Genomic DNA, 57671 nt, shown 5'->3' on the forward strand with positions numbered 1-57671 from the left:
TCCCGCACACGGGATCTCTCACCTTATGCAATACGTGGCCCTCGTCCGGGGATAATGTCTGCTCAGAAGCAGTCTGGTTGTTGTGTTGCACTGCATTGTCATTTTTCACAGTAACTCTCCTTATGCATACCGAAGCATCTTCTGTCTTCAGGGTATGTCATGGATGCGATTACCACGAATATCGCCGGCACAGGAGTGCCTGCTACCGGCGTCCCGTTATCAGCCGTTCCGCTGACTATTCGATTCGCTGGAAGACTTTTTTACTTCCATCCGGTGAGAATGCGATAACATCGTAAGCCTCTTTTCGGGCTCCCATCTCCATTCCAGGACTTCCTGCTGGCATACCGGGGGTGGCGAGACCGTATATACCTGAACCAGACTGCATTGCCTTATGTATCGTTGTCGCAGGCACATGGCCTTCAATGATCAAATTACCGGCAACCGCGGAATGACAACTTCGCAGTCCTGCAGGAATAGCATGCTTTTCTTTCAGGGCTGACAGCGCCTGATCATTCATGACGTGAGTTCGTACTTCAAACCCGTCTTTTTCCATCGCCTTGCCCCACAGGGAACAACAGCCACAGTTTTCAGATTTGTACATATCAATCACTTTTTCACTCGCCATCGCGGGCAGTGAAAGGCCGAGAGCCAGCGCCATCAGAACCACTTTTTTCATACTCACCTCTGTATATTATCGATTTAAACCCTGACGTCAGGGTGAATCAGTAAAGAAGGACACCCACAGGGGGTGCCCTTTCAGGTTCAGGACACGCTTTTTTTATGTCTGCGCAGCCAGATTAATTTGTAGGCGGCAGGAATAATGAACAGGGACAGCAGCGGAGCCGTGATCATCCCACCAATCATGGGTGCCGCGATACGGCTCATGACTTCTGAACCTGCACCGGTTCCCCAGAGTATTGGCAGCAGACCCGCAATGATCACCGCCACGGTCATGGCTTTCGGCCGGACACGCAGTACGGCACCATGATAGAGGGCTTCATCAAGGCCTTCCGGTGTGAACGTCTCTTTACGGGACAATTCCGGGTGCGCTTCAATGGCATGACGCAGATACATCAGCATGACCACGCCAAACTCTGCTGCCACCCCGGCCAGAGCGATAAACCCCGTTCCGGTTGCGACAGACATATGGAAGCCCTGCCAGTACAGGAACCATATCCCGCCAACCAGGGCGAACGGCAGGCTCATCAGGATCAGCAGGGCTTCATCAACCCGGCGGAATGCCAGATACAACAGGATGAAGATGATCATCACCGTCATCGGCACCATCAGCTTCAGTTTCTTGTTGGCATGCTCAAGCAGTTCAAACTGTCCGGAGAATGACACGCTGGTACCCGGTCTCAGTTTCACTTTCTGACTGATCGCCGTTTTAATGTCATTAACCACCGACACCATATCCCTGCCGCGCGCGTCAATGTAAATCCAGCTGGCTGGACGGGCATTTTCCGTTTTCAGCATAGTCGGCCCGGAAACGACCTTAATATCCGCAACATCGCCCAGCGTGATCTGCTGCTTCATCGGGGTCAGGATCGGCATCTGTTTCAGGGCCTGCGGGCTGTTCCGGTAATCCTGCGGATAGCGGATATTAATCGGGTACCGGGCCACGCCTTCAACCGTTTCCCCTACCGTCGCGCCGCCGATGGCTGATGAGATGAACAGCTGCACATCGCCCACCGTCATTCCGTAGCGGGAGGCTTTTTCCCGGTTGATATCCACATCAATGTAGCGCCCGCCTTCCAGTCGCTCTGCGAGAGCAGACACTACGCCGGGTACGGTTTTGGCGACCGCTTCGATACTCTGCGCCGTTGCATCGATATCGGACAGAACCGTTCCGGACACCTTGATACCTATCGGGCTTTTGATCCCGGTTGAGAGCATATCAATACGGTTACGGATTGGCGGCACCCAGAGGTTTGCCAGCCCCGGTAAACGGACGGTCCTGTCGAGTTCTTCAATAATCTTGTCAATCGTCATGCCTGGACGCCACTGATCCTCAGGTTTGAGCTGGATCGTGGTTTCAACCATTTCGAGCGGTGCGGAATCCGTGGCGGTCTCTGCTTTACCGGTCTTGCCAAATACAGAGGCCACTTCAGGAACGCTTTTGATTAACTTGTCCGTCGTCTGCAGGAGCGCTGCAGCTTCAGCCGGAGAGACACCCGGCAGGGTCGACGGCATATACAACAGGTCGCCCTCGTTAATCTTCGGCAGAAACTCACCGCCCACCTGGCTCAGCGGCCAGATAACGGTGAAAATGGACAAGGCCGCAACCAGCAGGGTTGTTTTTGGCCAGTGGAGAACCCGCAACAGCAATGGATGATACGCTTTGATCAGTACCCGGTTCAGGGGGTTACTGGTCTCTGCAGGAATTTTCCCCCGGATCCAGAATCCCATCAGAATCGGAATGACGATGATGGCCAGCGCGGCCGCGCCCGCCATGGAGTACGTTTTCGTGAATGCCAGCGGGCCAAACAGACGTCCTTCCTGACCTTCCAGGGTAAAGATAGGAATAAAGGACAGGGTGATGATCAGCAGGCTGATAAACAGTGCGGGTCCCACTTCAACGGAGGCATCGGTAATCACCTTCCAGCGGGTGGCGTTGTCAATCTGCTCACCCGGATGCTGATGATCCCACTCCTCAAGCCGCTTATGCGCATTCTCAATCATCACAATGGCGGCATCCACCATCGCACCGACGGCAATCGCTATCCCTCCCAGCGACATGATATTGGCGTTCAGTCCCTGGAAGTGCATGACGATAAAGGCGATACACAGACCAAGCGGCAGAGAGATAATCGCCACCAGGGCAGAACGTACGTGCCACAGGAACAGGGCACAGACGATGGCCACCACGATAAACTCTTCCAGAAGTTTGGAACTGAGGTTATCAATCGCCCGGTCGATGAGCTGGCTGCGATCGTAGGTGGTCACGATTTCAACGCCTTCCGGCAGGCTGGCCTTCAGCGTCTCAAGTTTATCCCTCACTGCCGTGATAACGTCGCGTGCATTTTTACCCGACCGCAGGATCACCACGCCGCCAGCGACTTCGCCCTGGCCGTTCAGCTCGGCAATACCACGCCGCATTTCAGGCCCGGTCTGCACGCGGGCAACATCCCGCAGATAAACCGGCACGCCGTTCTCGCCTGTTTTCAGGACGATGTTATTAAAATCATCAATGCTCTGAAGATAACCGCTGGCACGGACCATATACTCAGCTTCGGCCATTTCAACGGATGAGCCACCGGCCTCCTGGTTAGACGATTCAAGGGCCTGTTTCACTTCGGGCAGGCTGATACCATACTGAGACAATTTTACCGGATTGACCTGAATCTGGTACTGTTTCACCACGCCGCCAACCGAAGCGACCTCAGCCACGTTCGGGATGGTTTTCAGCTCAAATTTCAGGAACCAGTCCTGCAGAGAACGCAGTTCTGAAAGGTCGTGTTTTCCGCTGCGATCGACAAGGGCATATTCAAATATCCAGCCCACCCCCGTGGCGTCCGGACCGATTTCAGAACTCACACCGGCGGGCAGTTTTCCCTGTACCTGGTTCAGGTACTCCAGCACGCGGGAACGGGCCCAGTACAGATCGGTGCCGTCTTCAAAAATGACATACACATACGAATCACCGAACTGTGAAAAACCACGCACGGTTTTTGCGCCAGGCACGGACAGCATGGTGGTGGTAAGTGGATAGGTGACCTGGTTTTCTACAATCTGCGGGGCCTGGCCGGGATAGCTGGTTTTGATAATGACCTGCACATCTGACAGGTCAGGCAAGGCATCGACAGGCGTGTTAATAATCGTCCATGTGCCCCAGATGCTGAGAAACAGGGCCCCCATCATGACCAGGAAACGGTTGGCGACAGAGCGCCGGATAATCCATTCAATCATCGTCGTCTCCTCAGTGCCCTGAATGCATATTTACAGGCTGGTCAGACCATTGCTGGCATACTGCTTTCTGTTTTTTCAGGGTGGCGCATACGTTCCAGTGCGCCCGTAATATTGGCTTCAGAGTCAATGAGGAACAGGCCACTGACCACCACGGTATCGCCTTCATTCAGGCCGGAGCCGATGCCGGACTGTTGCTGTGACTCATGCAGAACGTGGATCTGTTTCGGCACAAACTTGCCTTCATCATCAACAGTAATCACGCGCTGTCTTTGCCGGTATCGATAACGGCCTGGCTTGGTATCAGCAGCATCTCCTTGGCTTCTGGTATTCAGTTTCAGATAGGCATTCATGCCCGGCTTGAGAAACTCATCCTTATTAGAAACCTGGAGACGGACCTGAAGCGTACGGGTTGTCTGATCCACGCTGGGAAGAATATTCCATTTTTCGACATGGAATGTTTTATCCGGATAAGCCGGTACCGAAATTTCAAACTGCGACGTATCTTTCAGCAGATAGGCGATAGATTCTGGCACTGCAGCGCTGATCCAGACCGGGTCCATTCCCTGAATCTGAGCCACCACCTTATCTTTCGAAATATTCATGCCGGTGCGCAGGTCAAATGCAGTAATGACACCATCAATAGGTGCTTTAATGGTAAAACGGGTCTGAATGCTCCGGGTAGAACGCAGTCTCTGAATATCCTCTTCCGGCATACCTGCCAGGCGAAGCCGTTCCAGAACGCCTTTAATTTGCGTGGAAGTACCACCGGTGCTGGATAACAGAAGGAATTCACTCTGTGCTTCCACCCAGTCCGGAATGGTAATATCGATAAGTGGCGTCCCCTTCTTCACATGATCGCCAATCGTCATGGGGTAGACTTTTTCGACAAACCCGTCAGAACGCGCCTGCACAATAACAAACTGATACTCGTTATAGCTGACATTAGCCGGGATTGTCTGAGAATAATTCAGCATTCCTCGCGTGACTTTTTGCGTTTTTAATCCCAGATTCTGAACCTGGGTTGGGTCGATACGGATCCCGCCACTGCTTTTATCGCCACTGTCATCAGCATATTTTGGCACCAGGTCCATATCCATAAAGGGCGATTTTCCGGGTTTATCAAATTTGGTATCCGGTTTCATTGGGTCATACCAGAAAAGCACCTTTCGTTCCGGTGCCTTTTGTTCTGTTTTTTCTGTCTTTTGTGCTGAGTTTACATACTGCCAGGCAGTAACCGATATCAGCCCCCCTGCTATGAGGCTGCTGATAATTATTGCAGCATATTTTATCTTTAAAGAAGCCATACAATTTTCCGCTAAAAAATCAAAACACCTGGCATATGCGCCTGACGGTTAACTCACACATATACCTATGTGAATGTACAGGCGCACAGGATGTAATCGCTCCGGACAGCCAATCAGGACTGCGTCACGTTAATGCTTTTGAGTAAGGAGATATTGCCCTGCTGAATAAACGAGAAATCGACATGGTTGCCTGTTTTCAGGGCATTAATAGCATCGTCTGCATTAACAAAAGTAAAGCGCATGGTCATTGCAGGCCAGCCCACCGCTGGAATTGCTTCATGCGAAATGGTGATTTTCTTAGTATTCATATCAATGTCTTTAACGACACCGGTGCCCTTGATAACTTGCTGTACCGAAGCATCACTGGCAGTATTCATATCGCCATGCTGATGTGTTTCAGCATGAAGACCGGCAGAAAACATGACAGAGAAGGCACCAAATAAAACGGCTTTAAGTGAATTACGCATTTTAATTTCCTGATTAATTAAATAAATTTACTCTACCCAACCGCCACCCAGCGCGGTAAACAGATTAATTTCGTTAACCTGCCGGGAATAGGTAAGATCGAGAATGGTTTGCTGGGTAGCGAAGAGGGAACGTTCTGCATCCAGCACTTCGATGTAACTGACAGCACCACTTGCATACAATCCTCTGGCACGCTGGAGAGTTATCTGAAGTGAATCAAGATAACGCTGCTGTGACTCAAGTTGCTGGCTAAGGCTGTCGCGCAGCGCAAGCGTGTCGGAAACATCCTTAAAGGCTGACTGAATTTTTTGTTCGTAATTAACCACCGACTGTTGCTGGCGAATTTCAGCCAGCTTCAGATTGGCTTTATTCCTGCCAGCATTAAATATAGGAATTTCAATTTTAGGGATAAAATTCCACATTCCACTTCCTGACGTAAACAGGCTGGACAGCTCCGTACTGCTTGCGGAAAGACCACTGGTCAGGGTAATTGAGGGGAAAAAGGCCGCTCGCGCTGCGCCAATATTGGCATCAGCCGCTTTCAGCTGATATTCCGCTTCCATAATATCCGGTCGCTGCAGCAAAATTTGTGAAGACAGATTTGGTGGCAATTTTACTGGGGCTATCTCCCCGCCTTTCATCCCTTTTTCTGACGGAAGTGCGCGGTACTGATGTAGCCCCCTGAAACACCAGACAGTAGCTGTATCTCCAGATAAGAGATAGGCTTGAATATATGTCTAACACTAACACCAATTTTGAGATGACCGGGATCCTGTTAGGGCAAGAAGTCCGTAAACGTAAAACTCCTCAGGAGAAGATCGCCATTATCCAGCAGACGATGGAGCCGGGTATGAATGTCTCCCATGTCGCCCGCCTGCATGGTATCCAGCCCAGCCTGCTGTTTAAGTGGAAGAAGCAATATCAGGAAGGCAGCCTCACCGCCGTTGCGGCTGGAGAGGAAGTCGTTCCTGCTTCTGAGCTTACTGCTGCTCTGAAGCAGGTCCGGGAGCTTCAGCGCCTTCTGGGCAAGAAGACGATGGAAGTTGAGATCCTGAAAGAAGCCGTGGAGTACGGTCAGTCGCGAAAATGGATAGCGCACGCGCCCTTGTTGCCAAAGGACGGGGAATAGCCATGGTCAGCCGGACCATGGGCGTGTCGCGTGCGCAACTGTCACTGCGGATTAACCGTTCTGCCGACTGGCAGGACAGGCGCTGTAACCGGCGTAATGAAGAAGCAGACGCAGAAATACTGTCGGCTATCCTCAACATTATCAGCGATATGCCGAGTTATGGTTATCGACGCGTGTGGGGCATCCTGCGCAAGCAACGTCGCACAGAGGGACAGCCACCTGTGAATGCCAAACGGCTTTACAGGATAATGAGCGAGCATAACCTGTTGTTGTTGCATCACAAACCAGAGCGACCGAAGCGTGAACATAAGGGCAAGATAGCGGTGGCAGAAAGCGATATGCGCTGGTGTTCAGATGGCTTCGAGTTCGGCTGCGACAACGGCGAAAAACTGCGGGTAACGTTCGCGCTGGACTGCTGCGACCGTGAGGCCATAGACTGGGCAGCAAGCACGGGAGGCTATGACAGTTCGACCGTGCAGGATGTGATGCTGAGGTCGGTGGAAAAGCGCTTCGGCGACAGGCTGCCCGACACAGCGGTGCAGTGGCTGACGGACAACGGTTCAGCATATACCGCGCATGAAACGCGGAGGTTCGCCAAAGAGCTGAATCTGGAGCCATGTACAACAGCGGTGAGCAGCCCGCAGAGCAATGGCATGGCCGAACGGTTCGTGAAGACGATGAAGGAAGACTATATCGCGTTCATGCCGAAACCGGATGTGAGAACAGCCCTGCGAAACCTTGCAGCGGCGTTCACGCATTACAATGAAAATCACCCGCATAGTGCGCTGGGATATCACTCTCCGAGAGAATACCGGCGGCAGCGGGCATCGTTAACTTAAGATACAAAAGCTGTCCGGAAATGGCGGGTCAAGATCACGGAAGTGCGCGGTACGTTCCCAGCACCAGTTGCAGGGCATTGTTTGCCTGAGCCAGATCGCCTTCTCGTTTGGCTATTTCGGCGCGGGTACTTTCGATTTGTCCTCGCGCCTGTTCAAGTGCCAGAACGTTCGTACTCCCGGTCACGAGCTGCTGCTCAACGAAAGCATAGGACTGTTGATAATTTTTCAGCGTTTCCCGCGCAATACGAAGTTGTTCGTACGCCAGTTGCTGGCTGAAATAGCTTTGTGAAACGTTGGATACCAGCAGGATGTGTACGGCCCGACGGGCTTCTTCGCTGGCAAAGTAGTTCTGGCGATCAGCATCACTCATGTTCTTAAGTTTGCCGAAAAAATCGAGCTCATAGCTGAGCTCCAGTCTCGCGTCGTACTCCTGTGTGGTCGGCTTGTCACCTTTCAGACCACCGCTGTATGTTATCCCGGATGAGGCATTCAGCTGGGGATAACGATCTGCATCCGTGACGTTGAACTGGGCTCGGGCCTCTTCAACCTTCAGGGCAGCCATTCTCAAATCACGGTTATTAGTCAGAGCTTCACCGATCAACCGGGTAACCTGGGGATCGACAAAAAAGTTACGCCAGCCCGTATCCTGATAGCCATTTACCGCTGGCGTCAGGCTGTTATGGGACAGTGAAAACTGCTGGGGTACCGGTGCTGCGGGCCGCTGATATTCAGGCGCAAGCGACACGCAGCCTGCCAGGATGAATATCGTGCTAATGCTGAGTAATTTTAATTTGAACATAACGCTTCTCGTCCAGGCAGACCTGGTAAATGGTTCAAATGAAGTCCAGAGTATTGATAGGGGTACTTTACCTAACGCTCTCTGTTTGCCGGGTGACAGGATAATGACAATGTTGTCATTTTTGCTGTAATCCGTTGATAACGATCGTGGGCGCAATAGAATGACATTAGCAGCCAGCCGGGGAGCAAGATGAAAATATTGATCGTCGAAGACGAAATTAAAACAGGTGAATATCTCAGCAAAGGGCTTACAGAGGCAGGGTTCGTAGTGGATCACGCTGATAATGGTCTTACCGGATATCATCTCGCCATGACAGCCGAGTATGATTTAGTCATTCTGGATATCATGCTACCTGATGTGAACGGCTGGGATATCATCCGCATGCTGCGCACTGCCGGAAAGGGTATGCCGGTCTTACTGCTGACAGCCCTCGGCACGATCGAACATAGGGTCAAAGGACTGGAACTGGGTGCGGACGATTATCTGGTTAAACCCTTTGCGTTTGCCGAACTGCTCGCCCGGGTGAGAACCCTTCTGAGGCGGGGAAACACGATGATCACGGAAAGCCAGTTTAAGGTGGCTGACCTCTCGATTGATCTCGTATCCAGAAAAGTCAGTCGCGCCGGAAACCGCATTGTGCTCACCAGTAAAGAGTTCAGCCTGCTGGAATTCTTCATTCGCCATCAGGGAGAGGTTCTTCCCCGCTCCCTGATTGCCTCTCAGGTCTGGGACATGAATTTTGACAGCGACACTAATGCGATCGATGTCGCAGTAAAGCGACTCCGCGCTAAAATAGACAACGATTACGAGACAAAGCTGATCCAGACAGTCCGGGGCGTGGGCTACATGCTGGAGGTCCCGGATGCATAGCAAACCTTCCAGACGCCCTTTCTCACTCGCTCTGCGGCTGACCTTTTTTATCAGCCTGTCCACGATACTGGCTTTTATCGCCTTCACCTGGTTTATGCTGCATTCTGTTGAAAATCATTTTGCCGAGCAGGATGTCAGCGATCTTCAACAAATCAGCACCACACTGAACCGTATACTGCAGTCCCCGGTGGATCCGGATGATAAAAAAATAAGCAAAATAAAGGAATCAATTGCCAGCTACCGCAACGTTGCCCTTTTGCTCCTCAATCCCAGGGGTGAAGTGCTCTTTAGCTCAGCTCAGGGGGCGGCACTACGCCCGGCAGTGAATTCAGCAGATTTTAGCGAGCACAGCCGCGCACGGGATGTCTTTCTCTGGACGGTGGAGGATCCTGCGGGACCGATGGATACCGGGTCCGAAATGAAGATGGAAACATACAGGATTATCGCCTCCTCTGGTCAGGCGATATTTCAGGGCAAACAGCAGAACTATGTCATGCTGACTGGCCTATCCATTAATTTCCATCTCCATTACCTCGATGCGCTGAAAAAGAACCTGATTGCGATTGCCGTCGTGATAAGCCTGTTGATTGTTCTGATCATTCGAATCGCTGTCCGTCAGGGGCACCTGCCCCTTCGTAATGTCAGCAATGCCATTAAAAACATCACCTCCGAGAATCTTGATGCGCGACTGGAACCGACACGCGTTCCCATTGAGCTGGAGCAACTGGTTATCTCGTTCAATCATATGATTGGAAAGATTGAGGATGTCTTTACCCGCCAGGCCAATTTCTCTGCCGATATCGCGCATGAGATCAGAACGCCCATCACCAATCTGGTGACGCAGACTGAAATCGCACTGAGTCAGGATCGAACACAGAGGGAACTTGAGGATGTCCTCTATTCCAGTCTTGAAGAGTATAACCGGATGACCAAAATGGTCAGCGATATGCTGTTCCTGGCACAGGCAGATAATAATCAGCTGATACCTGACAGGGTCATGTTTGACCTCAGAGCGGAAGTCATGAAAGTCTTCGAGTTTTTCGAAGCCTGGGCCGAAGAACGCAATATCACGCTCAAATTTAACGGGATGCCCTGCCTGGTTGAGGGAGATCCACAAATGTTCAGAAGGGCGATCAATAATCTGTTATCCAATGCCCTGCGTTATACCCCGGAGGGACAGGCAATCACCGTCTCAATAAGAGAGCAGGAGAGCTTTTTTGACCTTGTGATTGAAAATCCGGGGAAACCAATCCCTGAAGAGCATTTATCAAGGTTGTTTGACCGTTTTTATCGGGTGGATCCGTCCAGACAACGAAAAGGAGAAGGCAGCGGCATCGGCCTTGCGATTGTGAAGTCAATCGTGGAAGCACATCACGGAAGAGTGCAGGTGGAATCGGACGTACACTCAACGCGTTTTATCTTATCCGTGCCCAGACTGGAGAAAATGATTCCGGACACCCAGTGCTGGGAATAAAGATTTAAATGACAAAGATGTCATTAGCCTGTCATGCAGCAAACAGAAGCCATTCGATATAATTAGTGCAACTTATCAGGAAGGCTGGATTGCTTTATCAATATCCGGCGTCAGTGGACGCCAGGAAATGAATATCCAGTCCCCTCCCGGAGAAATAAACACTTCCGAACCTGTTTCAGTTATGGAACTGAAAACACCGGTTGTACTCCCCCGGACATCACTAATTAAGAAATGGAGAGTTATCATGAAAAATATCGTATTAGCATCCTTGCTGGGCTTTGGCTTAATTTCTTCGGCCTGGGCCACTGAAACCGTGAATATCCATGAGCGGGTCAACAATGCACAGGCACCTGCTCACCAGATGCAGTCTGCTGCGGCTCCTGTCGGGATCCAGGGGACTGCACCTCGTATGGCCGGTATGGACCAGCATGAACAGGCCATTATTGCTCATGAAACCATGACGAACGGGTCGGCGGATGCGCACCAGAAAATGGTGGAAAGTCATCAGAGGATGATGGGAAGTCAGACCGTTTCCCCTACCGGGCCGTCGAAGTCATTAGCGGCAATGAATGAGCATGAAAGAGCTGCAGTTGCCCATGAATTTATGAATAACGGTCAGTCTGGCCCACATCAGGCCATGGCCGAAGCGCATCGTCGCATGCTCAGTGCAGGCTGACGGCGAGGGAAGTATCTGTGCTGTCCTTATTTCCTTGATAGATTTTTCCGTAACCGGATATATGGCAACATCTTTGCCCCCTACAGGGGGCATTTTTATCAGATTCTGCTACAGTTAACGGGCATCAACGCTAAAAGGATATTTTTTATGAAAGCCAGAAACACTTTATTTGCAGTATTAATGTTATCCCTGCCAGCGATTTCAGCAGAACATTCAGAAATGAAAATGACTGATATGTCTACCTCGGCTTCGTCACAGGAATATATGGCTGGCATGAAAGACATGCATGACAAAATGATGGCTGCCGTAAATGAGTCCGATCCCGACAAGGCTTTTGCGAAAGGCATGGTAGCGCACCATGAAGGGGCAATAGCAATGGCTGAGACCGAGCTCAAATACGGAAAAGATCCGAAAATGAGAAAGCTCGCGCAGGACATCATTAAAGCTCAAAAAGGTGAAATTGAGCAGATGAATAAATGGCTTGATAGTCAAAAGTAAACATTGTAGAAATGTCACGACAAGCGTGATTTTACATCGTTCCTGGGCGCGGGAGTCGGTTAATCTTTATATAATTCAAACCCGATTAATTTCGGGTTTTTACTACTCTGTACTCCGGTCCTTTGTTGAGGACCGGAATATATGCACCTGAGATGCTTATTTAATACATTATCTCGTCATGGATACAATGTCGCTCAGGATCTCAACCAGCTCGCTTCTCTCCTGCGTTCCGTCATGATAGGTTGATCTTGAGATGATTCTTTCTGATGTCATCTGAGGCCAGAATTTATCTAGTACATTATCGGGTTTCATTCCCACAGCCCGGCCGATTATTTTTTTAGCGTCACAGGTGTCCGTAAACGTGACGGCTACACCAGTAATTTCCTCGATAAGATCCGGGCACAGATAGTTTTCTATCTCACGTTTGCGCGTAGCGAAAAATACCTTACCGGCCTCCTCTACTTCTTTTTTACGCTTCTGGATGGACAGAACCTGTGCAGGGTCTCCCCCAATATCGGAGTCCAGAAATACGCACCAGGGAAGCCCCAGATCTTTGGCCAGATTCAATGTAACCCAGTGTTTGACGCTACCACACCCTCCTATGAGGACTGGCACTATTTTCACGTCCTCCAGAGAGGCTGGCAGCGCACCTGACTGTTTTAATGAACTGGCCGCATGCCTCAGGAAAGTAACATCCGACTTTCCCTCTACCAGAACAATCCCCTGCGCCCTTTCCATACCGGTCTCTGGCAGCACCCCCAGGCTTTCAGTGGCTTCCTTCAGCACTGCGTCATCCGGCATTTTTACTACGGGTTCACCCGCCTCATTTCGGGTAACATAACGTACGCCTTCGACAGGGATTAATCCGGCCAGCGCCGGGACATGGGTGGTGACGATAATCTGACGGTGCGGCTGGCCTGCCAGTGCCAGTAACGCTTTCATCAGCATCATCTGATAGTTCGGATGCTGTGACGTTTCAGGCTCCTCTATGGCATAAATCACATTTCTGGGCGTCCCCGCGACATTCTTTTCAGCCTCAGCCCGAAAAAAATTCAACAGGATAAGCCTCCTTATCCCGCTGCCGCGCTTATTGATGGGGATGCCATTTTCCCCGTCCAGGGTGAAATTGAAGGTCCACTTGGGTTTCTCCTTAAATCGTGGAGTCAGTTCACTGGCGAGTTCGGGGGCCATTTCACGTAATTTATCCAGCGTTCTCTGTGCGACATCCAGGACGCTGTCCTGAATCTCATTTTCCAGCGCTGTAATTTTGTCCTGCAGCGCAGCCTGAGCGTCTTTTACGGCCTGCTGTAAGGGGTTTTTAGCTTCGGAATCCCCGTCGCTGCTTTCCCTGTCGGCTTTGAAAATCGCATACGTGGGCAGCAAATCGAGGATCTTACCCCATAATGATTTTGTGTCGGTTCCGAACTCTTTATCGACATCCAGCATAATTTCCGAACAGGTATAGGGGGCTGCGGCTTCCCTGATGGCCTGACGCCATAACGATGCAGTGCGTTTATCCGCCACATTTTTTTCAACTTCTTTTCCCACCGCCTTGAGCTCAGAAATTTTCATGCCCAGTAAATTTCTCAGGGGCTCCTCATCCGGGTGGATGCAGCGGATGCAGGTCTGCTCCGGTTTTCCTGAGGTCGTTGCTTTAAACGTTTTGACGATTTCAAAATTGCCGTCCTCATTCAGCAGATGTTCTGAGGCGAGCGTGGTCTGCACCCTGTCGTCGATCATGATAAAATCGGGCAGGTCATCAAATTCACAGGCTATTTCAAAACGGCCGTCCCCTTCTCTTAGGCTGAAACAGTTCATGTCATTCTTGTCAGCCTTCATTCCTTCTGTTTCAAAAAAAATAGCCAGCGCTTCCAGAAGCGTTGATTTCCCAAAGTCATTACGACCGACAATACCCGTCATGCTTTCATCAATAATGATTTCAGTAGAGTTTCTGTAGCCTCTGAAGTTTTTCAGTTTTAATTTTCTGAGCCGCATATGAAGTCCTGTGTGTAAGAAAGCGTTTTGCTGCAACCTGAATACAAAATATATTTTCAAATGCCTGCCAACAAGCAGGGATAACCGTTATTCAGAATATCTTAACGACATTTCGGGATTATGATCTGGTCGCGCTTTCAGAACTTTACTGCCCCTCAAAACACCGGAAACTAACTTGTGGTTGGTTACATGGCAAAGTTAAAACTCCAGAATCACGGGTAATGATTTCAATGCTTATTATATTTTTTGGAATTGACTCATGAGCTTTATAATTTAAATGATAATAATAACCATTCTTTTATGCGTAATATTTGCTACTGACACTGATGAATTTAAAAGAAGATAGATTTTCATTTACGGATTATTTCCTAAATTCATCGATAATGTGATCGACATAAAATTTTCACTGAAGAATGAAGAGATAATTTAAGGCCGAGCGAAATAGCTCAAAATGGTGTATTTAACATAACAGAAGAAATGAAAGGCTCTATCGCAACCTGATACTTCAGGCCGCTAAGGGGTTAATCTTGTTGAAGAAAAATTAGACCGGGAAGCGCCAGGCGTCACCATTTCTCCCGCCTGGCTGGAAGTGAAGAATAATTGTGCATAGCTCCGTATTCGGGCTTTGCATCTGACAATGGTTCCCTGGATGAAAGTACGATCTCCACTCCAAGGACGCTGAACACCCTAAACAAACGCTCAAAACCCGCACTTGCAGGGTTGGCCTCTAGTCGGGCATAAGTTTGCTGTGTTATACCCAAACGTTCAGAAACATCTTTTTGCGTCAGTCCATTGGCTTTGCGAAAGCCGATTAAAACAGGACGTAACTGATTCAAAGTCTTCAAAGCGTATTGAGTGTTCATAAGTGACCTTCCGTATCGACGAGTTAACAAGGGCTTTGTTGAATAAATCAGATTTCGGGTAAGTCTCCCCCGTAGCGGGTTGTGTTTTCAGGCAATACGCACGCTTTCAGGTATACCTGCTTTCGTCATTTTGTTCAGCGCTCGTACCAGGGCCATAGCCTCCGCAACCTGACCATCGTAGTCACGCAGCGTCAGTGAACCCCCGAACAGCTGTTTTACCCGGTACATCGCCGTTTCCGCTATCGAGCGACGGTTGTAATCTGTTGTCCATTTCCACCGCGCATTACTCCCGGTCATTCGCTGATTAGCCACTGCACGGTTACGGTCTGCATATTCACCGGGCCAGTAACCCGCACCTTTTCGGGGAGGGATAAGCGCGCTGATTTTCTTACGCCGCAGTTCATCGTGACATAGCCGGGTATCGTAAGCGCCATCGGCGGCGGCTGACCTGATTTTCCGGTGGGTTTGCCGGATTAACCCGGGGAAGGCCTCTGAGTCCGTAACGTTGTTCAGCGACAGGTCAGCGCAGATGATTTCATGTGTTTTACTGTCAACGGCGAGATGCAGCTTACGCCAGATACGGCGGCGTTCCTGGCCATGCTTTTTGACTTTCCACTCGCCTTCACCGAAGACCTTCAGCCCGGTGGAATCAATTACCAGGTGTGCGATTTCACCCCGGGTGGGCGTTTTGAAACTGACATTAACCGACTTTGCCCGCCTGCTGACACAGCTGTAATCCGGGCAGCGTAGCGGAACGTTCATCAGAGAAAAAATGGAATCAATAAAGCCCTGCGCAGCCCGCAGGGTCAGCCTGAATACGCGTTTAATGACCAGCACAGTAGTGATGGCAAGGTCAGAATAGCGCTGAGGTCTGCCTCGTGAAGAAGGTGTTGCTGACTCATACCAGGCCTGAATAGCTTCATCATCCAGCCAGAAAGTTATGGAGCCACGGTTGATGAGGGCTTTATTGTAGGTGGGCCAGTTGGTGATTTTGAACTTTTGCTTTGCCACGGAACGGTCTGCGTTGTCGGGAAGATACGTGATCTGATCCTTCAACTCAGCAAAAGTTCGATTTATTCAACAAAGCCGTTAACAAGCATAACGCAGGGATTTACAGCATATAGGCTGTAATGCTCATTAACAGACTATAGGCTGTAATACGAATCCTGCCAAGATGCGGCATCTTTCAAATACAAGGCCGTATTGGGTAAGCAGTACACCGTTATATAGCACCCCTTGCCCCTTTGCTGGAGTGGGACCCACGTGATCGCAGGTCTTTTAGACGTTGTTGCTAACCGGCATCATACACAGGTGGTAACCCCCAGGGAAACTCTATGAGTGATAATTTATTCCTGCCCCAGTCAAAATATAAAACCTTATCTAACTAGCTTTCTTAGTATTTTATAAATGAAGTGAAATTAGCGAAGAAGTTTTACATTGTAAAGTGAGCAAAAATATTTACCATTCAACTGGCAAAATTTACAATCTGCAGCCCTTAGCCTGAGAAAATGCACATTAACAGAATAATCATCAAGTCCGATAGAGGCATAATTTACGTCCTCAAAAATATCAGAAATAAATGAGTTGAAATTACAAAAATTAACTTCACTTAACATCTTGAACACCGCAGAAATATATCTATCATGCATTATCTTGACTTCGATAACCTTAGATAAACTTGAATGCGACTTACATTTGAAGAGATCAAAGAGAAAGTAAATCAGCATATTTTTATTGTCCGAAATCCATTTTAAAATTTTATTACGTGCACATGGTAATATATACACTGGATTTTTGAAAGGGTTTGAAACGTCAACCACAAGGGAACAATAACCATGAGGATTTATTCCACTTATAATTAAGTCACTAAGTCCTTTCACTGCATTCAAATAGTTATCAAAACAAACCTCATATAAACTGGTACTATGAACTGCACATTTAGATTCAAACAACCATCTATGACGCAGATAACCAATGCCTTTAGAGTGTATATCTTCAACAATACATTTGTGACAGTAACGAATGTTTGAGATGTTTACCAATGGATATGAATTAGTTATGTGAAAATTTTTCCGACAGGCATCTTCAACAGCGTTAAAATACCCGTAAACACCAGAAGATAACGACACTATATTGGAAGTTAGTATATAACCATTTCTAGTGGCAAGAATGTCATATATATCCTGCAAGCTATGCAATTTGTACATATCAATCAGTTCGAAACGAGGAAAGGCATCGTACCTTAGTGCGCCATGCTTTGATATTATGTTCCTGCAATTGGATAAGTTATACATTATCTGTGAACGCAGAAGAAAACTGTGCCACAATTCATTTTCGTAAACCATATAACTCCCTCTTATTTAATTAGTTCCATTTTTCTGAGAAGTATCATTGTCATTGGTAGTTTATCTCTGTATTTCAAAAGCCAGCCATGCCCTCCCAGTAAAGCATCTAGACTTGTAAGTGACATCGAGTACTGCCCCTGAGATAAAACATCATTTATTAATGATGATGAGATAATATCTCTCTCGCTCCAGTCTACTCTTTTATTTTTATAGCATCGTATTGTTTTAGGAAGACAGGAATTAAGCCAGTCACATTCATGTTTATTTAGCCAATAGAAACTTGCATAACAACTTTCTTTGACTAACTTTCGTGTTATAGAAACGGATTGATTATGTATAAATCTTAATATTTTCTGCTTATGACGCCGTCTTAAAGAATCTTTTTTACATTTTTTACGCCATGAGCATAAACCGTAACAAGATGAAATTACAGAGGATACAGCTCCTTCCGATAATGAGTTTTTCTCAGCTATGGATGCCAGACTAAACCCCCTTACAGCCATAGACTTGATAAGCAATTCAGTGAATATATTAATTTTTGTGTTTCGCTTAAACGCCCTCAGGTATTTTTTATAAATAAGTGTTTTAATGTAACATCTGCTGCGACTAAATTCCTTCCCAAGGTTGCTAACACTAGTATTATTTTCAACTATATGAAAACTGTATTTCTTATGACTTTTAAAGATTTCTTTCTTTTTATTAGTACGACTTCCTGCATACGTTGGCCAGCAAGTATTTAACAAACAATAACAAAGCAAAAGATGCTTTGTGGGATGCTGACAACATTTGTCTTTGAGTATAGGCTCCCAGTAATGATAATCAGTTAGGGATGTTGGTATAAGTCCCGATGAACCCTCCCCAAATAACTGGCACTTAGCATAAACATGTGCGTAGAATACATTTTTCTTTAAATTTCCATCCAATGATAATAAATTCAACTTTTTAAGTACATCCATGTAATTGGGGTGTGTAATATCTTTTCTTCTGATTATATTTAGGGACTCATAACAAAACTTAGCAAAATCGAAGTCTATCTCATTGCTAAGTTGTTCTGTATACGAAACAGGAGGCATCAGTCCAATACGTATGTGCGGTGAAGAAGGGACATGGATGCTTTCAAGCGCTACCGGATGCCGATGGCAGGTTGTAACCCCATGAAGCTGATGCGCCAGATGCCAATAAGTAACACCATAATGAAAAGTATCTTCACGAGCGCAAACCGGGCAAAACTTCAATAGTGTGCGCTGCCCTAGTGAAAAATTACTAAGGCGGCACAATCGATTAAGCCTGGCAGGGGTCGTGTTGAAATCCATAATTTCATTACGACTGATTGGTAGTGCCCAGGCAAAAAGAGGGAGTAAAGTCTGTTCATGCCAGAGCTGATCTGCACTTTCGGATGTATGAAGAGAAATAGCCTTTAATCCTGAATTGAGAATTGGATGGACGTTCATATCAGGTTTGTTGAAAATGATCGTTAACAGAGAAGATGGGGACATACCGTACACGGTAGTTGTCCGACAAAACCGGCTGAACAAGGATTCATCAGGCAAAACAGGCAACATTCTCATTTCCCACACCTCTCTTTGACCGTTACGAACTGTTACCTCATTACAATTTATTAAGTGGATCTATATTTATAAGCCCGCAACGCTGAAGAGCATCGTAGGTATTTTTCTTTTCAGCTGTTCTGTTGATAACAAGATCGTGGTCAAGAGACAGTATTTTCTCGTCGAAATTGCGCAAAACCTCGTCTATTTTTCCTACGAATTCCTTGTGCTGTGGCCTGTCTATATCCCCAGGGATCAAAGACTTTAGGGACTTCTCTGCCATGATTTTAGCCGAAGCATCACCCTCATTAGATGCAGAGAGCCATTTAGCTTCCTCATCTTCAGTCGCGGCCCCCGGGAGTGGAGTATCCTTATATTCCTCCGTATGACTCACGAGTACCGGTACAGAGGCCGACAAGACTGCGCCAGTGATGATTTCATTGCCGCTACCGATAACCTTTAATTGTGCCCCCCGATAAATCATCTGAGCCAATCCAATATTGCCTTTAGATAAAATGAATAATTTTTCGTTTAACTCATCATTTAATGGAGTTTCAACATTTGTCCATTGTAATGGCCATAAATAATGAATAAACGATTGCCAGTCTTGTGAATCGTATCTAACATTCTTAATTTTCATGTAACCACCAGACTCTGCCCGCCTGGCAATTCTCATTTTCTTTGTCAGCGTCTCGTCAAAAGGATGATTTCCACAAAAAACCATAGATACCCCCATGGAATCTACAATTTCATGTAAAAAATCAATCAACTTACTCTCACCCCCGGTTCTTGAAAATTTAAGCCTCTGCATTTCATCAATAACAAGGATACCCAAAAATGATGATTTAATTCTTTGTGCAATCTGGCGAGCCAGAGCACCATTTCTAATCTCAGGTGTAGTTCGTTCAATACCAATTGCATCATCTAATTTTTGTAAAATCTCTTCACAAAGGTCTCTCACACTTGAATTGTATGGACAATTAATCTTTACCCATACAATTTGCTTACTGAAGCCGGGAAAAACTCCTTTATAGCTGCTGTGTTCTATAATCTGAGGGAAATGATCCATGACTTGCTCAATCATGGTAGTTTTTCCAGAACCACTCATTCCAACTATCGTAATAGTTTCAGCCTGGGATTTAAAATATCCACTTTCTGGCTCAATATCAGGACGCTCATTTCCATAGTAATGAAGATATTGAATTGTTCCGCTTTTTAAAGGATTACGAGCTGCATAGCTTTCCCTAAGTGCCCGTAAGATCATCTTATAAGCCTGGATAAGATTGGTTTGAGGGCAACGGAATTTCTTTATACGTTCGACATACTGCTCTCTAACATTCGCCGGGGCAGTCCAGCGGATTTTTTCGTCAATTTCGGGGAAATAACTCATTTCCAGAAGTACTTCATCTTCCGTAAGCGCTTCAGGAAGTGCTTCAATTAAGGGATTGCCACGATACTCAGGTAACTCCTGTTCTTTATATATCGCTGAAACGCGCCGTATAAGATTCATTATTCTGCGTCCTCAGTCTTCTTCTTACCTTTTAACCATCTTTGTTTCTCCTCCCGGCCAGGCAAAAGCAGAACATTACTGGATGAAGGAAGTAGGGGTTCAGATCTTCCATTAGCAACATGAGTTCGCCCTAATGAATCAAGTTCATTTTTCCTGTTCTTTTTAATATCTTTACCATGTACCCGGCGAGATTCGTATATTTCATTTAATCTTTCGTTACCTTTCCTGTTAAATTCATCTTTATTATTGATATTGCTGAGCGAATCCAGAGTAAATAAATTAATTTCTTTTTGAGTATCTACCCAATCAGCCATTACATCTGTATCAAGATGAGCTTTCCCTTTAAATACATCTCTTTTCTTAAGTAGGTAATGTTTTTTGAAAATGCTATTTTTGTCAAATCTTACATATATATAATCTACGCAATTGTCATCTATTCTTGCTTCACAAGTGGTTCTTCCAAATACTCTGACACCTGATGCAATTTCAGGATCACATTCATAAAAAAGATTATTGTACTGAATCCCACCGGCGGTAATGTTAGCGTTCACAGGGATTAACAATCGTGCGATCACTTCGTCGGCCCCAACGGCTCTTGCGCTGAATCTCCCGTGCTTTAAGCTTATCATCCAACTATTTTTTGGTGATATTACGAGATCATTTTCAATCAGTAAGGGATTGATATAAGCCAGTTCCTCATACGTTCTCTGATTATGTGCAAGTATCTCCCGAATCAGTAAAGACGTGACCTCCTGAATCGTTAAACAAGCCCTGGATTGCGGTATTGGCTCTCCTTTAACAATCTTTCCCCTTCGTGTTGTTCCAATAAGCCTATGAATAACCTCATCATTCAGAATGCCGAAACAGCGTTCAACAATGCTTTTTCTGTCGCCTCTACCGACTGGCGCAAACTCAAGTTTTGTCAGGGGGGTCATCTCTTCCTGAGGTTTAAGACCAATCATCTCCCCGTTGTCACACATCAATGTTAATGGAATGTGAGAACAAGGCCAATCATCATCAGTAATAGAGATTCCAAATAATCTACAATATTCTTTTTTTGGCATAAAGCAATTTGCTAACGCTTGTCGGGCGGCTCGCCATGAAGCATGGTATAAAGAAACATGAAGGCCAACAATCATTCTTGTTGCACGATCCACCACTGTATAAATAGTAGGACGCCCAATGACTTTTCGTCTGTTTAAACTCGAAATAAGATGTACATCAGCGACAGTTGAGTCTATTTCGAAAACATCACCCGGCAAAACAGTTGTATTAGCCACACTACCTAAAAGCGCCCGCATTTTGAGGTCTATTTCTTTTTTCGTGTTCTTCTTATTTATCGAGAAATCTTTAGTGAAGAGTTTTTTATTCCAGTATGAAAATTGTTTTAAAGAAGGAACATATGGAGCTCTATTTTCTAGGTTTGCTGTTTTAATTTCATCCCTAAAATACAAATCAATATGTCTCTCTAATGTTTTCTTTATCGTATCTCCGTTAACTTTATAATGATACGTAATGAGAGATTTTCTAATATTATTTATATCTCTTTCATTAAGAATGAAAACACGTGATCGTTCATTAGGTAATGCTCTGTTTTTTTTGGAATTCCCAAGTTTAATTTCATGTTTGATTCTACTTTTCCCAGCGGCGCCACAGTTCGAGAATGCGGGTAGCAATGCATAAATATCCTGCCCATGTCGCCAATACAACGCCAGAAGCGTTCTGATAGTATATTGTGATATTTTTTTATTTCTTGAGTAATCCATTAAAAGGTGCGACTTTTTATGTAATGCATAGTCGAACAGAAACATTCTGTCATCTACAAGATCTTTAATGATATTGTAATTTTCATCTCGCCTTCCTCTGTCTTTATCTGTTAATTCTTTCTCATCTACTAACATATATGAAGGATATATATAATCTTTACAAGTTATGCTATTTGATTCAATATAATATTTAAACATTGAAAATGAGAAAGGGATTGGCTTACCCGTTCTTTCTGATTTTATTTTAAACAAAATTAACAAATCGACCTTTCTGTCAAAATCCAAAACACGGTAAAGTCCCTCTGCAAGCAAATCAGTGCCTTGAGAGAGCCAGACTGAATTCCTAATAATATCCATTTGCGTTCAGTCCTATATAGTGGTCATTGGAAATTATCTTTATCAGACCGGTTTCGAGTATTGGATATGATAAATCAACATTTATCATTTTTAATCCAATCATTGCCTGCAATAACATCATCGCTTCTTGTGCATCTACCCCAAAGATTGATGAAATCATTGCACGTAGTCCTACTATGGGATAAACATCTGGTTTAAGCTTCCATAGGATTTTATCAAGAGGATATTTATCATAAAATTCAGAACCATCTCTTAATACAGAAGTAGCCCAGCAAATGTTTTTACCGACGACGTTATTGAGTTCCGAGCCAACATAAATTTGAAACTCAACATCAATCAACTGCCAAAACATCCTCTCTATTTCAAGTTTTTGGGCTTCGCGTTCAGGTATGCTCTCGTTATGTTTTACTGCTATAGCTTTGTATCGAAGTCCGCCTTCAGGAGTTCTCAAGGTCAGTAAAAAATCGGTTGTCATAACATTCAGAACTTCGACAGGTACTCCTCTTACTCCCCTCACCATAGGATGTTGAAAATGTAGATGATTTGCTATTTGTTGGGTAAGCCGGAGAGGAAAGAGTGGGAATTGTTCCCGGATATCAATCACCGAGTCATTAAACTCAGCCAGATAGAAAAAGTTACTTTCGACAGAAGAAAGGAGATGATGGTTTCGAAACGTCTTAAGGCCAAAGACTATCGAACGGTTTCCACGGGATTTAACGTCCTGAGCTCTAAGCCAGGGCTGATAACTTTGGCCATAGCCCACTCCTATGCCGTCACCTAGCGCATTTTCATAATCCAAATAGGATTTGAGACGCCTACCCCTAGCCATGATCGTACCCTAAAAACGACATTGATACGTACCTATATGTGCATTTTATAGTCTCCAACCCTATAACCACACATTCAGTAAGTATACAACATTAGCGTCGTTTTTTGAGAATGGTTACAACTTTAGTGCTTTGTGTACAACTTTATTGTCCTCGGACATCTGCCAGCGCCTGCGCACACGCCCAGGCACTGGCCCACGCCCACTGGAAGTTATACCCGCCGAGCCAGCCGGTCACATCCATCACTTCACCGATGAAGTAGAGGCCCGGCACGTTGCGCGCTTCCATCGTGCGCGAGGAGAGCTCATTCGTGTCGACACCGCCCAGCGTGACCTCCGCCGTGCGGTAGCCTTCGGTGCCGTTGGGCTGCACGCGCCAGTTTGTCAGGGTCTCTACCAGCGTCTCCTGCTCGCGGCTGTTAAGCTGCTTAAGGGAAACATCCGGGATCTGCCCTAACCCCTGCAAACACTCTACCAAACGCTTCGGCAACTGCATCGCGAGGGTATTTTTCAGGCTCTGATTCGGGTGCGCCGCACGCTGTTCATTGAGGAACGCATCCAGATCGCACTCCGGCAGCAGGTTAACCGTGACGAACTCGCCCGGCTGCCAGTAGCTGGAGATTTGCAGCACCGCCGGGCCGGAGAGGCCGCGGTGGGTAAAGAGGAGGTTTTCGCGGAACACCGTTCCGTCTTCGGCGGTAATAACGGAAGGAACAGAAACGCCAGACAACGTCTGAAGCTGTTCCAGAAGCGGTTTGTGCAGAGTAAAAGGAACCAGTCCCGCACGCGTTGGCAGCACCTTCAGGCCAAACTGCTCGGCAATTTTGTAGCCGAACGGCGAGGCGCCCAGCCCCGGCATCGACAGACCGCCGCTGGCAATGACCAGGTTATCGGCGCTGACGCTTTCGCCGTTGAGCTGCAGCGTATAGCCCTGCTCGTCGCGGGATACGTCCAACACCTCTGTACGCAGGCGCATTACCACGCCGCCCTTCTCGCACTCGGCCACGAGCATATCGACAATCTGCTGCGCGGAGTCATCGCAGAACAGCTGCCCCAACGTCTTCTCATGCCACGCGATACCGTGCTTACCCACAAGATCGATAAAATCCCACTGGGTATAACGCGCCAGCGCAGATTTACAAAAATGGCGGTTCTGACTCAGATAGGCCGCAGGTTCGACATACAGGTTCGTAAAGTTGCAGCGCCCGCCGCCAGACATCAGGATCTTGCGCCCAGGCTTTTTACCGTTATCCAGCAGCAGCACACGACGACCCGCCTGTCCGGCCATCGCCGCACAAAACATACCCGCCGCACCGGCGCCAATTACCACGGCATCAAACCTTTCCACGTCAAAACCCTCTTTGTTCACTGCCGCGGATTGTAAAGTTTCCTCTGTGGTCACACCAGCGTAAAAAGATATTACAAAGCCATTTCATTGAAATTTAAAGAATATCCTTTCAGGCACTTTTCCCAAATCAGGTGGTATGTCAAAAAAAGTCTATATTTCACTTTGCCCGCCGCGCATTTGTCCTGGATAATGCGCCGCGTTCATGTCCTCAAAATGGCGTAACGTCCTATGCTACATTTGTTTGCCGGCCTGGATTTACATACCGGGCTTTTATTATTGCTTGCTCTGGTTTTTGTACTGTTTTACGAAGCGATCAACGGCTTCCACGACACTGCAAACGCAGTAGCAACGGTTATCTACACTCGCGCAATGCGATCGCAACTGGCGGTCGTTATGGCGGCGGTATTTAACTTTTTTGGTGTCCTTCTGGGCGGACTGAGCGTTGCGTATGCCATTGTGCATATGCTGCCAACGGATCTGCTGCTTAACGTAAGTTCTGGCCATGGCCTCGCTATGGTGTTCTCAATGCTGCTTGCTGCAATTATCTGGAACCTCGGTACCTGGTATTTCGGCCTGCCTGCATCCAGTTCTCACACCCTCATCGGCGCCATTATCGGTATCGGGTTAACCAACGCCCTGATGACCGGTACCTCGGTTGTTGATGCGCTTAACCTGCCTAAAGTACTGGGTATTTTCGGTTCTCTGATCATCTCCCCTATCGTCGGTCTGGTGGTTGCGGGTGGATTGATTTTCATCCTGCGTCGCTACTGGAGCAACACGAAAAAACGTGCGCGTATCCACCTGACGCCAGCAGAGCGTGAGAAGAAAGACGGCAAGAAAAAGCCACCATTCTGGACGCGTATCGCCCTGATCATTTCCGCCATCGGCGTGGCCTTCTCTCACGGCGCGAACGACGGGCAGAAAGGCATCGGTCTGGTGATGCTGGTTCTGATTGGCGTTGCACCGGCGGGCTTCGTGGTTAACATGAATGCCTCCGGTTATGAAATCACCCGTACCCGTGATGCGGTCAATAACGTTGAAACCTATTTCCAGCAGCACCCTGAACTGCTGAAAAAAGCGACCGGCGTTGACCAGCTGATCCCGTCGCCTGAAGCGGGTGCGACCACCGCGCCGGGCGAGTTCCACTGCCACCCGGCAAACGCGATTAACGCGCTGGAACGTGCGAAAGGCATGCTGGGCGATATCGAAAGCTACGACAAACTGGCCGTTGAACAGCGTGGTCAGCTGCGTCGCATTATGCTCTGCATCTCTGACGTGACCGACAAAGTCGCGAAGCTGCCAGACGTGAATGCTGACGACAAGCGCCTGCTGAAGAAACTGAAAAGCGATATGCTCAACACCATTGAGTACGCGCCAATCTGGATCATCATGGCTGTCGCGCTGGCACTGGGTATCGGTACGATGATTGGCTGGCGTCGTGTGGCAACCACCATCGGCGAGAAGATCGGTAAGAAAGGCATGACCTATGCGCAGGGCATGTCCGCGCAGATGACGGCGGCGGTCTCTATCGGTCTGGCAAGCTACACCGGTATGCCGGTCTCCACCACCCACGTACTGTCTTCGTCCGTGGCAGGTACCATGATTGTTGATGGCGGCGGTCTGCAACGCAAAACCGTGACCAACATTCTGATGGCCTGGGTGTTTACGCTTCCGGCGTCTATCCTGCTCTCGGGTGGGTTGTACTGGATTGCGCTGAAGCTGATTTAATTGGCTGAAGGCGACAAAAAAAGCGGGTCAGGAAACTGACCCGCTTTTTTTATGCTCAGTGCCAAATCATTAAGGCAATCATACTGACGACGACCAGGCCACACAGGGCGCTGGTCAAAATGAACTGGCGACGCAGGCGCTCGCAGCGGCGGATAAACTCTTCATCGTGATGATCCCGGTAGCGCTGGTAGTAGATATACCCGACCAGGCGCATCTGTTTGCTGGGCTGTCCATGCGAGGTGAAGAACCCTCCACCGTCCACATACTGATAAAGCAACGGATCGCAACCACGAAGTACCACTAACAGCGCACGTAACGATGAGAAGTAGCGCGCCATATTCACTATGCAAACTACGCATAACGCCCAAAACAATGCGACGGTGCTAATCATACATCCTCCCCGGCGTCCGCCCACGAAGCAAGGCTTCTGAGCTACCGCACCCCAATGCCCTGACAGACAGTTCAGTGAAAGAATGACCAAAAGTCGATCCGGTTCGCGTTTTAATATCCGAACGGTTCATTAAATAGTGTAGGAGATCCGTTAATTTTTTTGCCACAAGGTTAATCGTTATCAACACCAAAGCTTGAAAAATATGTTTAACTGGGCCGTAATGAAAGCATCAGACGACGGCTTTCTGTTTAGTCATCGATAACTTAAGGAAGGAGTAACACTATGGCTTACAAACACATTCTCATCGCGGTAGACCTCTCCCCGGAGAGCAAAGTGCTGGTTGATAAAGCAGTATCCATGGCACGCCCTTACAACGCGAAAGTTTCGCTGATTCACGTTGATGTGAATTACTCCGACCTTTATACCGGTCTGATCGACGTGAATCTCGGCGATATGCAAAAACGCATCTCCGAAGAGACACACCACGCCCTGAGCGAGCTGTCCACCAACGCAGGTTACCCGATCACTGAAACCTTAAGCGGTAGCGGCGATCTGGGCCAGGTGCTGGTCGATGCGATTAAGAAATACGATATGGACCTGGTGGTTTGCGGTCATCACCAGGACTTCTGGAGCAAGCTGATGTCCTCAGCGCGTCAGCTGATCAACACCGTTCACGTGGATATGCTGATTGTTCCGCTGCGTGACGAAGAAGACGAGTAAGTGCAAAAAAGCCCGGTGGCGCTAACGCTTACCGGGCCTACAAATGGCACTGAACGTAGGCCGGGTAAGGCGAAGCCGCCACCCGGCTTTTTTATTCCGGCGTACCCGAATAAATATCAAACCGGTGCCCTTTGGTGGTCACCGCGTTGGTCGTCGCAACGTCCGCCAGCGGCGGCGCGTAGTCCGGGCGTTTCACCACCACCCGCTTCGTTGCAAGCTGACGGGCAGGCTCAAGCAGGCCGTCCGCATCCAGATCTGGCCCCACCAGCGACTGAAACACCCGCATCTCTTTTTTCACCAGCGCGCTTTTCTGCTTATGCGGGAACATCGGATCGAGATAGACCACCTGCGGGCGCGGGGTGATATCGGTCAACGCCGTCAGGCTGGAGGCGTGGATCAGCTGTAAACGTTCCTGCAACCACGGGCCGATTTCCGGGTCCGCGTAACCACGGGTCAGGCCGTCATCCAGCAACGCGGCCACCACCGGGTTGCGCTCCAGCATCCGCACGCGGCAGCCGACAGACGCCAGCACAAACGCATCGCGCCCCAGCCCCGCCGTGGCATCCACCACATCCGGAAGATAGCTCCCTTTGATGCCGACGGCTTTTGCAACAGCCTCACCGCGGCCGCCGCCAAACTTGCGCCGGTGCGCCATCGCGCCCCCGACAAAATCGACAAAAATCCCGCCGAGTTTCGGTTCGTCGCGTTTACGTAATTCGAGATGCTCTGGCGTCATCACCAGCGCCATCAGGTTGTCATCATCATGCTCCAGCCCCCAACGGGCGGCCAGAACAGATAAGGCGCCGTCTCCGGCGCCTGTTTCATCCACTAAGCAGATCTTCACGTAGCAATCAGCCTTTGATCCCGTAATGCTCAAGCATCGCATCCAGCTGCGGCTCGCGGCCACGGAAGCGTTTGAACAGCTCCATCGGCTCTTCTGAGCCGCCGCGGGTCAGGATGTTATCGAGGAACGACTGACCGGTTTCACGGTTGAAAATCCCCTCTTCTTCAAAGCGAGAGAAAGCATCCGCCGCCAGGACATCGGCCCACAGGTAGCTGTAATAACCTGCCGCATAGCCGCCCGCGAAGATGTGGCTGAACGCGTGCGGGAAGCGACCCCAGGTTGGCCCTGGAATAACCGCGACCTGCTTTTTAATCTCAGCCAGGGTTTCGAGGATTTTTGCCCCCTGCTCCGGGCTAAACTCGGCGTGCAGGCGGAAGTCGAACAGGCCGAACTCCAGCTGGCGCAGAATAAACATTGCCGCCTGGTAGTTCTTGGCTGCCAGCATTTTATCCAGCAGTTCTTTCGGCAGCGGTTCGCCGGTTTCGTAGTGGCCGGAGATAAACGCCAGTGCGTCCGGCTCCCAGCACCAGTTTTCCATAAACTGACTCGGCAGCTCGACCGCATCCCACGGCACACCGCTAATACCGGCCACGCCTGCGGTTTCGATGCGGGTCAGCATATGGTGCAGACCGTGACCGAACTCATGGAACAGGGTGATCACTTCGTCGTGGGTGAACAGCGCCGGCTTGCCGTTGACCGGGCGGTTGAAGTTACAGGTCAGGTAAGCGACCGGCTTCTGCAGGGAACCGTCGGCTTTACGCATCTGGCCGACGCAGTCATCCATCCACGCCCCGCCGCGCTTGTTCTCACGCGCGTAGAGATCGAGGTAGAAGCTGCCGCGCAGTTCGTTTTTCTCGTCATACAATTCGAAGAAGCGCACGTCCGGATGCCAGACGTCGATATCAGTACGCTCTTTGGCGGTAATGCCGTAGATGCGTTTCACCACTTCGAACAGGCCGTTAACGGCTTTGTTTTCCGGGAAGTACGGGCGCAGCTGCTCGTCGCTGATGCTGTAGAGATGCTGCTTCTGTTTTTCGCTGTAATACGCGATGTCCCACGGCTGCAGCTCATCCACGCCGAACTCCGCTTTGGCGAAGGCGCGCAGCTGGGCCAGCTCTTTTTCACCCTGAGGACGGGCGCGTTTCGCCAGATCGGTCAGGAAATCGAGCACCTGCTGCGGGTTCTCGGCCATTTTGGTGGCGAGGGATTTGTCCGCGTAGCTGTCAAAGCCCAGCAGCTGTGCCAGCTCGTGACGCAGGGCGAGGATTTCTGCCATCACCGGGCTGTTATCCCACTTACCGGCATTCGGCCCCTGATCGGAGGCGCGGGTGCTGTAGGCGCGGTACATCTCTTCACGCAATGCCTGGTTGTCGCAGTAGGTCATCACCGGCAGATAGCTTGGGATATCCAGCGTTAACAGGAAACCTTCCTGCTCTTTCGCTTCGGCCTGGGCTTTTGCCGCCGCCAGTGCGCTTTCCGGCATACCCGCCAGCTCTGCTTCGTCGGTAATCAGCTTCGTCCAGCCCATGGTGGCGTCGAGCACGTTGTTGCTGTACTGGTTACCCAGCTCAGACAGGCGCGCCGCGATTTCGCCGTAGCGAACCTGCTTCTCTTTTGGCAGGCCAATCCCGGAAAGCTCGAAATCACGCAGGGCGTTATCGACGGATTTTTTCTGCGCGGTGTTCAGTTCAGCATAGTGGTCGCCGTCGCGCAGATCGCGATACGCCTTGTAGAGCCCTTCGTGCTGGCCGACCCAGGTGCTGTACTCGGAGAGCAGCGGCAGGGTTTGTTCGTAGGCTTCACGCAACTCCGGGCTGTTTTTTACCGAGTTGAGGTGGCTTACCGGGGAGAAGATACGCCCCAGCACGTCATCCACTTCGGCCAGCGGCTGACACAGATTTTCCCAGGTGTAAGGCCCGCCCTGCGCGACCACGCTTTCTACCGCCGCGCGGCAGTTGTCCAGCGCTTGCGTAACGGCTGGAACCACATGCTCAGGGAGGATTTTAGAAAACGGTGGCAACGAAAAAGGCGTCAGTAATGGATTGGTCATAAACGCTGTCCTGTTGAATTTGATGAATGAAGCGCGCATCCGGCGCTGTGCATATGGTTCAGTAATGGGGTTAAGTGTAGAGGATTTCAATGCCGGGCGTTGCGCTTTCGCGGCCGTGGAAACTTTTCTGTATACTGTGGCGATACGCTCTATTTTTGCCCGATGGCGCTACGCTTATCGGGCCTACGTTGACTACCCGGAACACATTCATCCATGCTCAGTTATCGCCACAGCTTTCACGCAGGCAACCACGCCGACGTCCTCAAACACACCGTTCAGAGCCTGATCATCGAATCACTCAAAGAGAAAGAGAAGCCGTTTCTTTATCTGGACACCCACGCGGGCGCGGGCCGCTATCAGCTGAGCGGCGAACACGCCGAGCGTACCGGTGAATATCTGGAAGGGATCGCCCGTATCTGGCAGCAGGACGATCTGCCTACCGAACTGGAACCGTACATTGGAGTGGTGAATCATTTCAACCGCAACGGCCAGCTGCGCTACTACCCGGGCTCGCCATTGATTGCCCGTCAGCTGCTGCGTGAGCAGGACAGCCTGCAGTTGACCGAGTTGCACCCAAGCGATTTCCCGTTGCTGCGTTCTGAGTTCCAGAAAGACAGCCGCGCCCGCGTGGACAAAGCCGATGGCTACCTGCAGCTGAAAGCCAAACTGCCGCCGGTCTCCCGTCGCGGCCTGGTGCTGATCGACCCGCCATACGAAATCAAAACCGACTATCAGGCGGTGGTCACCGGCATTAACGAAGGTTACAAACGTTTTGCGACAGGCACCTACGCCCTGTGGTACCCGGTGGTCCTGCGCGCGCAGATCAAGCGCATGATCAAAGACCTGGAAGCGACCGGCATCCGCAAAATCTTGCAGATTGAGCTGGCCGTCCGTCCGGACAGCGACCAGCGCGGCATGACCGCCTCCGGCATGATTGTCATTAACCCGCCATGGAAGCTCGAAGCGCAGATGAACAACGTTCTGCCATGGCTGCATAAAACGCTGGTACCTGCCGGGACAGGTCACGCCACCGTCAGCTGGATCGTGCCAGAGTAATCGCAGCCATCGGTGGAAACTATTGATTTCAGGTATACAATCGCGGCAATTCACGATTAAGGATAAAAGCTATGACTAAGCATTATGACTACATCGCAATCGGCGGCGGTAGCGGCGGCATCGCCTCCATCAACCGTGCGGCCATGTATGGCCAGAAGTGTGCGCTGATTGAAGCCAAAGCGCTGGGCGGCACCTGCGTCAACGTGGGTTGTGTACCGAAAAAGGTGATGTGGCATGCGGCGCAAATCCGTGAAGCCATCCATATGTATGGCCCGGATTACGGCTTTGACACCACCATCAACCACTTCGACTGGGAGAAGCTGATCGCCAGCCGTACCGCCTACATCGACCGCATTCACACTTCGTACGATAACGTGCTGGGTAAGAACAACGTAGATGTGATCCACGGCTTCGCCCGCTTTGTGGACGCGAAAACGATCGAAGTGAACGGGGAGACGATCACTGCCGATCATATCCTGATCGCTACCGGCGGCCGTCCGAGCCACCCGAACATCCCGGGTGCCGAATACGGCATCGACTCCGACGGTTTCTTCGTGCTGCCAGCCCTGCCAGAGCGCGTTGCGGTGGTGGGCGCGGGTTATATCGCGGTCGAACTGGCCGGTGTGATTAACGGTCTGGGCGCTGAAGCGCACCTGTTCGTGCGTAAACATGCGCCGCTGCGCAGCTTTGATCCGCTGATCGTCGACACCTTAGTAGAAGTGATGAACACCGAAGGTCCAACCCTGCATACCAACGCCGTGCCAAAAGCGGTGATTAAAAATGCAGACGGCAGCCTGACCCTGGAGCTGGAAGATGGTCGCAGCCAGACCGTCGACTGCCTGATCTGGGCGATTGGCCGTGAACCGGCGAATGACAACTTCAACCTGGCCGTAACCGGCGTGAAAACCGATGAAAAAGGCTATATCGTCGTCGATAAATTCCAGAACACCAGCGTGCCGGGCATTTACGCGGTGGGCGATAACACCGGTGCCGTTGAACTGACCCCGGTGGCCGTTGCGGCGGGGCGTCGCCTTTCCGAGCGTCTGTTCAACAACAAGCCGGACGAGCACCTGGATTACAGCAACATCCCGACCGTGGTCTTCAGCCACCCGCCTATCGGCACCGTCGGTTTAACCGAGCCGCAGGCGCGCGAGCAGTATGGCGACGATCAGGTGAAAGTGTATAAATCTGCGTTTACCGCAATGTATACCGCCGTCACCTCGCACCGTCAGCCGTGCCGCATGAAGCTGGTCTGCGTGGGCCCGGAAGAGAAGATTGTCGGTATCCACGGCATTGGCTTTGGCATGGATGAGATCCTGCAGGGCTTTGCAGTGGCGCTGAAGATGGGCGCGACGAAGAAAGACTTCGATAACACCGTGGCGATCCACCCGACCGCGGCCGAAGAGTTTGTGACTATGCGCTAGTGCTGATGCCCCTCCACTGAGGGGCATTCTTTTTTACATTCACAAATCGTTGCAAAACGAATGCTCCGAAAAGAGTGATCTACCGCACATATTCCTCCCCATCTACCGAAGCGAATGTCTACGCTTATAAGACGCCCGGATAAACCTGTCTTCAAGAACACCTAACCGGAGGTCCTTATCATTATGTTCAACCAGAAACTACAGGCTAACGAGAACATCGCGTTCGAGATCGCAGAAGAGCTGCGCTACGAGACCGATCCCTGCGAGTTGAAACTGGATGAGATGATTGAGGCGGAGCCGGAGCCAGAAATGATCGAGGGGCTACCCGCCTCTGATGCCCTGACCCCCGCTGACCGTTACCTTGAGCTGTTCGAACATGTGCAGTCAACAAGGCTGTTTGCGGATAGCAAAACCTTTCCCGACTGCGCGCCGAAGATGGATCCGCTGGATATTTTGATCCGCTATCGTAAGGTGCGACGCCACCGGGATTTCGACCTGCGCCAGTTCGTGGAGAATCACTTCTGGCTGCCCGAGACCTATAGCACGGAGTATGTGTCCGACCCGGGGCTGTCGCTTAAAGAGCATATCGACAGCCTGTGGCCCGTGCTGACGCGCGAGCCGCAGGACCATATCCCCTGGTCTTCCCTGCTGGCCCTGCCGCAGGCCTATATCGTCCCCGGCGGACGATTCAGCGAGACCTACTACTGGGATTCCTACTTCTCGATGCTGGGGCTGGCCGAGAGCGGCCGTAACGATCTGCTGAAGTGCATGGCGGATAACTTCGCGTGGCTGATCGAGCGTTACGGCCATATCCCGAACGGCAACCGAACCTACTACCTCAGCCGCTCCCAGCCGCCGGTCTTTGCCCTGATGGTGGAGCTGTTTGAAGAGGACGGGGTGCGCGGTGCGAAGCGCTACCTTGAGCACCTCAAAATGGAGCACGCCTTCTGGATGGACGGCGCGGAGTCGCTACTGCTGAATCAGGCCTATCGCAGCGCGGTGCGTATGCCGGATGGCTCATTGCTGAACCGCTACTGGGATGACCGTGACACTCCGCGCGACGAATCGTGGATTGAGGACGTGGAGACGGCCCGCCATTCCGGTCGACCACCCAATGAGGTGTATCGCGATCTGCGTGCAGGGGCGGCCTCCGGCTGGGATTACTCCTCCCGCTGGCTGCGCGAACCGGGCCGACTGGCCAGCATTCGCACCACGCAGTTTATCCCTATCGACCTGAACGCCTTCCTGTTCAAGCTGGAAAGCGCTATCGCCAATATCTCGGCGTCGAAAGGAGATAAGGAGACGGCTGACCTGTTCCGCCAGAAAGCCAGCGATCGCCGGGCAGCGGTGAACCGCTACCTGTGGGATGAAGAGAATGGCTGCTACCGCGATTACGACTGGCGTCGGGAAAATATGGCGCTGTTCTCTGCGGCGAGCATTGTGCCGCTGTATGTCGGAATGGCGACCCATGAGCAGGCAGAACGCTTGTCTGATGCGGTTAAATCACGTCTGCTCACCCCGGGCGGTATCCTGGCGACCGAGTACGAAACCGGCGAGCAGTGGGATAAACCCAATGGCTGGGCACCGCTGCAGTGGATGGCCATTCAGGGCTTCAAGCAGTACGGCAACGACTCACTGGGCGATGAGATCGCCTGGAGCTGGCTGCATACGGTGAATCATTTTTATAAGACTCACCATAAGCTGATTGAGAAGTATCACATCGCCAGCAGTACCCCACGCGAAGGGGGCGGCGGTGAGTATCCATTGCAGGATGGCTTTGGCTGGACGAATGGCGTGGTGCGGCGGTTGATTGGGTTGTATGGGGAGCCTTGAGTGGGGTGCGGTCTGGTGCCCTCACCCCGCCCTCTCCCACAGGGAGAGGGCGTTACGATCAGCGGATCACCTCATAAATGGCAGACTGAATAGCCTGCCATTTTTTCGTGCTGGCATTCGGCTGTGACTCGGCGCGGCGCGTCGCCATATCCAAATCGTGCTGCTGGCGTTTCACCACGGCCGGGACGGTGCAAAACGCTTTTAGGTACTGTTTACGCAGGGATGTCAGCGATTCGCCATTCGCCATGGCATGGGTGAGCGTATTGATAAACCGGCGGCACGGCTTCTCTTCCACCATGTGCTGTCGGTAGCGCAACATCAGCTCCAGCACGTCGTCATGGTTGGATGACATCGCCTCTTCCGTCCATGAGAGCTTCCAGTCCATTCCACCCTGCAAAAAGAGCTGCGCAATGCGGGTGTCGTTGCGGTTGATGGCCGAGCGGAAATTATTTTCGTCCCAGGTAATGCCCATGCGCGTCAGCGTCTCCCGCGAAGAGGGCGTTTCCCGCATCTCCTGCGGCGCAGGCGTTTCGGTGGCGGCCACTGCAGTCTCTGCTGGCGCGCTGCTGGTCACCAGCCAGAATCCTCCCACAACAATCGCAATGACCATCACGCCCACTGCGCCCCATAACACGCCGGAGATGAGCTGCTCGCGTTGTTCTGGCGTGCGCGGGGCGCGCTGGGTCGGTTTTTCTATGGTGTCACGTACCTCAAATAAATCCCCGCCGGTGACCCGATCCCTTTTCTGTGCTTTTTCCCAGAAAGCGTGCAGTTCGCTGGCATCCACCGCCATTATCCCGGCCGGGTTGACGCGGGTTCGCCCCTCTTCAAACGCACGCTGAACGGGCCGGGTGATTTGGGTGTAGTAGTTGTCGAGTAGCTGGATTTGCGCCGAGGTTAACGCTTTCTGAACGGTAAGGTTGTTGCGGATCTGGCGGATGTCATCAAGGAAGGTTTGCAGCGTTTTGCGCGGCTCCACCAGCAGCGTCAGCATGGACGGATCGCTGAACAGCGACGCGTAGTAGCGGCTGTACTCTTTTTTATCCACCAGCATCTGGGCCAGCTCGCTGAACATCATGCCGCTTAGCACATCGTTGATGTCGCCAAGCTTCAGCCAGCGCCGCACGCGGTCAGCGTTAAACAGGGTCTTCAGATGGTTGTTCAGACGGACCTGATCGGGCCACGCCTGCTGGATAAGCCCTTTAATCATCAGTTCAATTGCACGCACCTGCTTGTGCGCCTGCTGCTGTTCAAGATCGCTGCCCGGCGCCAGCTCGGTACTGTAGGTGAGAAGAGGCTGTTGCAGACGAAGATGTTCCAGCGCGGTGACAAACCGCATTGCCGCAATAAGCTGATTTTCACTGACATCCTGCCCGCTTTCATACTGCGGTACGCGCTGCTGCAACAGGCGCAGTTGCAGGGTAAATTCTGACATCTCGGCATCGTTCAGGTTGAGCTTCTTCGCCACGGCCCCCCATCCGCCCAGGCCTAAACGGGCGCTATCCAGCTGCTCCAGAAACCAGCGTGGATCTTTTCCCTCAGAAACATGTACATTCAGGAGAAGCAATATTTCCACAGAGGCCTGACGAATGACCGCCAGACAGTGTTCAAACTGTTCGCGGTTATGGTGTGATGTGCTGAGCGTCATTGTTTTCCTTAAAAGACCACGAAGACATCCAAAAGGGGCCCGGAACGGCCGTTTTTCTTTTTATTTATACGCGCTTAACCATACCTGACTTTCTGTTGAAATAAAGTGACAGTCCTAAAATCATTTATATTGTTTCAGGAGAATCTGAATGCCTCAGCTAACCACCTCGCGTCTTATCTGCTCGCCGTTACAGGAAGATGACTGGCCCTTTTTTCTGGCGCTACAGCAAGACCCGGATGTGATGCGCTTTGTCGCACAGGATCGCACTGTGGCGGACATCCGTGAGGCCTTCGACTCCCGACTGACGCCATGGACGCCCGGCTGCATGCACTGGCTCTGCCTCGTGGTTCGCGATAACGCCAGCCAGACTCCGCTGGGGGTGACCGGCTATCAACACCACGAAGCGGATTGCGCCGAAGTCGGTTTCCTTTTCGCCCCCGCGGCCCAGGGAAAAGGCTACGGCTTTGAATCCCTGCAGGCACTCTGTGATTATGCCTTCCACCAGGGGGGGATCCGCCGCCTCACCGCCACCGTCACGGCAGGGAATATCGCCTCCCGGCGTCTGCTGGAAAAAGCCCGCTTCCGGCTGGAGGGTGAGCTGCGTGAGAGCTATTACCTTGGCGGCCGCTGGCATAATGACTGGCTATTCGGTTTATTACAGCGCGACTATCTGGAAAATATCAGCTGAGCAACGGCCATTTGGCGGATATGTCTCGTGCCGTATTTCCTCTACAGTAGTGTCTGAAAGAGGAAAATACCATGTTGAAGCTATCTTCTGCTGCCGTTGAATTAATTAAAAAACAGCAAGGGCTGTCTCTGGAAAAATACCGTGATGAGCACGGTACTGAGGTTATTGGGTATGGTCACGTTATTCAGCAATGGGAGAAGTTCCATGGTCTTATTACCGTTGCTGAAGCAGAGCGCTTGTTAGATAACGATATTCAGATTTATGAGACGTTAATTCAGGAAAATATCGCCCAGCCATTAACGCAACACCAGCACGATGCGCTGGTGTTGTTAATGTTCAGTTTTAGTGACACACCGTGTCCGATAAACGCCATCGCTCAGGCGGTGAGCCGGGTATAGCACATTGCCGCCTGCGTGCGATTTTTTACATCCAGCCGCCGGAAAAGTGACTCCAGATGGGCCTTTACCGTTGCCGCACTGATATTGAGCGTGCGACCAATCTCTTTATTCGACTCCCCGGCGGCCAGTAACTTGAGTACTTCACGCTGGCGCTCGCTTAAGGATAACAATGCCTGGTGTGACGCCTGCTGCGCAAGCCATTCGCCGGGAAAACAGACCATCCCCCGGGAGACCGAATCCAGCACTGCGGCAAACCGCTCGGGACTGGCATTGCGGGGAATAATCGCCTTCACGTTGCGCTGAAACATCTGTTCAGCCCATCGGGTCTCTTTTTTCGTCAGCACCATCACGACACGTATCGCAGGGAAACGCGTGATAATGTCTTTCAGAAAGCTGATGCCCTCATTCTGAATTAATGCGCCGTCAATCATGACGATAGCGGATGGCGACGCGGACAACTGCGCCCATAATTCATCTGCCTGACGGGTTCCTGTCATATTTATTTCAGGAATTAACGTCTGCAAACTGTTTATCGCTCCATGAATAAATATCGACTGCCTGTCAAACATGATTACTCGCATCGTTTTTCTCCCTCTGAGAATAGCGAGGGGGGATTGTATAGAGGCGTTATTTGAGAAAAAACTCAATGAACGGAGAGGTTACAAATTCATCGCCGTTCTTTATATCTGCCCGTATCTGGACACATCTCTTTTAAGGATTTCCTTAAGAGGTTCCGTCCCCTTAAGGAGGCGTATTACAGGAACATCCCACCAGACACTTCAATACGTTGCGCATTCATCCAGCCCAGTTTGTCGCTGAGCAGCGCGGCGATGGCATCACCAATATCATCCGGCAGGCCAACACGCCCCAGCGCAGTTTGCGAAGCCAGCAACTGATTAAGCTGCGCGTCATCGCGTACGCGTCCGCCGCCAAAATCGGTTTCAATTGCCCCCGGCGCGATGATATTGACGGAGATCCCGCGTGCGCCCAGCTCTTTGGCCTGATAGCGGGTCAGTACTTCCATCGCCCCTTTCATGGCCGCATAGGTCGCGGAGCCTGGCTGTGTAAAACGCGCCAGCCCGCTGGAGACGTTGAGGATCCGTCCGCCATCTTTCAGCAACGGCAGCAGGCGCTGGGTCAGGAAAAACGGCCCTTTTAAATGTACATTCATTACCTCATCGAACTGCGCTTCTGTCGTCTCGGTATAGGGGGCGTATAAACCCGTTCCGGCATTGTTCAATAAATAATCAAAGGTATCACGCTGCCAGACGGTTCGGAGGGTTTCCTGCAACTGTTGAGCAAAATGTTCGAAACGGGTGATATCTCCGACGTTAAGCTGTAATGCCGCCGCGTTTACCCCTTTTCCCTGAATTTCTTGCACAACATCCAGCGCATCCTGCTGATTGTGATGATAAGTCAGGACAATACCTGTTCCCTCTGCTGCAAGCTTCAGGGCCGCGTTTTTACCCAAACCACGGCTACCACCGGTCACTAAAGCGATACGTTCAGTCATAAGAAACCTCATTTCGGTTGTCAGGGAGATTGAGAAAGAGCTTATTAGCTGATAGAAGATCAATAAAGATGTGACAGAACGCTTCACTGTTTCATTTACAACAACAATGAGCGCTACCGATGGATAAAATTAACGCAATGCAGTTGTTTGTTCGGGTCGCGGAGCTGGAGAGTTTTTCCCGCGCAGCGGAGACGTTGACCCTGCCAAGAGGCAGCGTGTCGCGGCAGATTCAGGCGCTGGAAAACCGCCTGGGCACCCAGCTGCTGCACCGCACCACGCGCCGCGTCAGCCTCACGCAGGACGGCATGGTCTATTACGAACGGGCAAAAGATCTGCTGGCGAACCTTGATGAACTGGACGGTATGTTCCAGCACGATCCCTCCAGTATCAGCGGGCGGCTACGCGTCGATATGCCGGTGGGGGTTGCACGAAATTTAGTCATTCCCAAACTGCCTGCGTTTTTGCAGCAGTATCCGGGTATTGAACTGGAGCTCAGCAGCAGCGATCGTCTGGTGGATGTGATCCGCGAGGGATTTGACTGCGTGGTGCGCGTCGGCACCCTGAAAGATTCCGGGCTTATCGCCCGCCCACTGGGCAAGCTTACGGTTATCAACTGCGCCAGCCCGGATTATCTGACGCGGTTTGGTTATCCGGAAACGCTGGACGATTTGGCCTCACACGCGGTAATCCACTACGCCGCGATGCTGGGCACGCGCCCGCAGGGCTTTGAGTTTTATAACGGCAGTACGACCCAGTGGGTTAAAACGGGCGGCGTCTTAACGGTCAACAGTACCGAGACGTACCATGCCGCCTGCATCGCCGGGCTGGGTATTATCCAGGTTCCCCGCGTGGGCGTTCGTGATTCTCTGCGCACGAAAAAGCTGATTGAAGTTCTGCCGCAATACCGGGCTGAACCCATGCCGGTTTCCCTGATTTACCCCCACCGCCGTAACCTCTCCCGCCGGGTACACCTGTTTATGGAGTGGCTTACGGAAATCACAAAAGCTTACGTGGATTAGTCGCAAGCTATAATTCAATGACATCCAGCTCAACGAAAAGGAAAAAACGCGTGACGCCGGAAAATAACCCGCAACGACCGACTCAACAATTAGATTACGATCCCATCAAGAAGATGGAGACCGGGCCCGAAGAGCCCAGCACACCCGGCAAAGCCAGCAAAGCGCTGGGGACGGTCACTACGCTGGCAGAGAGAGTTCAGCAGATCCCCATGATTGCGCACCTGATACGCGCCGCGGAACGTTTCAACGACCGGATGGGGAATCAGTTTGGTGCAGCGATTACCTATTTTTCCTTTTTGTCGATGATCCCGATCCTGATGGTCTCGTTCGCGGCAGCCGGTTTTGTGCTCGCGTCTCATCCGACGCTGCTGCAGGATATTTTCAATAAGATCCTGAATAACGTCAGTGACCCGACCCTCGCCACCACGCTAAAAAGCACCATCAATACTGCCGTGCAGCAGCGCACCACGGTGGGTATTGTCGGTTTGCTGATTGCGCTCTATTCCGGTGTGAACTGGATGGGTAACCTGCGCGAGGCCATTCGCGCCCAGTCGCGCGAGGTATGGGAGCGTAAGCCTCAGGATCAGGAGAAAATTTGGGTTAAGTATTTCCGCGATTTTGTTTCGCTGATTGGTCTGCTGGTGGCGCTGGTCGTCACGCTCTCCATCACCTCGGTCGCCGGTTCCGCGCAGCAGATGATTATCTCCGCGCTCTATCTGGATTACATCGACTGGCTCAAGCCTGCGTGGCGCGGCATCGGGCTGGCGATTTCCATTTTCGCCAACTACCTGCTGTTCTTCTGGATCTTCTGGCGCTTGCCGCGTCATCGTCCGCGCAAAAAAGCGCTGATCCGCGGAACACTGCTCGCGGCAATAGGCTTTGAGGTGATTAAGATCGTGATGACTTATACCCTGCCGTCACTGGTGAAATCCCCTTCTGGCGCCGCGTTTGGCTCCGTTCTGGGGCTGATGGCGTTCTTCTACTTCTTCGCCCGCCTGACGCTGTTCTGCGCGGCGTGGATTGCCACCGCCGAATACAAAGGCGACACGCGTATGCCGGGGAAAACACACCGCTAATTCCCCCTTTCGGGCTGAAAGTTTCAGCCCGATTCATCATTTCAGCATATATATCCAGTCCGTAACTTTTATTTAACTGAAAACCAGTTTTATCCACTGATATTTAAAATCTGTGAAGCATTTCATGGAAGTGTTTTGGCTGGCCTGAACATTATCCGCTTTTTGTTGCTTTTATCACCGGCTCGCGGCTTTGTTACAGATTGAAATGTCGCTTTTGCTGTGCGTAATATGGCCTTTCGTCCGACATAAAATAAGAAAATATTATGCAAGCAACCGCCACAACACTCGATTCCGGGAGCGAAAACGTTCCGGTCAACTCACGCAATAAAGTTGTCGTCGCCTCGCTGATTGGCACCGCCATCGAGTTCTTCGACTTTTACATTTACGCCACCGCAGCGGTCATCGTCTTCCCGCATATTTTCTTCCCGCAGGGCGACCCGACGGCGGCCACGCTACAGTCTCTGGCAACCTTTGCTATCGCCTTCGTCGCGCGTCCGATTGGCTCTGCGCTGTTTGGTCATTTTGGCGATCGCATCGGGCGTAAAGTGACGCTTGTGGCCTCGTTGCTGACGATGGGTATTTCTACCGTCGCCATCGGCCTGCTGCCCACCTACGAGACCATCGGCATTCTGGCACCGGTGCTGCTGGCGCTGGCGCGTTTTGGTCAGGGTCTGGGTCTGGGCGGTGAATGGGGCGGCGCGGCGCTGCTGGCGACCGAGAACGCCCCGGCGCGTAAACGGGCGCTGTATGGCTCCTTCCCGCAGCTTGGCGCACCGATTGGCTTCTTCTTTGCGAACGGCACCTTCCTGCTGCTCTCCTGGCTGCTGACCGATGAACAGTTCATGAGCTGGGGCTGGCGTATTCCGTTCGTCTTCTCGGCCGTGCTGGTGCTGATTGGTCTGTATGTTCGCGTTTCTCTGCACGAAACACCGGTGTTCGCGAAAGTGGCGGCGGCAAAAAAACAGGTAAAAGTGCCGCTGGGCACGCTGCTGACCAAACATGTCCGCGTGACCGTGCTGGGCACCTTTATCATGCTGGCTACCTATACGCTGTTCTATATCATGACCGTCTACTCCATGACGTTCAGCACCGCTGCCGCGCCGGTTGGGCTGGGTCTGCCGCGTAACGAAGTGCTGTGGATGCTGATGATGGCGGTGATTGGGTTTGGCGTCATGGTGCCGATTGCCGGCCTGCTGGCGGATAAATTTGGCCGTCGCTCCAGCATGATCACCATCACGACGCTTATCATTCTGTTCGCCCTGTTTGTCTTCCCGCCGCTGTTAGGCTCGGGCAGCCCGGCGCTGGTGATGGCGTATCTGCTGATTGGTCTGAGCCTGATGGGATTAACCTTCGGCCCGATGGGCGCGCTGCTGCCGGAGCTGTTCCCGACGGAAGTGCGTTATACCGGCGCGTCGTTCTCCTATAACGTCTCGTCGATTCTGGGAGCGTCCGTTGCGCCGTATATCGCCACCTGGCTGCAGGCAAATTATGGCCTGTTCTACGTGGGCGTGTATCTGGCGGCCATGGCGGCACTGACGCTGATTGCGCTGCTGCTGACGCACGAGACTAAGCATCAGGCGCTTTAAGCTAATGCCGGGTGGCGCTGCGCTTACCCGGCCTACATTTGAATCGTAGGCCGGGTAAGGCGTAGCCGCCACCCGGCAAATACAGACCGCACCTTACCTCTTCATCTGCGACAAAATCGTCCGGCACTGATTGGCTTCCCCTTCTGATGGCGAAATCAACGCCAGCAGCGCCGCGGCTGGCGTGACCAGCGTTGCGAGCGCTGCCGCTACCGCGCCGCGCGCAATCAGCGGCCCGGGTTTTACTCCCGCCTGCGGATTTTTGAAAGTGCCGCGCACGTAAAGCGGCGAGCGCAGGGTGATGATACGGATCCCTTTGCTTTCCGGATCGATGGTTAAATCAAGCTGCTCAGAGGCCATGCTGGCGGTTCCGGTCACGTTGATTACCGCGTTTTCCGTGTCGAAGGCAAAAATCTGCGGCCGCGCCACGCCGTTAACCAGATCCAGATTCGCCGCCGCGCAGTTCACCCGCACCTCATCGTCACCAAAGATCTGCCCGATGATGTAGTTCCCGACGTTCAGCCCCAGGATTTCCATCAGGTTGCGGCTCACCAGCCCGTCGTTCATCAGTAGCTTGAGGTTGCCGTTACTGCTCCCGAGCAGCGCCGCCACGGAGTTCCCCACCCCGCGAATGTCCGCGTCACCGTTCATTTCACCGAGGGTCTTCTGCATCAGCTCCACGTTGGGCATCAGCTCTTTCAGCTTAAGCCTGCGCGCCTGTATATCAGCCCGACCCTGCATCGGCTTTTTATCGCCTTCCAGATGAATGTTCGAGGAGATGGTTCCGCCCGCCATGCCAAACTTCAGCGGCTGCAGACGCAGGTCGGCATTTTTAAGCAGAATATGGGTTGAGAGGTTGCTGATCGGCAGCGTGCTGCCGTGCTCGATTTTTCGCCCTTTGAAGCGCACATCCGCATCCATTACATCCCACTTGTCGGTTTCAAAGCGATCGTAGGGCAGCACTTTCCCCGCGGGCTGAAGGTCTTTTTTGACCTCTTTCGACTTCGTGCCTTTGCCAGAATCAACGCCGATCAGAGGGCCCAAATCGGCAAGCCTCAGCTGGCGGGACTCCACATCCCCTTCCAGTTTCGGACGCGGTTTGCCGGTGGTGTAGGTCAGCGTACCGTGGATATCGCTGTCGCCGATACGGCCGTTGAAATTCCGATAGTCAAAGACAGACGATTTTTCCGTATCGAGTTTGGCCACCAGATGCCCGTCCGTCTCAAACGGCGGCGTATCCGGCAGCAGCACGCCGGTGAGTTCGTAGAGCTCCCCCAGCGAATCTCCGGCAAACTTGAGCTGCAAATCAACCCCGCCCATGTTCATTGGATCGTTGACCGTGCCGGTAAAGGCGACTCGCGTGTTGCCGGAGCGGAAGTCCGCCTGCACCGGGAACGGGGTACCTGCGCTTCGCAGCGCCAGCATGCCGCCAATTTTACCGGTGCCGGTCAGTGGCTGTCCGTTGTAGCGCCCGGTGGCCCGCAGGCCGAAAACGTAATCGCCCGCGCTGGCGTTATCCCCTTTCGCTTTGGTGCCGGTCACTTCACTGAACGGCAGCGGCTTACCCAGCGGATCGACCAGGATCTCCACGTCAGCCTTGCTGACTTTATCGTCGATGGCGATCCGCCCGCGATCGAACAGAATGTTATCGAGACGGAATGACCACGAAGAGGGCTGGGCATTGGGATCTTTCTCGCCGCTGCTGGCGAGGTTAAAGGTCCAGTTATTGTTTTTTTCCGAGAGACGGATCAGGCGTGCATCGGGCTGCTGAAGCTTGATCCACGGCAGGTAGACGGTTTTTGTCAGAAGCGCTAACGGCGCCAGCGTGGCTTCAACCCGCGGAAGATGCACCATGGTGACGGCAGGAATATCCGGCGGATTGCCCAGAACGATGTCGTCGGCGTGAACGTGCGGCCATGGGATCCAGCTTCGCCAGCCGGTCTCTTCTTTCTGACGCTCCCAGACCACGCCCAAATCACCGCGTATCGCGAAGGGGCGGTTCAGTTCAGTTGAGACTTTCTGGTTGATGGTCGGCTTAAGACGGTTCCAGTCGAATGTCGCAATAATGATGATAGCGACCACGATCAACAACAAGAAAATCCCTGCTGTCCAGGAGATTACCCTGGTTGTTTTAGTCATTTTGATCCCCTTTTCCTGATGACCTGTCCTGTAAAACTATAGTCCAGACAAAGGGAAACGGGCGGTTCAGAGGTTGGTTATCACACCGTCGAGGGTATCCATGGGCACCGGACGTGAGAGGTAATAGCCCTGCGCGGCGGCGGCGGGTGAGTTTTGCACATCGCGCCACTCTTCCAGCGTTTCCACACCTTCCACAATGACGCCTTTGCAATAGCGGTTCATCAGCTGTAATAACAGCGTAAACAGATTCCGCCCTTCCGGGGTCTGGCGCAACATAATGAACAGATCGCGGGCCACTTTGATGTAGTCGTAACGCACTTCGCTGAGGGCGGAGAAGTTCGCCATGCCGGTGCCAAAGTCATCCAGCCACAGGGGGCCAAATTCACACATCGAGGCAAAGGAGGATTCCTGCGGCAGGCGGACATGCTCCACCAGTTCAAAGCGCATCCACGGCAGGGTGGCGATAAGCTCCTGCAACTTCGCGTTCTGGCGCAGCGCCAGCAGAGTTGGGCCATCCACGTTGACCGAGGCCAGAATATCGTGCTGTTCGAAAAAGGCCTTTTTCGTTTCCAGCATGCGCAACTGCTCTTCCAGCACGTCCAGGCGCTGGCGCACGGCGACTTCGGCAAAATAGCGGTCCGGCGCGATACGCTGTGAAGGGTTAGAGGGGTGTGTAACGACCGTCAATATTTCAATCGCCATCAGTCGACCGTCGGTACGATAGATCGGCTGGTAGGTATACACACGCTCACATTGCAGCCAGTAGCGATGCTCCTGCAAGTTCTCAATACTTGCCTCAGGCGTAGTGCTCAGCCGCTGGATAACCTGCTCTGACTTCATTTCAGATGTCCTGTTGTTGGGATGGCCTTTCTGGACTCGTCACTGGGTTATCGGCGCGATAATTGAGAACTTTATGTTCAATTCACCGGGAAAATGAAATTAAGATGACAGAAATGAACAGGAACACGCGCTGGTTCAAAAAAATAATGGAACGATGTTTTAATATAGTTGACCTGATAATTCACACAGCGCACACTGCTTTTAAATACTCTGTTCAGGTTCATGATTATGTCCAAAAAAATTGCCGTTATTGGCGAATGCATGATTGAGCTGTCACAAAAAGGCGCGGACGTTAGCCGCGGTTTTGGTGGCGATACCTTAAACACCTCCGTGTATATTGCCCGTCAGGTGCCGCCGGAGGCCCTCACCGTGAACTACGTCACCGCACTGGGTACGGACAGTTTCAGCCAGCAAATGCTGGACGCCTGGCAGAGCGAACACATTGATACCTCGCTGATTCAGCGCATGGAAAACCGCCTGCCGGGTTTGTATTACATTGAAACCGATGATACCGGCGAGCGCACCTTCTACTACTGGCGAAACGAAGCTGCGGCCAAATACTGGCTGGAAAGCGACGACGCAGCCGCCATTTGCGAAACGCTGGCGACGTTTGATTATCTCTATCTGAGCGGGATTAGCCTCGCCATATTAAGCCCGACCAGTCGTGAAAAGCTGCTGTCGCTGCTGCGCGAATGCCGCGCCAATGGCGGGAAGGTCATTTTTGATAACAACTACCGTCCGCGCCTGTGGGCCAGCCGTGAAGAGACGCAGCAGGTTTACCAGCAGATGCTGCAGTGCACCGACATCGCGTTCCTGACGCTCGACGACGAAGATGCCCTGTGGGGCGAGAAACCTGTTGATGAGGTTATTGCGCGCACCCAGGCCGCTGGCGTGAGCGAAGTGGTGATTAAGCGCGGCGCGGCATCGTGCCTGGTGGCCGTAGCAGGTGAGGCGGTGATTGACGTCCCGGCGGTGAAACTGGCGAAGGACAAAGTGGTGGATACTACGGCAGCGGGAGATTCCTTCAGCGCGGGCTATCTGGCGGTGCGCCTGACGGGCGGCACGCCTGAAGCGGCTGCACAGCGCGGGCACCTGACGGCCAGCACGGTGATTCAGTATCGCGGGGCGATTATTCCGCGTGAGGCGATGCCTGCTTAAATAAGGTGCGGGCTGGTGCCCTCACCCTGACCCTCTCCCACCGGGAGAGGGAATTTTTTAGATTACTGCCCCTGTGGAATATCCGTCGCGTCCTGATGCAGATCATCAGACGTTGCCGCCTGCGTAGGTTGCGGCGCGGCGGTCATGATTGAATCCCATGTCGCCTGCAGCTCCTTCATGTTGTATTCCGGCTCGCCTTTCGGCTGCAGAAGGACTAATCCCATATCCTGAGACAGCTGCTGACGTAAATCCTGATTTAACATATCGACGGTCAGCCCATTCAGGAAGTCCTGACGGAGCTTCTGGTACTGTTCCGGTGCGATGTCCACCACCTGATTCTGCAAGGAGCGAATACGCTGGCTGATCAGGATATCCGTATCGGCGCGGGCATAGGTGGCAAACAGCTTCTGCAGTTCCAGCTTTTTCTGCGCGACCAGCGCGTTGAACTCTTCTTCAGACAGGCCCTCTTTGCGCACTTTTGCCAGCTCTTTCGCCACCACGCCCAGATTGGCATTCAGCTTATCGCCAGGCGATTCGATATTAATGGCGCACTGGGCGCGCTGGAACAGCACCCGGCAGTCGAAGCCCAGCGCAATGTTCTTCACGCTGTTCTTACTGAGGCTCTGCTGAACGTGCCAGAACAACGCCTCACGCGTCAGATCCGCACGCCAGTAGCGCAGCAGCGCGGCGGATTCGCGGATAGGCTGCCAGGCGGTATCCCACATCATGGAGAGCCGGTCCTGACGCACGGCATCAGTGGAGATGCTGACTGGCTCTGTCCGCAGCGGGGAGAGCGTCGGGACAGGAGCAGGCGTTTCACGCTTGCCTTTCAGCTCGCCGAAGGCTTTGTTGATCTGCTCAACCACCGCGCGGCTATCCACATTCCCGACCACGATCAGCGTCATCGCGTCCGGGGTGTACCATTTCTGATAGAACGATTTTACCTGTTCGGCATCGACCGGCTGTTTCAGCGGCTCTGCCGGGTCGTGCCCAAGCAGCGCTGAGCCTTTCAGGCGATAACGCCACCAGCCCTCTTTGGTATCCGCAGGCCAGGTCGCCACCATATCGCTGTTGCTCAGCGCATAGTTAACGGTTTCCGGCGTGATCGCCAGATTGCCAGTGGCATCGGAGAGATACGTAAGGGCTTCTTTGAGCAGATCGTTACGGTTATTCGGCAGGCTCAGGTTAAACATGGTGTAGTCATACGAGACGACAGCCGGCGGCAATGGACGCTTCGGGTCAATGCCCTGCTGCCAGAGCGAACGCACCTGAACAGCCTGTAAACTGCCGCTCTGGGTGAGCGCCAGTCGGGGAATAAAATGGCTAAAGCCGGTCTGCTGGGTGCTTTCAGTGAGGGAGCCGGTATTCACAGACAGACGGATCTCAATACGATCGCTGGGACGCTGCGGCGTGGCTAACACCTGCCACTGAAAACCATTCGCCAGGGTCCCTTGTTGCCATGCCGGGTCTGGCTGGAGCGCATCTGCCTGCACATAACTGGCTGCTGCCATCATCAGCAAACCACCGGTTAAGAGTCGAATTTTTGTGCCCTGCATGTGAACCCCTGATCAACATTCCTGGTTAAAAAGAGTGTCTCGCGACGCGCTTCACTCTAAAAGATGACGATGAAAACACGTCGATTAGACCGCGCGTTCGGCAAAACGTCACGGTGAGAAGTGCAATATACCCAAAAAAAATCTTGTCGAATTATGACAGGTACGAACAGTCATTATGCGCAGGAGCCCGCATTCCGACAAGGGAATGCGGGAATTTAGCGGAAAATCAGGAGGATAAACCCGGGTTTTTGCTATCAGAAGAGCGATTATTCAGCGTATCGTCGAGCTTTTTGTGATCCAGCTCTTTAACCCATTTTGCCACCACAACCGTAGCCACGCCGTTACCCACCAGGTTGGTTAACGCACGCGCTTCAGACATAAAGCGGTCAATACCGAGAATCAACGCCAGACCGGCCACCGGCAGATGTCCCACAGCGGAAATGGTCGCCGCCAGCACAATAAAGCCACTGCCCGTTACGCCCGCAGCCCCTTTCGACGAGAGCAGCAGCACCACCAGCAGGGTGATCTGATGGAAGATATCCATATGGCTGTTGGTTGCCTGTGCAATAAACACTGCCGCCATGGTCAGGTATATCGAGGTACCGTCGAGGTTAAAGGAGTACCCTGTCGGGATCACCAGCCCCACCACCGATTTACGACAACCCAGCTTCTCCATCTTATCGAGCATGCGCGGCAGCGCCGACTCAGAGGAGGAGGTTCCCAGCACAATCAGCAGCTCTTCGCGGATATAGCGGATAAATTTGAAGATGCTGAAACCAGCCGCGCGGGCAATCGAACCCAGCACCACCACCACAAACAGAATACAGGTGATATAGAAGCAGATAATCAGCTGGCCGAGCTGTACCAGCGTGCCGACGCCGTATTTACCGATGGTGAACGCCATTGCCCCGAAGGCACCAATCGGCGCCAGGCGCATGATCATATTGATGATGCCAAAGATGACCTGCGAGAAGCTTTCAATGACGTTAAAGATCAGCTGGCCTTTGCTGCCCAGACGATGCAGGGCAAAACCAAACATGACGGCGAACAGCAGCACCTGCAGAATGTTTCCGCTGGCAAACGCCCCGATCACACTGCCGGGAATGACGTCCAGCAGGAAGGCGACCACGCCCTGATCTTTCGCCTGCTCAGCGTAAACCGCCACCGCTTTGGCATCCAGCGTCGACGGGTCGACGTTCATGCCAGCGCCAGGCTGCACCACGTTAACAATGATCAGACCGATAATCAGTGCCAGGGTGCTGACCACTTCGAAATAAAGCAGCGCCACTGCACCGGTACGCCCTACCGCCTTCATGCTTTCCATGCCAGCGATACCGGTCACCACCGTACAGAAGATCACCGGGGCGATGACCATTTTAATGAGCTTAACGAACGCGTCGCCAAGCGGTTTCATTTGCGCACCCAGTTCCGGGTAGTAGTGACCCAGTAAAATACCGATTGCGATGGCTGTCAGGACCTGGAAATAAAGACTTTTGAAGAGTGAGGTTTTCATAGAATGTCCTTGGGAAGAAAAACCACAGGCTTTGTAAGGTTATGGTTAACCTGCGGCTCTAAAATAACACCCGCATAACAGGACAGAAATAAACTCAGTTCAAATTTGAAACACAAATGTTAAGAACTTTGAGCTGGCTCGCACAAGCCAGCAACAAAATTACACTTTTGCGTTATTGCCAGCGCCGGAAAGGTACCGTTGTTCAAAGACATCCGACGGGACGGCACGGGCAAACAGGAAGCCCTGGCCTTTCCCGACACCCGCCTCAGCCAGCCAGCGGCGCTGCGCTTCCGTTTCGATACCCTCAGCAATCAGATTCAGGTTGAGACTACGCGCCATCTGAATAATGGCTTGCACCATGCTGCTGTCTTCCGGCAGCCCATCGACAAACGCTTTGTCGATTTTCAGGACATCCACCGGCAGCGTTTTCATGTGCTGAAGCTGACGCAGTCCGGCATAGCCCATGCCAAAATCATCCAGCGCGATGCGGATACCGGCGTTGCGCAGCGGTTTGAGGATCGCGACCGCCTCATTCGGGTCGTCAATACGACGGCTTTCCGTCACTTCCAGAATCAGCGTATCCGGCTGGATCCGGTAGCGATTGATGAGCTCCAGCATCTCCGAGACCATAGTGGGATGCATCAACTGCAGGGCAGAGAGATTGACCGACAGCGGCAGGTTGACACCACGCTCCTGCCAGGCGGCAAGCTGGCGGCATGACTCCTCAAGCACCCAGTAACCCACCGTGACCATCAGACCACAGGACTCAATACGTTCGATTAACCCTTCCGGCAGCTCCCAGCTGCCATCCGGCTGCTGCACGCGCAACAGCGCTTCCGCGCTTTCCACTTCACCCGTCAGCAAATTGACCTGCGGCTGGAGCCAGAGGGCAAACTGGTGGTTATCCAGCGCGGTGAGGATGTCGCTCTCTTCCGTCAGACGCTGCTGCGCCTTTTCCATCTGATCCGGGTCGAAGAACTGGATCTGGTTTTTCCCTTTGCGACGAGCGGTGAATGCCGCCGAGAAGGCGCGACGATAGAGCTGCTCTGCGGTCAGATCGCCATAGAACATGGCAATCCCGATACTGGCGCTGGGGCGAAGCTGAATACCCTGAATGGGCAGCCGCTCATTAATGACAGTGAGTACTTGCTGACCTAACGTGATCGCATGCCACGGCTCTTTCACGCCGTTCGCAATCACCACCAGGTCATAACCGCTGACCTGGGTCAGCACCATACGCGGGGCAAGCACCGATTTAACCTTTTCGACCAGCGTCAGCAACAGCATTTCACGCTGGCTCTCCTTGAGCACCCCAGCGGTATCCTGCAGGGTTTCACAGGCGATGACCATCAGCGCCGTGGTCTGCTGGCGCGCCACGGTCTGCTCCAGCATCGCCATCAGGAACGCTTTATTAGGCAGCTCCGACACCGGAAAACGGGTGGCGCTACTGTTCAGTTCATCCTGCTGACGCTGAATGCGCTGCTGGTTGAGGTTGTAGCTGCGCACCAGCATGCCGATCTCATCGTCATGATGCAGGCGGGGGAGCTCAAGCTGATGACCCATCTGCTCCTGGGGAGAAAGCGCGTTTAGCTCCCGGGCGATACGCCGCAGCGGGTGGACAATCAGCCGGTTAATGCACCAGGTCAGCGCCACGCTCAGTATCAGCGTCATAAGTAAGCAAGTGGTCACTAACGTGATAAACCAGCTCATAACGAACTTATACATGCGGTACGAGTCCGCCTGCAGAACAAGATAGGCCAGCGGCTGCGGATTTGCAGGGCGTTCAAGCGAGTAGATGGGAAGCGAAATTTGTACCGGCAGTTCAAACAGGCGCATCACCATCATCGGGACGGGACGTTCCGGGATAAAACTCATCCGCAACGCCTGGAACTGGTTCGGCAGCACCACGTCTGCGCGGCTGACGACGCCCGCAGGCTGAATACGTTTTAAAATGGTTTCCGCTTCAGGAATATCGCCTTTCAGAATAGAAGCCGAAAGCGGGCCACGCACCGAGCGGGCAATACTTTCTAATTGCGAAGCCGTGTTATAGCGATTCTGCTGTACGGAATGAAACAGCAAAATGACGCAAAATAGCAGTACAAACAGCAAGGTGACAGCAGAAACCATCGCCATCTGTTTGATCGTTAAGGAACGGCTGACACGCAAAATGACTCTCCACAGAACTCGAAGCGCAGGGCGCACCAGGGTGTAAACCTGGCGCGCCTGAGTATACCCGATCGCCGCACTTTTAAGAGAGACTTACAAATGGATTAAGTAAAATCCGATTACCAGTCCGCGTAGGGAATGAGCGGCTGTGGCGGTAAGTCCATATCACCCTGCCAGCCTGCGGCGGAGTAGCGTACATAGAGCAGCGCATGGCTTGGGGTATAGTCTTTCGCTTCCTGAATATCCACGCCAAGACCCACAAACCAGTTGGACGTGACCCGGCGCTCGACAATGGCCCGCGCGGTATAACCGGTGCCTGAGGAGCTGCTGCCGGTTTCCATCGCCCCCCTGTCGGTGTAGCGGCCTGGCTCATCGACGGGAATGAGTCCCTGAAGGGGATAGCGCAGCACATCGTTGGTTTTAGAGTGAGACCATGAGACAGACCCGCCCAGCTCCCAGGACCAGTTCTCCGTGCGTTTACGCCAGGTGACCGGCAGCGCAAAGGAGACATATTCCTGCGGGCTATAATAGCCGCCCTGACCCAGGGTATAGCCGCTCAGATCTTTATCGTAGTGCCAGAGCATGTTAGAGACACCGACAGTCAGGCGCTCGTTGTTTTTATTAATCAGCTTGTAGTAGTAACCGGTCATCCAGCGGACGCGCCAGTTATCCTCTACATTTTTCCCGGTCAGCGATTCCGCATTCAGGCTTGACCAGATGCCGTTCGCCTCGCCTTTATCGTAGCTGATGCTCACGCCACCGCCGGTGGCGCGCACGCCGCCCCAGGTGGTGCCGGTATTGGTGTCTTTTTGCCCGGCAAAGGCCAGCAGAGAGCTGGAGATCGGGCGACGGTGGGCGTTAATGGTGTAGCCGATAGGACCGAGATCGTTGCTATAGCTCACCCCGCCGACCACATCCACCACGTCAAAGCCCATTGGCGTGGTGCCGATATCCCATGCCCAGGTTTTATTCTGCCAGCCCACGGCCACGCTTGCGCCGTTTGACGTCTGACTGGTGTTGCCACGACATGGCGTTTCGGCACAGGTCCCCCATTTGGGATCGTAGGTGCCGTTGTTGGTGGCAAACGAACCGGCATCCATATTGACCAGATCGCTGCGGAAGAACATCCGTCCATCAGAGAGCGGCGCATCCACCTGCAGCATGGTGGTGTGGGCTTTCAGGTCGGAGTAGCCGCCGGTACCGCTGGAGCCCCAGTAGTCGTGCTGCAGCGTAACGTTAACATCCTGCTGGCGATACAAATCACCGGCATCGCTACGCACGCCGCGCTTCAGCCAGTCATCTTTTTCGTCGTTACGCGTCAGGCGCGTAAAGGTGTCATTGTCTGCCGGACGGATGGTGGTGATGCCAGAGGAGACCATGGCATCTTTATAGGTCTCCAGCGCCTGCTGAGGCTGGCCATTTTGCGTCTGAAAACGTGCCGCATCACGCAGCACCAGCGCGTTTTCCATTGACGCAGGCTGTGATTTTGCCTGCGGAATGATGCTGTTGAACGTCTTTTCTGCGGCAGCAGAATCACCCAGCCCCGCCTGCGCCATCGCGATGCGGCGCTGCATGTTGAGCGACAACGGCTGGCCATTTTGCGTCGCAGGCAGTTTCGCCAGTTCGGCACGCGCAGCGTCTTTGTCGCCCTGCGCACTGTAGATTTCGGTCAGGCCGAGGATCGCATCTTCGTTTTGTGGCTCGCGCTGCAACACGCCGCTGTATGCCGTTTTTGCTGCACTGAGATCGCCCCGCTGCTGCGCCCAATCCGCCAGGGTTAAATCGATACGGGTAGAAGCAGGTTGCTGACGAAGAAGATTTTCCGCCTCCTGCTCTTTGCCACTGTCGCGCAGGCGATTGGCGGTATCGAGCACCTGATTACTTTGCAGGCGGTCTGCAAGCTCCTGAATATTGCCGTTCCACTGGCTGCGCGGCAGCGTCTCCAGATGGGCCAGCGCGGCACGATCCTGGTCGTTACCGGAAAGATAGAGCCCGTTGGCATACACCTGATCCGGGTCGGTCGGTTTCTGGCTGGCAAGCTGACGCATCAGGGTATCTGCCTGACTGCGCTGGCCTGCGCTGTAGAGATCGCGCGACAGGCGATAGGTGATCCACACGTCGCCTGGAGAGAGCGCCAGACGACGACGCTGAACCTCGGCGGCCTGGGCGTATTTGCCCTGGTTCTCCAGCTGCTCGGCCTGGGCGGAGAGCTGTTCGTTGGTCAGGCTACGTTCAATATCATCAATGCTGCGACGCTGGCTGGCGGAGAGCGACTGGATAAACTGCGAGGCTTTTTCCGGTGACTGTGCGCGATAAATATTGGCCAGTCCGCGGACCGCGTTACTGTTGCCGCTGTCCATGCGTAATGCCTGGCGATAATAGCGCTCGGCGGCGTCGTTATCTTTACGTGCCGCTGCGGCATCACCCAGCCCCAGCACCGCATAACTGTCGCTATTGTCGATAGTGCGCGCCTGTTGATAATAGCGCTCCGCCTGTGCCGGGTTATTCGCTTTCAGCGCCGCATCCCCCTGCTGGATCAGCAGCCAGTAACGGTTCACCTTCAGCAAGCTGTCCCATTTGCCGCGGTTATCGCTCTGCGGATCGAGGGCGATCGCCTTTTCAAACTGTGCCACCGCGCGAGCACGGTCGCCTTTCTGGGAGTATGCCTGGCCCAGCGCGCCAATGGCTTCGCTGTCGGCATGGTTTGCGCTGACCGCCTTTTGCAGTTCCGCCACCGCCTTATCACCCTGTCCGGCATCCACTGCCGCCAGGCCTTGCGCTTTCGCACGGAAAGTTGGATCGGCGAGCTGTTTTTGCTGCGCTTCAAGCTGTGAACGCGCGGCGGTTACGTTCTCACCGTCACTGAATACGCTCAGGTACTTTTGCAGCGCGGAGACGCTGGCATTGCTGACAGGCTGGTCTTTGATCTGCGCATACCACATATCCGACGCCTGGCTTCGGCCATTGCTGGATTTGGCCATCTCCTGCAGCACCGCAAAGCCTTCATCACGGCGCCCGGTCTGGAACAGCAGCTGGGCCAGCGTCGACTGCAGCTGCGTATTGCCAGGGCTGCTGCTGTTGATCTTTTTCAACTGGTTAATGGCCGCATTGCGGCGGGCGGGATCTTTCGCCACCACATTCCAGTATTCCGTTGCCACGTCGCCGCCCGGCGGGTTGCCGTCGAACAGCTTGTCATAGGCGGCAATCGCTTCCTGGGTATGGCCTGTCGTGGCGAGTAAGCGAGCCTGCTGTAACTGCTGGCGGCCATCCGGCGTGGAGAGCAGCATCGTGTTGCGCGAGGACTGGTACGCGCTGGAACCGGGGGCGATCCCTTTCAGTCTATCCAGCTCTTTTTGCGCGCCGGCGTTGTCGCCCTGACGAAGCAGATAGCGAAAACGTGCCGCAATAACGTCAGGGTTGTTCGGGTCGATCAGCTCAAGACGATAGAGCGACTGACGCACCAAATCTTCACGCTGCGTCGATTCCCCCAGGCGCACCTGCTCCAGCAGCTGTTGCTGCTGCGGAGAGTTGACGGCCTGAGCCAGCGGCATCAGCGCCAGGCCAAGCGATAAACTGAGTAGATCTACTGTGAACTTGCGCATTCCTGGCCCCAATCCGGTATTAATTCACCTTTTGTGGTGAAACGAAAACGATGCTGATCCCATCCTTGTCCAAAGAGAGTCAGTACATAACTGTAGTAAGCATTATTATCAGGAAAGTGGTCAGCCACGCGCTGGCGCTGGACGGCCTGCGCATCACGCTGTTGTAAAAAAGGCAGCATGGCGGCAGAGAAGCCGACCGGGCCATTGCCCGTGCGTGCTCCACTCACCACATTCACTTTTTCCGGTGGTACACCCTGTTTTGTTGTGGTGGCGGCCATCGGCCTGAAGCGCGCCAGCAGCCGGGCTTTTTGAGGATCGTTATCGTTCATCATCCCCACCCAGAGATAGACGCGGATGGCGTCATATCCCCCCACCAGCGGCGGCTCCTGCTGTAACCGCCAGCCTTTGTTTTTCTGGTATTGCACCCAGTCCGGTGAAAAACCTTTCGGCGCACTCTCCAGCAGCAAGCGCAGATTGGTCTCACGCAGGGTGGTCCACGGGGCGCCAAAACGCGTGAAGTAGCTTGCGAGCTGTGGTGGAAGATAGCTGGGATTAAAACGCCAGGCGTTCTCATCGACAAAGCCAACTTTACCGGGCAGCAGCATCAGACCGAGGCCAGGTACTTTCACCACTTCTTCGCGGGCGATGCGCTCGAGTAGCGCCTTGCCCGTATGGGTATAGTCAGCGTCTTTCCATAACCGCCCCGCTTCAAGCAGGGACCAGGCGATCCAGATATCGGCATCCGAGGCGGAATTGGTATCGATAACCGCCCAGGTGTCTTTGTCTTTTTGCCCCCATAACCAGGCGGGGAGCGTGTCGTCGAGATGCCCCCCGGCAAGGTTATCCCGCGTCCATGCCAGCACCTTGTCGAACGCTTTACGGTCATTCGCGGCGAGGGCAAAGAACAGCGCGTAGCTTTGCCCTTCCGAGGTAGTGATTTTACGCGTGTCGCTGGGATCAATGACCCGCCCGCCCTCGCTGATGTAATCCTGTTTAAATTTCTCCCAGGCAGGCCAGGTACAGGCGGCGCGCAGAGGCGCCGCTGCCAACATCAACGCAATGACACACCAGCGAAAGGCTTTCATCACATCTTACTCATGATCCGGATTCAGGCGACGACGGCTGATGATACGCAGCAGACGCCACAGCACCCAGGCCAGCAGCACCACGCTGACTGCGGCCAGGATAGCGAGCAGAATCGGATGGTTAGAGAGCGCATACCACAGACGTTCGAACCATGGCAGATGCCCCACATAGTACACATCGCCTACGCGCAGGCTGTTCACGCCCGACTCACGGATCACCGACACAGAGCCGAACATCGCGGCACGTTTACCGCTGTCGTTCATCGCACTGTTGAGCAGTTCGTAGCCACGCGGGCTGTCTGCGAGCAGGGCAATCACGCTACGCTGATCGTTATACGGTGACTGGAAGCCGACCACGGCCGCCATCGCCCCCTGAGACGTGACAGCCGTCTGCGCGCTGGCTTTACGATCGTTGATATCCGGCATGATGCTCGGGAACTCGGTCTGACGCAGCGGCGTGTTAACCCAGGACTGGGCTGCCTGAACCAGCAGATCGATACGCTTCTCATCCTTCAGCTTATCCGGGATGGAACCGATCACCATGATGTCCGCATCTTTGTTCTGAATTTGAGCGCCATCATCCGTCAGGGTAACGTTAATCGCCGGCAGGCCCGTTTGCGCGCCTACGGTCGCCATGGTGTCCAGCAGCGTCGTCACCTGCCCTTCATTTGGCGCTTTTGGCATCACAACAATGGATTCAGACAGGTCCGCCATACGGCTGAACGGGAAGCCCGCGTTAGCAAATGCCCGCAGATCCGGCATGGCGAGGAAGTGATAGTACTTCGAGAAGTCGATGGTCGATTCATCGCCAATCACGACGTGGTTCTGCACCGGCTGGAAGGTGATGCAGTTGTCCACCGAACCGCCCGGCATTGGATTCATGTACTGGAAATCAAAGCGCAGCTGGTTTACCGCCCCGAGCTTCAGCGCCGGGATGGAGACATCGGTTTTACCATCCAGCAGCCCCTGCAGTACCGGCAAACGCAGCAGCAGACGGTTCGTTTCCTGATTACTCACCAAATTAAACGACTGAAGGAACTGGTTATTCAGGCTGATATCCATGCGCGAACTGTCTTTGGTTGACGGCGCGGTGTAACGATAGTTCATGTTCATATCGATAC

44 protein-coding genes and 2 pseudogenes (2 of these 46 only partly in view) are annotated in these 57671 nt (G+C 52.4%); 16 read left to right on the top strand and 30 right to left on the bottom strand.

Annotation, left to right across the window (positions count from 1 at the left end; all coding sequences use genetic code 11):
* The 6 genes and pseudogenes from silP to silC (ECL_RS24355) form a co-directional block, all read right to left on the bottom strand.
* A protein-coding gene (silP, locus tag ECL_RS24330; protein WP_001353604.1) for an Ag(+)-translocating P-type ATPase SilP crosses the window boundary here: on the bottom strand, nt 1–109 show its 5' end (the start). It extends 2339 nt beyond the left edge of the window; only the first 109 of its 2448 coding nucleotides appear in the window; it begins with the start codon at nt 107–109; its stop codon lies off the left edge, out of view.
* A 126-nt stretch (nt 110–235) separates the two neighbouring features.
* A complete protein-coding gene (locus ECL_RS24335) occupies nt 236–676 on the bottom strand; it encodes a DUF411 domain-containing protein (RefSeq protein WP_000758225.1) in 441 nt (146 codons plus the stop codon).
* Between the two features lie 86 nt (nt 677–762).
* Nucleotides 763–3909 (bottom strand): Cu(+)/Ag(+) efflux RND transporter permease subunit SilA, encoded by a 3147-nt coding sequence (gene silA, locus ECL_RS24340; RefSeq protein ID WP_000574029.1) that lies wholly within the window; start codon nt 3907–3909, stop codon nt 763–765.
* Nucleotides 3910–3950: 41 nt separating this feature from the next.
* The gene (locus ECL_RS24345; protein ID WP_013099187.1) at nt 3951–5213 is read right to left on the bottom strand and encodes an efflux RND transporter periplasmic adaptor subunit; all 1263 of its coding nucleotides are present in this window, start codon (nt 5211–5213) and stop codon (nt 3951–3953) included.
* Nucleotides 5214–5326: 113 nt separating this feature from the next.
* Nucleotides 5327–5680 (bottom strand): cation efflux system protein CusF, encoded by a 354-nt coding sequence (cusF, locus tag ECL_RS24350; RefSeq protein ID WP_001246155.1) that lies wholly within the window; start codon nt 5678–5680, stop codon nt 5327–5329.
* 27 nt (nt 5681–5707) lie between these two features.
* Nucleotides 5708–6355 (bottom strand): annotated as a pseudogene (gene silC, locus ECL_RS24355) (Cu(+)/Ag(+) efflux RND transporter outer membrane channel SilC); the annotation flags it as partial.
* Nucleotides 6356–6438: 83 nt separating this feature from the next.
* Between silC (ECL_RS24355) and ECL_RS24360 the strand changes: the two are divergent.
* Nucleotides 6439–7646, top strand: a protein-coding gene (locus ECL_RS24360) for an IS3 family transposase (protein WP_087776199.1) whose coding sequence is annotated in 2 segments (ribosomal slippage) — nt 6439–6760 and nt 6760–7646 — 1209 coding nt in all. Because the reading frame shifts where the segments join, the coding sequence is not laid out codon by codon here.
* 37 nt (nt 7647–7683) lie between these two features.
* Here ECL_RS24360 and silC (ECL_RS24365) read toward each other — a convergent pair.
* Nucleotides 7684–8445, bottom strand: a pseudogene (silC, locus tag ECL_RS24365) (Cu(+)/Ag(+) efflux RND transporter outer membrane channel SilC); the annotation flags it as partial.
* Between the two features lie 189 nt (nt 8446–8634).
* On the opposite strand from silC (ECL_RS24365), the gene silR reads away from it, so the two are divergent.
* The 4 genes from silR to copM all read left to right on the top strand — a co-directional run bounded on the left by silR (nt 8635) and on the right by copM (nt 11963).
* A complete protein-coding gene (gene silR / locus ECL_RS24370; protein WP_000697968.1) occupies nt 8635–9315 on the top strand; it encodes a copper/silver response regulator transcription factor SilR in 681 nt (226 codons plus the stop codon).
* The gene (gene silS / locus ECL_RS24375; RefSeq protein ID WP_000555736.1) at nt 9308–10789 is read left to right on the top strand and encodes a copper/silver sensor histidine kinase SilS; all 1482 of its coding nucleotides are present in this window, start codon (nt 9308–9310) and stop codon (nt 10787–10789) included. Before silR ends, silS begins: the two co-directional genes overlap by 8 nt.
* A gap of 244 nt (nt 10790–11033) precedes the next feature.
* Nucleotides 11034–11465, top strand: a complete 432-nt coding sequence (gene silE / locus ECL_RS24380; RefSeq protein ID WP_000790485.1) for a silver-binding protein SilE — start codon at nt 11034–11036, stop codon at nt 11463–11465.
* Nucleotides 11466–11612: 147 nt separating this feature from the next.
* Nucleotides 11613–11963, top strand: a complete 351-nt coding sequence (copM, locus tag ECL_RS24385; RefSeq protein WP_000647571.1) for a CopM family metallochaperone — start codon at nt 11613–11615, stop codon at nt 11961–11963.
* 168 nt (nt 11964–12131) lie between these two features.
* Here the strand turns inward: copM and ECL_RS24390 are convergent, their stop codons facing one another.
* The 9 genes from ECL_RS24390 to ECL_RS24430 all read right to left on the bottom strand — a co-directional run bounded on the left by ECL_RS24390 (nt 12132) and on the right by ECL_RS24430 (nt 24520).
* Nucleotides 12132–13958 carry an AAA family ATPase gene (locus tag ECL_RS24390; protein WP_001239419.1) on the bottom strand — a complete coding sequence of 609 codons (1827 nt, stop codon included), beginning with the start codon at nt 13956–13958 and terminating at the stop codon, nt 12132–12134.
* A gap of 563 nt (nt 13959–14521) precedes the next feature.
* Nucleotides 14522–14821, bottom strand: coding sequence for a helix-turn-helix domain-containing protein (locus ECL_RS24395; protein WP_001097216.1), 300 nt, complete (start codon nt 14819–14821; stop codon nt 14522–14524).
* An 87-nt stretch (nt 14822–14908) separates the two neighbouring features.
* The gene (locus tag ECL_RS24400) at nt 14909–15877 is read right to left on the bottom strand and encodes an IS5-like element IS903B family transposase (RefSeq protein ID WP_013087110.1); all 969 of its coding nucleotides are present in this window, start codon (nt 15875–15877) and stop codon (nt 14909–14911) included.
* Between the two features lie 362 nt (nt 15878–16239).
* Entirely contained in the window at nt 16240–17166 is a 927-nt protein-coding gene (locus ECL_RS24405; protein ID WP_013099190.1) for a hypothetical protein, read from the bottom strand.
* Between the two features lie 11 nt (nt 17167–17177).
* Nucleotides 17178–18734 carry a TnsD family Tn7-like transposition protein gene (locus ECL_RS24410; RefSeq protein ID WP_001324699.1) on the bottom strand — a complete coding sequence of 519 codons (1557 nt, stop codon included), beginning with the start codon at nt 18732–18734 and terminating at the stop codon, nt 17178–17180.
* Between the two features lie 40 nt (nt 18735–18774).
* Nucleotides 18775–20223, bottom strand: a complete 1449-nt coding sequence (locus tag ECL_RS24415; protein ID WP_001049180.1) for an ATP-binding protein — start codon at nt 20221–20223, stop codon at nt 18775–18777.
* A complete protein-coding gene (locus ECL_RS24420; RefSeq protein ID WP_001641527.1) occupies nt 20223–22346 on the bottom strand; it encodes a hypothetical protein in 2124 nt (707 codons plus the stop codon). The genes ECL_RS24415 and ECL_RS24420 overlap by 1 nt, the downstream gene beginning before the upstream one ends.
* Nucleotides 22333–23175: a TnsA endonuclease N-terminal domain-containing protein gene (locus ECL_RS24425; protein ID WP_000090707.1), complete on the bottom strand. Its 843-nt coding sequence runs from the start codon at nt 23173–23175 to the stop codon at nt 22333–22335. The genes ECL_RS24420 and ECL_RS24425 overlap by 14 nt, the downstream gene beginning before the upstream one ends.
* Nucleotides 23176–23317: 142 nt before the next feature.
* Nucleotides 23318–24520, bottom strand: coding sequence for a BaiN/RdsA family NAD(P)/FAD-dependent oxidoreductase (locus ECL_RS24430; RefSeq protein WP_044159598.1), 1203 nt, complete (start codon nt 24518–24520; stop codon nt 23318–23320).
* A 228-nt stretch (nt 24521–24748) separates the two neighbouring features.
* Here ECL_RS24430 and pitA point away from each other — a divergent pair, with 228 nt between their 5' ends.
* Nucleotides 24749–26248 (top strand): inorganic phosphate transporter PitA, encoded by a 1500-nt coding sequence (gene pitA / locus ECL_RS24435; protein ID WP_013099193.1) that lies wholly within the window; start codon nt 24749–24751, stop codon nt 26246–26248.
* A 55-nt stretch (nt 26249–26303) separates the two neighbouring features.
* On the opposite strand, the gene uspB is transcribed toward pitA, so the two are convergent.
* Nucleotides 26304–26639 carry a universal stress protein UspB gene (gene uspB, locus ECL_RS24440; protein ID WP_003861224.1) on the bottom strand — a complete coding sequence of 112 codons (336 nt, stop codon included), beginning with the start codon at nt 26637–26639 and terminating at the stop codon, nt 26304–26306.
* A gap of 282 nt (nt 26640–26921) precedes the next feature.
* Here uspB and uspA point away from each other — a divergent pair, with 282 nt between their 5' ends.
* Complete coding sequence (uspA, locus tag ECL_RS24445) at nt 26922–27359, top strand: universal stress protein UspA (RefSeq protein WP_003861223.1); 438 nt, start codon at nt 26922–26924, stop codon at nt 27357–27359.
* Between the two features lie 91 nt (nt 27360–27450).
* Here uspA and rsmJ read toward each other — a convergent pair whose 3' ends face one another.
* Together rsmJ and prlC are read right to left on the bottom strand one after the other, a co-directional pair.
* The gene (rsmJ, locus tag ECL_RS24450) at nt 27451–28203 is read right to left on the bottom strand and encodes a 16S rRNA (guanine(1516)-N(2))-methyltransferase RsmJ (RefSeq protein WP_044159163.1); all 753 of its coding nucleotides are present in this window, start codon (nt 28201–28203) and stop codon (nt 27451–27453) included.
* A gap of 7 nt (nt 28204–28210) precedes the next feature.
* Nucleotides 28211–30253 carry an oligopeptidase A gene (gene prlC / locus ECL_RS24455; protein WP_013099196.1) on the bottom strand — a complete coding sequence of 681 codons (2043 nt, stop codon included), beginning with the start codon at nt 30251–30253 and terminating at the stop codon, nt 28211–28213.
* Nucleotides 30254–30466: 213 nt separating this feature from the next.
* On the opposite strand from prlC, the gene ECL_RS24460 reads away from it, so the two are divergent.
* The 3 genes from ECL_RS24460 (at nt 30467) to ECL_RS24470 (ending at nt 34566) form a co-directional block, all read left to right on the top strand.
* Nucleotides 30467–31309: a 23S rRNA (adenine(2030)-N(6))-methyltransferase RlmJ gene (locus tag ECL_RS24460; RefSeq protein ID WP_013099197.1), complete on the top strand. Its 843-nt coding sequence runs from the start codon at nt 30467–30469 to the stop codon at nt 31307–31309.
* Nucleotides 31310–31380: 71 nt separating this feature from the next.
* Nucleotides 31381–32733, top strand: a complete 1353-nt coding sequence (gene gorA, locus ECL_RS24465; protein WP_013099198.1) for a glutathione-disulfide reductase — start codon at nt 31381–31383, stop codon at nt 32731–32733.
* Between the two features lie 183 nt (nt 32734–32916).
* Nucleotides 32917–34566, top strand: a complete 1650-nt coding sequence (locus ECL_RS24470) for an alpha,alpha-trehalase (RefSeq protein WP_013099199.1) — start codon at nt 32917–32919, stop codon at nt 34564–34566.
* Nucleotides 34567–34624: 58 nt separating this feature from the next.
* On the opposite strand, the gene ECL_RS24475 is transcribed toward ECL_RS24470, so the two are convergent.
* Nucleotides 34625–36214, bottom strand: coding sequence for an STY4199 family HEPN domain-containing protein (locus ECL_RS24475; RefSeq protein WP_013099200.1), 1590 nt, complete (start codon nt 36212–36214; stop codon nt 34625–34627).
* A 148-nt stretch (nt 36215–36362) separates the two neighbouring features.
* On the opposite strand from ECL_RS24475, the gene ECL_RS24480 reads away from it, so the two are divergent.
* Complete coding sequence (locus ECL_RS24480; protein ID WP_013099201.1) at nt 36363–36902, top strand: GNAT family N-acetyltransferase; 540 nt, start codon at nt 36363–36365, stop codon at nt 36900–36902.
* A 71-nt stretch (nt 36903–36973) separates the two neighbouring features.
* On the top strand, nt 36974–37300 hold the full coding sequence (locus tag ECL_RS24485) for a lysozyme (RefSeq protein ID WP_013099202.1): 327 nt from the start codon (nt 36974–36976) through the stop codon (nt 37298–37300).
* On the opposite strand, the gene ECL_RS24490 is transcribed toward ECL_RS24485, so the two are convergent.
* Together ECL_RS24490 and ECL_RS24495 are read right to left on the bottom strand one after the other, a co-directional pair.
* The gene (locus ECL_RS24490) at nt 37279–37881 is read right to left on the bottom strand and encodes a helix-turn-helix transcriptional regulator (protein WP_038420781.1); all 603 of its coding nucleotides are present in this window, start codon (nt 37879–37881) and stop codon (nt 37279–37281) included. The genes ECL_RS24485 and ECL_RS24490 overlap by 22 nt on opposite strands.
* Before the next feature lie 173 nt (nt 37882–38054).
* Nucleotides 38055–38813, bottom strand: a complete 759-nt coding sequence (locus ECL_RS24495; protein WP_013099204.1) for an SDR family NAD(P)-dependent oxidoreductase — start codon at nt 38811–38813, stop codon at nt 38055–38057.
* Between the two features lie 119 nt (nt 38814–38932).
* Here ECL_RS24495 and ECL_RS24500 point away from each other — a divergent pair, with 119 nt between their 5' ends.
* The 3 genes from ECL_RS24500 to ECL_RS24510 all read left to right on the top strand — a co-directional run bounded on the left by ECL_RS24500 (nt 38933) and on the right by ECL_RS24510 (nt 42494).
* Nucleotides 38933–39832 (top strand): LysR family transcriptional regulator, encoded by a 900-nt coding sequence (locus ECL_RS24500; protein ID WP_013099205.1) that lies wholly within the window; start codon nt 38933–38935, stop codon nt 39830–39832.
* Between the two features lie 50 nt (nt 39833–39882).
* Complete coding sequence (yhjD, locus tag ECL_RS24505; RefSeq protein ID WP_013099206.1) at nt 39883–40908, top strand: inner membrane protein YhjD; 1026 nt, start codon at nt 39883–39885, stop codon at nt 40906–40908.
* Between the two features lie 263 nt (nt 40909–41171).
* Nucleotides 41172–42494: an MFS transporter gene (locus ECL_RS24510; protein ID WP_013099207.1), complete on the top strand. Its 1323-nt coding sequence runs from the start codon at nt 41172–41174 to the stop codon at nt 42492–42494.
* A gap of 93 nt (nt 42495–42587) precedes the next feature.
* Here the strand turns inward: ECL_RS24510 and ECL_RS24515 are convergent, their stop codons facing one another.
* Together ECL_RS24515 and pdeH are read right to left on the bottom strand one after the other, a co-directional pair.
* Nucleotides 42588–44630 (bottom strand): AsmA family protein, encoded by a 2043-nt coding sequence (locus ECL_RS24515; protein WP_013099208.1) that lies wholly within the window; start codon nt 44628–44630, stop codon nt 42588–42590.
* A gap of 66 nt (nt 44631–44696) precedes the next feature.
* On the bottom strand, nt 44697–45470 hold the full coding sequence (gene pdeH, locus ECL_RS24520) for a cyclic-guanylate-specific phosphodiesterase (RefSeq protein ID WP_013099209.1): 774 nt from the start codon (nt 45468–45470) through the stop codon (nt 44697–44699).
* 228 nt (nt 45471–45698) lie between these two features.
* On the opposite strand from pdeH, the gene kdgK reads away from it, so the two are divergent.
* Entirely contained in the window at nt 45699–46628 is a 930-nt protein-coding gene (gene kdgK / locus ECL_RS24525; RefSeq protein ID WP_013099211.1) for a 2-dehydro-3-deoxygluconokinase, read from the top strand.
* Nucleotides 46629–46690: 62 nt separating this feature from the next.
* On the opposite strand, the gene ECL_RS24530 is transcribed toward kdgK, so the two are convergent.
* The 6 genes from ECL_RS24530 to bcsB form a co-directional block, all read right to left on the bottom strand.
* Nucleotides 46691–48184, bottom strand: coding sequence for a M16 family metallopeptidase (locus tag ECL_RS24530; protein ID WP_013099212.1), 1494 nt, complete (start codon nt 48182–48184; stop codon nt 46691–46693).
* 226 nt (nt 48185–48410) lie between these two features.
* The gene (locus ECL_RS24535; protein ID WP_013099213.1) at nt 48411–49697 is read right to left on the bottom strand and encodes a dicarboxylate/amino acid:cation symporter; all 1287 of its coding nucleotides are present in this window, start codon (nt 49695–49697) and stop codon (nt 48411–48413) included.
* A 159-nt stretch (nt 49698–49856) separates the two neighbouring features.
* Complete coding sequence (gene hmsP, locus ECL_RS24540) at nt 49857–51863, bottom strand: biofilm formation regulator HmsP (RefSeq protein WP_013099214.1); 2007 nt, start codon at nt 51861–51863, stop codon at nt 49857–49859.
* Nucleotides 51864–51982: 119 nt separating this feature from the next.
* Nucleotides 51983–55465, bottom strand: a complete 3483-nt coding sequence (gene bcsC, locus ECL_RS24545) for a cellulose synthase complex outer membrane protein BcsC (RefSeq protein ID WP_013099215.1) — start codon at nt 55463–55465, stop codon at nt 51983–51985.
* Entirely contained in the window at nt 55447–56550 is a 1104-nt protein-coding gene (gene bcsZ, locus ECL_RS24550; RefSeq protein WP_013099216.1) for a cellulose synthase complex periplasmic endoglucanase BcsZ, read from the bottom strand. Before bcsZ ends, bcsC begins: the two co-directional genes overlap by 19 nt.
* 6 nt (nt 56551–56556) lie before the next feature.
* Nucleotides 56557–57671 carry the final stretch of a cellulose biosynthesis cyclic di-GMP-binding regulatory protein BcsB gene (gene bcsB / locus ECL_RS24555; protein ID WP_013099217.1) on the bottom strand. Its footprint extends 1309 nt past the window's final position, so the window shows 1115 of its 2424 coding nt (coding positions 1310–2424); the start codon falls outside the window, past its right edge; it ends in the stop codon at nt 56557–56559.

The sequence above is a fragment of the Enterobacter cloacae subsp. cloacae ATCC 13047 genome, from assembly GCF_000025565.1.
Classification (GTDB): Bacteria; Pseudomonadota; Gammaproteobacteria; order Enterobacterales; family Enterobacteriaceae; genus Enterobacter; species Enterobacter cloacae.

Bases quoted from the DNA above. Each gene is read 5' to 3' on its own strand.
- ECL_RS24335 (WP_000758225.1), bottom strand. From the start codon at position 676: ATGAAAAAAGTGGTTCTGATGGCGCTGGCTCTCGGCCTTTCACTGCCC.
- silA (WP_000574029.1), bottom strand. From the start codon at position 3,909: ATGATTGAATGGATTATCCGGCGCTCTGTCGCCAACCGTTTCCTGGTC.
- ECL_RS24345 (WP_013099187.1), bottom strand. From the start codon at position 5,213: ATGGCTTCTTTAAAGATAAAATATGCTGCAATAATTATCAGCAGCCTC.
- cusF (WP_001246155.1), bottom strand. From the start codon at position 5,680: ATGCGTAATTCACTTAAAGCCGTTTTATTTGGTGCCTTCTCTGTCATG.
- silR (WP_000697968.1), top strand. From the start codon at position 8,635: ATGAAAATATTGATCGTCGAAGACGAAATTAAAACAGGTGAATATCTC.
- silS (WP_000555736.1), top strand. From the start codon at position 9,308: ATGCATAGCAAACCTTCCAGACGCCCTTTCTCACTCGCTCTGCGGCTG.
- silE (WP_000790485.1), top strand. From the start codon at position 11,034: ATGAAAAATATCGTATTAGCATCCTTGCTGGGCTTTGGCTTAATTTCT.
- copM (WP_000647571.1), top strand. From the start codon at position 11,613: ATGAAAGCCAGAAACACTTTATTTGCAGTATTAATGTTATCCCTGCCA.
- ECL_RS24390 (WP_001239419.1), bottom strand. From the start codon at position 13,958: ATGCGGCTCAGAAAATTAAAACTGAAAAACTTCAGAGGCTACAGAAAC.
- ECL_RS24395 (WP_001097216.1), bottom strand. From the start codon at position 14,821: ATGAACACTCAATACGCTTTGAAGACTTTGAATCAGTTACGTCCTGTT.
- ECL_RS24405 (WP_013099190.1), bottom strand. From the start codon at position 17,166: ATGGTTTACGAAAATGAATTGTGGCACAGTTTTCTTCTGCGTTCACAG.
- ECL_RS24410 (WP_001324699.1), bottom strand. From the start codon at position 18,734: ATGAGAATGTTGCCTGTTTTGCCTGATGAATCCTTGTTCAGCCGGTTT.
- ECL_RS24415 (WP_001049180.1), bottom strand. From the start codon at position 20,223: ATGAATCTTATACGGCGCGTTTCAGCGATATATAAAGAACAGGAGTTA.
- ECL_RS24420 (WP_001641527.1), bottom strand. From the start codon at position 22,346: ATGGATATTATTAGGAATTCAGTCTGGCTCTCTCAAGGCACTGATTTG.
- ECL_RS24425 (WP_000090707.1), bottom strand. From the start codon at position 23,175: ATGGCTAGGGGTAGGCGTCTCAAATCCTATTTGGATTATGAAAATGCG.
- pitA (WP_013099193.1), top strand. From the start codon at position 24,749: ATGCTACATTTGTTTGCCGGCCTGGATTTACATACCGGGCTTTTATTA.
- uspB (WP_003861224.1), bottom strand. From the start codon at position 26,639: ATGATTAGCACCGTCGCATTGTTTTGGGCGTTATGCGTAGTTTGCATA.
- uspA (WP_003861223.1), top strand. From the start codon at position 26,922: ATGGCTTACAAACACATTCTCATCGCGGTAGACCTCTCCCCGGAGAGC.
- prlC (WP_013099196.1), bottom strand. From the start codon at position 30,253: ATGACCAATCCATTACTGACGCCTTTTTCGTTGCCACCGTTTTCTAAA.
- ECL_RS24460 (WP_013099197.1), top strand. From the start codon at position 30,467: ATGCTCAGTTATCGCCACAGCTTTCACGCAGGCAACCACGCCGACGTC.
- gorA (WP_013099198.1), top strand. From the start codon at position 31,381: ATGACTAAGCATTATGACTACATCGCAATCGGCGGCGGTAGCGGCGGC.
- ECL_RS24470 (WP_013099199.1), top strand. From the start codon at position 32,917: ATGTTCAACCAGAAACTACAGGCTAACGAGAACATCGCGTTCGAGATC.
- ECL_RS24475 (WP_013099200.1), bottom strand. From the start codon at position 36,214: ATGACGCTCAGCACATCACACCATAACCGCGAACAGTTTGAACACTGT.
- ECL_RS24480 (WP_013099201.1), top strand. From the start codon at position 36,363: ATGCCTCAGCTAACCACCTCGCGTCTTATCTGCTCGCCGTTACAGGAA.
- ECL_RS24485 (WP_013099202.1), top strand. From the start codon at position 36,974: ATGTTGAAGCTATCTTCTGCTGCCGTTGAATTAATTAAAAAACAGCAA.
- ECL_RS24490 (WP_038420781.1), bottom strand. From the start codon at position 37,881: ATGCGAGTAATCATGTTTGACAGGCAGTCGATATTTATTCATGGAGCG.
- ECL_RS24495 (WP_013099204.1), bottom strand. From the start codon at position 38,813: ATGACTGAACGTATCGCTTTAGTGACCGGTGGTAGCCGTGGTTTGGGT.
- ECL_RS24500 (WP_013099205.1), top strand. From the start codon at position 38,933: ATGGATAAAATTAACGCAATGCAGTTGTTTGTTCGGGTCGCGGAGCTG.
- ECL_RS24510 (WP_013099207.1), top strand. From the start codon at position 41,172: ATGCAAGCAACCGCCACAACACTCGATTCCGGGAGCGAAAACGTTCCG.
- ECL_RS24515 (WP_013099208.1), bottom strand. From the start codon at position 44,630: ATGACTAAAACAACCAGGGTAATCTCCTGGACAGCAGGGATTTTCTTG.
- pdeH (WP_013099209.1), bottom strand. From the start codon at position 45,470: ATGAAGTCAGAGCAGGTTATCCAGCGGCTGAGCACTACGCCTGAGGCA.
- kdgK (WP_013099211.1), top strand. From the start codon at position 45,699: ATGTCCAAAAAAATTGCCGTTATTGGCGAATGCATGATTGAGCTGTCA.
- ECL_RS24530 (WP_013099212.1), bottom strand. From the start codon at position 48,184: ATGCAGGGCACAAAAATTCGACTCTTAACCGGTGGTTTGCTGATGATG.
- ECL_RS24535 (WP_013099213.1), bottom strand. From the start codon at position 49,697: ATGAAAACCTCACTCTTCAAAAGTCTTTATTTCCAGGTCCTGACAGCC.
- bcsC (WP_013099215.1), bottom strand. From the start codon at position 55,465: ATGCGCAAGTTCACAGTAGATCTACTCAGTTTATCGCTTGGCCTGGCG.
- bcsZ (WP_013099216.1), bottom strand. From the start codon at position 56,550: ATGAAAGCCTTTCGCTGGTGTGTCATTGCGTTGATGTTGGCAGCGGCG.